Annotated in this window: 56 protein-coding genes (2 of these 56 cut by a window edge); 35 read left to right on the top strand and 21 right to left on the bottom strand. The window is 69.8% G+C overall.

What is annotated here, in order from left to right; all coding sequences use genetic code 11:
- The 3 genes in view from AC1RL8_RS26945 to AC1RL8_RS26955 are tightly spaced (at most 16 nt apart) and all read left to right on the top strand, a layout consistent with a single transcriptional unit that may run on beyond the window.
- On the top strand, positions 1-227 hold the final stretch of the coding sequence (locus AC1RL8_RS26945) for a hypothetical protein (RefSeq protein ID WP_492686611.1). Its footprint begins 1,138 nt before the window's first position; the window shows 227 of its 1,365 coding nt (coding positions 1,139-1,365); the start codon falls outside the window, past its left edge; it ends in the stop codon at positions 225-227.
- Positions 224-1,033 carry a DUF1266 domain-containing protein gene (locus AC1RL8_RS26950; protein WP_493196612.1) on the top strand — a complete coding sequence of 270 codons (810 nt, stop codon included), beginning with the start codon at positions 224-226 and terminating at the stop codon, positions 1,031-1,033. The genes AC1RL8_RS26945 and AC1RL8_RS26950 overlap by 4 nt, the downstream gene beginning before the upstream one ends.
- Positions 1,034-1,049: 16 nt before the next feature.
- Complete coding sequence (locus AC1RL8_RS26955; RefSeq protein WP_492686609.1) at positions 1,050-3,053, top strand: DUF4034 domain-containing protein; 2,004 nt, start codon at positions 1,050-1,052, stop codon at positions 3,051-3,053.
- A 3-nt stretch (positions 3,054-3,056) separates the two neighbouring features.
- On the opposite strand, the gene AC1RL8_RS26960 is transcribed toward AC1RL8_RS26955, so the two are convergent.
- A complete protein-coding gene (locus tag AC1RL8_RS26960; protein ID WP_492686608.1) occupies positions 3,057-3,956 on the bottom strand; it encodes a LysR family transcriptional regulator in 900 nt (299 codons plus the stop codon).
- Between the two features lie 72 nt (positions 3,957-4,028).
- On the opposite strand from AC1RL8_RS26960, the gene AC1RL8_RS26965 reads away from it, so the two are divergent.
- Together AC1RL8_RS26965 and AC1RL8_RS26970 are read left to right on the top strand one after the other, a co-directional pair.
- A complete protein-coding gene (locus AC1RL8_RS26965; protein WP_492686607.1) occupies positions 4,029-5,279 on the top strand; it encodes a flavin-dependent oxidoreductase in 1,251 nt (416 codons plus the stop codon).
- Positions 5,280-5,319: 40 nt separating this feature from the next.
- Complete coding sequence (locus tag AC1RL8_RS26970) at positions 5,320-6,282, top strand: tripartite tricarboxylate transporter substrate binding protein (RefSeq protein WP_492686606.1); 963 nt, start codon at positions 5,320-5,322, stop codon at positions 6,280-6,282.
- Positions 6,283-6,306: 24 nt separating this feature from the next.
- Here the strand turns inward: AC1RL8_RS26970 and AC1RL8_RS26975 are convergent, their stop codons facing one another.
- Entirely contained in the window at positions 6,307-7,161 is an 855-nt protein-coding gene (locus AC1RL8_RS26975) for a M48 family metallopeptidase (RefSeq protein WP_492686605.1), read from the bottom strand.
- Positions 7,162-7,222: 61 nt separating this feature from the next.
- On the opposite strand from AC1RL8_RS26975, the gene AC1RL8_RS26980 reads away from it, so the two are divergent.
- From AC1RL8_RS26980 to AC1RL8_RS27005, 6 genes are all read left to right on the top strand, one after another.
- Positions 7,223-8,617, top strand: a complete 1,395-nt coding sequence (locus AC1RL8_RS26980; RefSeq protein WP_492686604.1) for an AmpG family muropeptide MFS transporter — start codon at positions 7,223-7,225, stop codon at positions 8,615-8,617.
- Between the two features lie 155 nt (positions 8,618-8,772).
- Positions 8,773-9,975 carry a beta-ketoacyl-[acyl-carrier-protein] synthase family protein gene (locus AC1RL8_RS26985; RefSeq protein ID WP_492686603.1) on the top strand — a complete coding sequence of 401 codons (1,203 nt, stop codon included), beginning with the start codon at positions 8,773-8,775 and terminating at the stop codon, positions 9,973-9,975.
- Positions 9,972-10,787, top strand: a complete 816-nt coding sequence (locus AC1RL8_RS26990; protein ID WP_369645055.1) for a beta-ketoacyl synthase chain length factor — start codon at positions 9,972-9,974, stop codon at positions 10,785-10,787. The genes AC1RL8_RS26985 and AC1RL8_RS26990 overlap by 4 nt, the downstream gene beginning before the upstream one ends.
- 192 nt (positions 10,788-10,979) lie before the next feature.
- The gene (locus tag AC1RL8_RS26995) at positions 10,980-11,702 is read left to right on the top strand and encodes a response regulator (RefSeq protein WP_062476797.1); all 723 of its coding nucleotides are present in this window, start codon (positions 10,980-10,982) and stop codon (positions 11,700-11,702) included.
- 16 nt (positions 11,703-11,718) lie between these two features.
- Positions 11,719-12,927: an ATP-binding protein gene (locus tag AC1RL8_RS27000; protein ID WP_390347298.1), complete on the top strand. Its 1,209-nt coding sequence runs from the start codon at positions 11,719-11,721 to the stop codon at positions 12,925-12,927.
- Between the two features lie 65 nt (positions 12,928-12,992).
- Entirely contained in the window at positions 12,993-14,222 is a 1,230-nt protein-coding gene (locus tag AC1RL8_RS27005) for an O-antigen ligase family protein (RefSeq protein ID WP_492686602.1), read from the top strand.
- A gap of 49 nt (positions 14,223-14,271) precedes the next feature.
- Here AC1RL8_RS27005 and AC1RL8_RS27010 read toward each other — a convergent pair whose 3' ends face one another.
- Both AC1RL8_RS27010 and AC1RL8_RS27015 read right to left on the bottom strand, forming a co-directional pair.
- Positions 14,272-14,481, bottom strand: a complete 210-nt coding sequence (locus tag AC1RL8_RS27010; RefSeq protein WP_007836801.1) for a zinc-finger domain-containing protein — start codon at positions 14,479-14,481, stop codon at positions 14,272-14,274.
- Positions 14,482-14,489: 8 nt separating this feature from the next.
- Positions 14,490-15,443 (bottom strand): branched-chain amino acid transaminase, encoded by a 954-nt coding sequence (locus tag AC1RL8_RS27015; RefSeq protein ID WP_095949799.1) that lies wholly within the window; start codon positions 15,441-15,443, stop codon positions 14,490-14,492.
- Positions 15,444-15,577: 134 nt separating this feature from the next.
- Between AC1RL8_RS27015 and AC1RL8_RS27020 the strand changes: the two genes are divergently transcribed.
- Entirely contained in the window at positions 15,578-16,570 is a 993-nt protein-coding gene (locus tag AC1RL8_RS27020; RefSeq protein ID WP_492686601.1) for a recombination-associated protein RdgC, read from the top strand.
- Between the two features lie 31 nt (positions 16,571-16,601).
- On the opposite strand, the gene AC1RL8_RS27025 is transcribed toward AC1RL8_RS27020, so the two are convergent.
- Positions 16,602-17,030 (bottom strand): hypothetical protein, encoded by a 429-nt coding sequence (locus tag AC1RL8_RS27025; RefSeq protein WP_062476811.1) that lies wholly within the window; start codon positions 17,028-17,030, stop codon positions 16,602-16,604.
- Positions 17,018-17,407: a VOC family protein gene (locus AC1RL8_RS27030; protein ID WP_492686600.1), complete on the bottom strand. Its 390-nt coding sequence runs from the start codon at positions 17,405-17,407 to the stop codon at positions 17,018-17,020. Before AC1RL8_RS27030 ends, AC1RL8_RS27025 begins: the two co-directional genes overlap by 13 nt.
- A gap of 172 nt (positions 17,408-17,579) precedes the next feature.
- On the opposite strand from AC1RL8_RS27030, the gene AC1RL8_RS27035 reads away from it, so the two are divergent.
- Positions 17,580-18,035: a hypothetical protein gene (locus AC1RL8_RS27035; RefSeq protein WP_369630906.1), complete on the top strand. Its 456-nt coding sequence runs from the start codon at positions 17,580-17,582 to the stop codon at positions 18,033-18,035.
- A 92-nt stretch (positions 18,036-18,127) separates the two neighbouring features.
- Here AC1RL8_RS27035 and AC1RL8_RS27040 read toward each other — a convergent pair whose 3' ends face one another.
- The 3 genes from AC1RL8_RS27040 to AC1RL8_RS27050 are packed head-to-tail and all read right to left on the bottom strand — an operon-like array spanning position 18,128 to position 22,000.
- Positions 18,128-19,645 (bottom strand): BCCT family transporter, encoded by a 1,518-nt coding sequence (locus AC1RL8_RS27040; RefSeq protein WP_492686599.1) that lies wholly within the window; start codon positions 19,643-19,645, stop codon positions 18,128-18,130.
- A gap of 40 nt (positions 19,646-19,685) precedes the next feature.
- Positions 19,686-21,077, bottom strand: coding sequence for a DNA repair protein RadA (gene radA / locus AC1RL8_RS27045; RefSeq protein WP_307696501.1), 1,392 nt, complete (start codon positions 21,075-21,077; stop codon positions 19,686-19,688).
- Positions 21,078-21,100: 23 nt separating this feature from the next.
- On the bottom strand, positions 21,101-22,000 hold the full coding sequence (locus AC1RL8_RS27050; protein WP_492686730.1) for a LysR family transcriptional regulator: 900 nt from the start codon (positions 21,998-22,000) through the stop codon (positions 21,101-21,103).
- 101 nt (positions 22,001-22,101) lie between these two features.
- Between AC1RL8_RS27050 and AC1RL8_RS27055 the strand changes: the two genes are divergently transcribed.
- The 18 genes from AC1RL8_RS27055 to AC1RL8_RS27140 all read left to right on the top strand — a co-directional run bounded on the left by AC1RL8_RS27055 (position 22,102) and on the right by AC1RL8_RS27140 (position 38,572).
- Positions 22,102-23,802 carry an FAD-dependent oxidoreductase gene (locus tag AC1RL8_RS27055; protein ID WP_492686598.1) on the top strand — a complete coding sequence of 567 codons (1,701 nt, stop codon included), beginning with the start codon at positions 22,102-22,104 and terminating at the stop codon, positions 23,800-23,802.
- Positions 23,799-24,803, top strand: a complete 1,005-nt coding sequence (locus AC1RL8_RS27060; protein ID WP_492686597.1) for a tripartite tricarboxylate transporter substrate binding protein — start codon at positions 23,799-23,801, stop codon at positions 24,801-24,803. Before AC1RL8_RS27055 ends, AC1RL8_RS27060 begins: the two co-directional genes overlap by 4 nt.
- Before the next feature lie 87 nt (positions 24,804-24,890).
- Positions 24,891-25,328 carry a homoprotocatechuate degradation operon regulator HpaR gene (hpaR, locus tag AC1RL8_RS27065; protein ID WP_056583837.1) on the top strand — a complete coding sequence of 146 codons (438 nt, stop codon included), beginning with the start codon at positions 24,891-24,893 and terminating at the stop codon, positions 25,326-25,328.
- Positions 25,325-25,957 (top strand): fumarylacetoacetate hydrolase family protein, encoded by a 633-nt coding sequence (locus tag AC1RL8_RS27070; protein ID WP_492686596.1) that lies wholly within the window; start codon positions 25,325-25,327, stop codon positions 25,955-25,957. Before hpaR ends, AC1RL8_RS27070 begins: the two co-directional genes overlap by 4 nt.
- Positions 25,954-26,724, top strand: a complete 771-nt coding sequence (locus tag AC1RL8_RS27075; RefSeq protein WP_492686595.1) for a fumarylacetoacetate hydrolase family protein — start codon at positions 25,954-25,956, stop codon at positions 26,722-26,724. Before AC1RL8_RS27070 ends, AC1RL8_RS27075 begins: the two co-directional genes overlap by 4 nt.
- A 47-nt stretch (positions 26,725-26,771) precedes the next feature.
- On the top strand, positions 26,772-27,773 hold the full coding sequence (locus AC1RL8_RS27080; protein ID WP_070063509.1) for a Bug family tripartite tricarboxylate transporter substrate binding protein: 1,002 nt from the start codon (positions 26,772-26,774) through the stop codon (positions 27,771-27,773).
- Positions 27,774-27,810: 37 nt separating this feature from the next.
- Positions 27,811-29,277 carry a 5-carboxymethyl-2-hydroxymuconate semialdehyde dehydrogenase gene (gene hpaE, locus AC1RL8_RS27085; protein WP_307589512.1) on the top strand — a complete coding sequence of 489 codons (1,467 nt, stop codon included), beginning with the start codon at positions 27,811-27,813 and terminating at the stop codon, positions 29,275-29,277.
- Entirely contained in the window at positions 29,274-30,248 is a 975-nt protein-coding gene (locus AC1RL8_RS27090; RefSeq protein ID WP_492686594.1) for a Bug family tripartite tricarboxylate transporter substrate binding protein, read from the top strand. The genes hpaE and AC1RL8_RS27090 overlap by 4 nt, the downstream gene beginning before the upstream one ends.
- 2 nt (positions 30,249-30,250) lie before the next feature.
- Positions 30,251-30,586: an aromatic ring-opening dioxygenase subunit LigA gene (locus tag AC1RL8_RS27095; protein WP_070063511.1), complete on the top strand. Its 336-nt coding sequence runs from the start codon at positions 30,251-30,253 to the stop codon at positions 30,584-30,586.
- Positions 30,583-31,410: a DODA-type extradiol aromatic ring-opening family dioxygenase gene (locus tag AC1RL8_RS27100; protein ID WP_062476853.1), complete on the top strand. Its 828-nt coding sequence runs from the start codon at positions 30,583-30,585 to the stop codon at positions 31,408-31,410. Before AC1RL8_RS27095 ends, AC1RL8_RS27100 begins: the two co-directional genes overlap by 4 nt.
- 13 nt (positions 31,411-31,423) lie before the next feature.
- Positions 31,424-31,831 carry a 5-carboxymethyl-2-hydroxymuconate Delta-isomerase gene (locus AC1RL8_RS27105; RefSeq protein ID WP_492686593.1) on the top strand — a complete coding sequence of 136 codons (408 nt, stop codon included), beginning with the start codon at positions 31,424-31,426 and terminating at the stop codon, positions 31,829-31,831.
- Between the two features lie 17 nt (positions 31,832-31,848).
- A complete protein-coding gene (hpaH, locus tag AC1RL8_RS27110; protein ID WP_062476860.1) occupies positions 31,849-32,652 on the top strand; it encodes a 2-oxo-hept-4-ene-1,7-dioate hydratase in 804 nt (267 codons plus the stop codon).
- 10 nt (positions 32,653-32,662) lie between these two features.
- Positions 32,663-33,484, top strand: coding sequence for a 4-hydroxy-2-oxoheptanedioate aldolase (gene hpaI, locus AC1RL8_RS27115; protein WP_492686592.1), 822 nt, complete (start codon positions 32,663-32,665; stop codon positions 33,482-33,484).
- 21 nt (positions 33,485-33,505) lie between these two features.
- Positions 33,506-33,973, top strand: coding sequence for a nuclear transport factor 2 family protein (locus AC1RL8_RS27120; protein WP_492686591.1), 468 nt, complete (start codon positions 33,506-33,508; stop codon positions 33,971-33,973).
- A gap of 37 nt (positions 33,974-34,010) precedes the next feature.
- Positions 34,011-35,744 (top strand): dihydroxy-acid dehydratase, encoded by a 1,734-nt coding sequence (gene ilvD / locus AC1RL8_RS27125; protein ID WP_492686590.1) that lies wholly within the window; start codon positions 34,011-34,013, stop codon positions 35,742-35,744.
- 37 nt (positions 35,745-35,781) lie between these two features.
- Complete coding sequence (locus AC1RL8_RS27130) at positions 35,782-36,774, top strand: Bug family tripartite tricarboxylate transporter substrate binding protein (protein ID WP_095949816.1); 993 nt, start codon at positions 35,782-35,784, stop codon at positions 36,772-36,774.
- Between the two features lie 18 nt (positions 36,775-36,792).
- Positions 36,793-37,581, top strand: a complete 789-nt coding sequence (locus AC1RL8_RS27135; RefSeq protein ID WP_492686589.1) for a class II aldolase/adducin family protein — start codon at positions 36,793-36,795, stop codon at positions 37,579-37,581.
- Between the two features lie 13 nt (positions 37,582-37,594).
- Positions 37,595-38,572, top strand: coding sequence for a 2-dehydropantoate 2-reductase (locus AC1RL8_RS27140; protein ID WP_070063517.1), 978 nt, complete (start codon positions 37,595-37,597; stop codon positions 38,570-38,572).
- Positions 38,573-38,587: 15 nt separating this feature from the next.
- Here the strand turns inward: AC1RL8_RS27140 and AC1RL8_RS27145 are convergent, their stop codons facing one another.
- From AC1RL8_RS27145 to AC1RL8_RS27155, 3 genes are all read right to left on the bottom strand, one after another.
- On the bottom strand, positions 38,588-39,382 hold the full coding sequence (locus AC1RL8_RS27145) for a hypothetical protein (RefSeq protein ID WP_492686588.1): 795 nt from the start codon (positions 39,380-39,382) through the stop codon (positions 38,588-38,590).
- 336 nt (positions 39,383-39,718) lie between these two features.
- Positions 39,719-40,432 carry a YebC/PmpR family DNA-binding transcriptional regulator gene (locus AC1RL8_RS27150; RefSeq protein ID WP_492687233.1) on the bottom strand — a complete coding sequence of 238 codons (714 nt, stop codon included), beginning with the start codon at positions 40,430-40,432 and terminating at the stop codon, positions 39,719-39,721.
- Positions 40,433-40,528: 96 nt separating this feature from the next.
- The gene (locus AC1RL8_RS27155) at positions 40,529-41,485 is read right to left on the bottom strand and encodes a DMT family transporter (protein WP_492687232.1); all 957 of its coding nucleotides are present in this window, start codon (positions 41,483-41,485) and stop codon (positions 40,529-40,531) included.
- Between the two features lie 140 nt (positions 41,486-41,625).
- Here AC1RL8_RS27155 and AC1RL8_RS27160 point away from each other — a divergent pair, with 140 nt between their 5' ends.
- The gene (locus AC1RL8_RS27160; RefSeq protein ID WP_492687235.1) at positions 41,626-42,507 is read left to right on the top strand and encodes a LysR family transcriptional regulator; all 882 of its coding nucleotides are present in this window, start codon (positions 41,626-41,628) and stop codon (positions 42,505-42,507) included.
- Here the strand turns inward: AC1RL8_RS27160 and AC1RL8_RS27165 are convergent.
- Positions 42,485-43,216 carry a hypothetical protein gene (locus AC1RL8_RS27165; protein WP_492687231.1) on the bottom strand — a complete coding sequence of 244 codons (732 nt, stop codon included), beginning with the start codon at positions 43,214-43,216 and terminating at the stop codon, positions 42,485-42,487. The genes AC1RL8_RS27160 and AC1RL8_RS27165 overlap by 23 nt on opposite strands.
- Before the next feature lies 1 nt (position 43,217).
- Positions 43,218-44,315 (bottom strand): alanine racemase, encoded by a 1,098-nt coding sequence (alr, locus tag AC1RL8_RS27170; RefSeq protein ID WP_070063521.1) that lies wholly within the window; start codon positions 44,313-44,315, stop codon positions 43,218-43,220.
- Between the two features lie 171 nt (positions 44,316-44,486).
- Here alr and lplT point away from each other — a divergent pair, with 171 nt between their 5' ends.
- The 3 genes from lplT to AC1RL8_RS27185 all read left to right on the top strand — a co-directional run bounded on the left by lplT (position 44,487) and on the right by AC1RL8_RS27185 (position 47,244).
- The gene (gene lplT / locus AC1RL8_RS27175) at positions 44,487-45,791 is read left to right on the top strand and encodes a lysophospholipid transporter LplT (RefSeq protein WP_062476894.1); all 1,305 of its coding nucleotides are present in this window, start codon (positions 44,487-44,489) and stop codon (positions 45,789-45,791) included.
- Positions 45,792-45,852: 61 nt separating this feature from the next.
- Positions 45,853-46,743: a DMT family transporter gene (locus tag AC1RL8_RS27180; RefSeq protein ID WP_062476897.1), complete on the top strand. Its 891-nt coding sequence runs from the start codon at positions 45,853-45,855 to the stop codon at positions 46,741-46,743.
- A 12-nt stretch (positions 46,744-46,755) separates the two neighbouring features.
- A complete protein-coding gene (locus AC1RL8_RS27185; protein WP_139703432.1) occupies positions 46,756-47,244 on the top strand; it encodes a glutathione peroxidase in 489 nt (162 codons plus the stop codon).
- A gap of 2 nt (positions 47,245-47,246) precedes the next feature.
- Here AC1RL8_RS27185 and AC1RL8_RS27190 read toward each other — a convergent pair whose 3' ends face one another.
- The 7 genes from AC1RL8_RS27190 to AC1RL8_RS27220 all read right to left on the bottom strand — a co-directional run.
- The gene (locus AC1RL8_RS27190; RefSeq protein ID WP_159273478.1) at positions 47,247-47,681 is read right to left on the bottom strand and encodes a carboxypeptidase regulatory-like domain-containing protein; all 435 of its coding nucleotides are present in this window, start codon (positions 47,679-47,681) and stop codon (positions 47,247-47,249) included.
- A 97-nt stretch (positions 47,682-47,778) separates the two neighbouring features.
- The gene (gene glcF, locus AC1RL8_RS27195; protein WP_159273477.1) at positions 47,779-49,017 is read right to left on the bottom strand and encodes a glycolate oxidase subunit GlcF; all 1,239 of its coding nucleotides are present in this window, start codon (positions 49,015-49,017) and stop codon (positions 47,779-47,781) included.
- A 22-nt stretch (positions 49,018-49,039) separates the two neighbouring features.
- Positions 49,040-50,158 (bottom strand): glycolate oxidase subunit GlcE, encoded by a 1,119-nt coding sequence (gene glcE / locus AC1RL8_RS27200; RefSeq protein WP_492687234.1) that lies wholly within the window; start codon positions 50,156-50,158, stop codon positions 49,040-49,042.
- A 13-nt stretch (positions 50,159-50,171) separates the two neighbouring features.
- Positions 50,172-51,674 carry an FAD-linked oxidase C-terminal domain-containing protein gene (locus AC1RL8_RS27205; protein WP_492687230.1) on the bottom strand — a complete coding sequence of 501 codons (1,503 nt, stop codon included), beginning with the start codon at positions 51,672-51,674 and terminating at the stop codon, positions 50,172-50,174.
- Positions 51,675-51,688: 14 nt separating this feature from the next.
- Positions 51,689-53,350, bottom strand: a complete 1,662-nt coding sequence (locus AC1RL8_RS27210; RefSeq protein WP_492687229.1) for an L-lactate permease — start codon at positions 53,348-53,350, stop codon at positions 51,689-51,691.
- Positions 53,351-53,465: 115 nt separating this feature from the next.
- Positions 53,466-54,353: a LysR substrate-binding domain-containing protein gene (locus AC1RL8_RS27215; RefSeq protein WP_062482020.1), complete on the bottom strand. Its 888-nt coding sequence runs from the start codon at positions 54,351-54,353 to the stop codon at positions 53,466-53,468.
- Between the two features lie 182 nt (positions 54,354-54,535).
- Positions 54,536-54,774 carry the 3' portion of an SMP-30/gluconolactonase/LRE family protein gene (locus AC1RL8_RS27220; protein ID WP_159273473.1) on the bottom strand. It continues 691 nt past the right edge of the window, so the window shows 239 of its 930 coding nt (coding positions 692-930); its start codon lies beyond the right edge, outside the window; the stop codon is at positions 54,536-54,538.

Genomic DNA, 54,774 nt, shown 5'->3' on the forward strand with positions numbered 1-54,774 from the left:
CGGCGCTGCAATGGCTGCTGCTGCGCATCGCGCCGCACGAGCTGGCGCGGCTGCGGCAGATGGACGTGGCGGTGGCCGCCGCCGCCCGGCTGACCCTGCCCGCGAACCGGTTGCCGCCGTCGCTGCAGGCGGCCCCCACGCCGGCGCCCGCCACGATGCTGGAGATCGAAGGCATCTCGCTGAGCGCCGCCGTGTGCGCGCCGCCGCTGGGAGCGGCATTGCCATGACGCAGGCCATCGTCATCGTTGTGTTCCTGGGCCTGCTGTACCTCGGGGTGCGCATCGCGTGGTTCGTCGTGCGCACGGCATTCCGTATCGTCGTGCACGGCTCGGGCACGGCGATCGGCCACATGGAAAAGGCCAACGCCGACCTCGCGGTGCGCGCCGCGCAGGCCCGGGCCGACGCCGGCAAGGTGGTGCCCAACCGCCGCCGCTGGGCGCTGGCGCTCGGCGACATCCTGCTGCTGCGCAACGGCCTGCGCTGCGACAGCGACACGCTGGCGCTCGACGTGCCCGCCGAGCAGCGCCAGCGGCTGGCCAAGCAGGTGCTGCGCGAAATGAACATGGCCGCCGACCTGGCCGAGCGCGACATCGCCACGCAGATGCAGGCCGCGCTGGTCGGCTGGGTCGGCGGGCTCGGCCGCACCCACGCCAATTTCTACGAACAGCTCGCGGCCGAAGGCCAGGTGCGCGACGCGCTGGCCTTCGACTGCGCGCGCACCGCCTTCCTGGTGCGCTGCATCGCGCTGCTGGGCTGGGTGCCCGAGTCGCAGGCCTGGCTGGTGCTGTTCCTCAATGCGCAGCGCGCGCAGGACAGCTTCGAAAGCTGGGAAGACTTCGGCCACGCCTATGCGCGGGCGCGGCTGCACTGGCTGCGCATCAGCAGCCAGGACGGCCCCGCCTCGTCGCGCGCCACGCTGGAGGTGCAAGAGCACCTGCAGAACACCCAGGGCAACTGGCTCACGCTGCCCTGGAAGCGCTACCGCATCTTCGATCCCCAACCCGTCACCCTCGCCCCTGCCGCGTCGGCCTGACGCGCGAGCCCCGCCCATGACCACCCACACGCCCTCCGCCGCAGCGACCGTGATTCCCCCTGCGCCCGCGCGCTGGAAGCTCTGCGACATCGACACGCTGCTGCGCGCCGGCGATTACGCCGCACTCGACCAGCGGCTCGACGACGCGCTGGCCGCCAGCTTTCAAGACCGCGACGAGGAAGAGCGCTACTACGGCGCCTTGCCCGACGACCTGGCCGGCTGCACCGCCGACGGCGCCGAAGGGCTGGCCCGCCTGGCCGCATGGCAGGCCGCCCGCCCGCAATCGGCCCACGCCTGGCTCTGCGAAGCGCACTACTGGTACCACTGGGCCTACGAGTACCGCGGCTCGGGCTGGGCCAGCACGGTCACCGCGCTGGGCTGGGAATGCGCCCATGCCTGCGCCACGCGCTGCGCCGTGGCCGCCCTGCGCGCCCTCACGCTCGCGCCCACGATGTGGACCGCCTGCGCCCTGCTGCTGCAGAGCACCTCGGCCTTCAACGAGCCCGACTGGCTGACCGAGCTGGTCCGCAGCGGCCGCGGGCCCGACAAGCCGCTGCAGCACGACTTTTCGCTGGACGACGACGAGGCCACCCGCGACGAGTTGCTGGCGCAACTCGCGCGCTCCGGCCTGGCGCACGACGAGCGCATCGCCTGCCCCGAGGCCGTGCCCACCGCCCTGCCCTCGCCCGTGCAGGGCCGCAAGGTGATCAGCGGCACGTCCTACTGGATCCACGCCACGCTGCACGTGCACCCGCGGCTGTTCTTCTTCATGCGCCAGTGCGTCTGGTTCCAGCAGCCGCGCTGGGGCGGCAGCCACGAGCGCGTGCGCGCCTTCATCGCCTCGCCCGCCTGCGCCCACCTGAGCGAGGTCGAGAAAGACCGGCTGCGCCACGAGATCTGGCGCGACGACTACCAGGGCAACAGCGTCGACAAGGACGAAGACCCGGCCGAAGCGCAGCAGCGCATGGCCGCCACGCGCCAGCGCGCCCAGGAGGCCCTCTACCCCTACCACCGCTGGGAAACCCTGCGCTGGCTGGCCGTGAGCCACTACATGCTCGACCAGCACGCCGAGGCACTGGCCTGCCTGCGCGAGGCCGAGAGCCACCATCCCATCGACGACGACTACGCCATGAACATGGCGGTGCACGTCGCCCTGGAGCAGGACCCCGGCGGCCAGTGGCTGGGCCAGGCCATCTGCAACAGCGCCAACGCCTACGAATGCAACACCGCGCTGATCCTGCACGGCTACTGCAGCCTGAAGGGCGCCTTCGGCTTCGTGCCCAACGCGGCGACCGGCAACGCCTGGCTGGCGGCCGCGCGCGAACGCAACGCCGGCACCGAGAACTGGGACGACCTGGCCCGCGCGCTGTGGCGCGTGCCGCGCAACCAGGAAGCCTTCGAGATCCTGGAAATGGGGCTGGCCGCCGGCGACAAATCGTGCCTGCTCACGCTCGGCATCTTCCACGCGGGCGGCGAGCACGGCACCAAGGACCGGCAGCAGGCGATGCACTGCTACGGCCAGGCGGCACAGGCCGGCAACAGCGTCGCAGCCTACAAGCTGGGCTACCTCTGCCACGACATGGCCTGGGAAGACGCCACGCCCGCGGCGCAACGCCCCGCGCTGCAGGCGCAGGCGGTCGAGGCCATGCTGAAGGCCCGCGAGCTGGGCCACGACGACGCCACCGAAGGCGCGTTGATGTTCATCAGCGACCTGTCCGACATCCCCGTGCGCCACCGCCACCTGGACTTCGTGCGCGAGCACGCCACCAATGGCGACGCCATCGCCATGGCCACGCTGTCGACCCTGCTGGCCGACGCCAACGACAAGGTGCTCTACAACTACCGCGAGAGCGTGCGCTGGATCATGGGCGCGCAGGCCGTGGCGCCCGAGGACGAGTTCGTGGTGAACGTCACCAAGAACACCCACCAGGACGGCTTCCTGTCGTCCACGCTCTACAAGCTCACGCGCCGGCAGATCAAGGCGCACGAGATCCCGGGCGGCGACAACGCGATGGTGTAACGGCTAGCGGGACAACACCGGCAAGGCCTTGGCCAGCGTCTCGCTGAAGGCGCGCATCGCCTCGGTCTCGTGCGTGCCGCGCTTGGTCAGGCGAAAGAAGTCCATGCCCACGCGCGGCTTCAGCAGCACGTCGGTCTTCACGCGGTGACGGCGGCAGGCCGCCAGCGCGAAGGTGGGCATCACGGCGGTGCCGAAGCCGGCCTCGACCATCGAGATCAGCGTGCCGAAGAAGTTGAAGGCGGGCCGCTGCGCGTCGGCCAGCCCGATCTCGCCGAGCTGGCGTTCGATCACCTTCTGGATCGGGTTGCCGGGCGGCAGGCCGATCAGCGTGGCGCCGCGCAGCGCGGACCAGGGCGCGGTGCCGACCGGTTCGCCGTCGGCCACGGCCTGCGTGACGCGCATCAGCTCGAAGCGCCCCACGGGCGTGCGGTCGAGCCCCGCCGCGGCCTTGAAGAAGAAGCCCAGGCCGAGGTCGGCCTCGCCCGCGGCCACCATCGCTTCCACGTCGCGCAGGTCGGCGTCGAAGAGGCGCAGCGCGACCTGCGGATGCGCGGCGCGAAAACTCGCGAACACCCAGGGCAGCAGGTGCGAGGACACCAGCGGCGTGGCCGCGATGCGCAGCGTCTGGCGTGCCGCGTCGCCCTCGGCGCCGAGTTCGGCGGCCACGTCATCGAGGTCGGTGACGAGCCGCTCCACCACCGGCAGCAGCCGGCGCCCGGCCGGCGTGAGGCTCACCATGCGCGTGGTGCGGTCGAACAGGCGGCAGCCGAGCTGCTTCTCCATCTCGCGGATCAGGATGCTCAGGCCGGCCTGGGTGATGTGCGCCTGCTCCGCCGCGCGGGTGAAGTTGCCGATGCGCGCCACCTGCAGGAAGGCGCGCATCTGGCGCGTGGTCAGGTTCATAAGGATTCATGATAAATCCATATCACATCTAAATTTCCCATATGCCTCGTTTGCGGTCCCAATACGGACCCCATGAGCACCGCACCTAACGAAGTCATCATCCTCGGCGCCGGCATCGGCGGCCTGACCCTCGCCCTGAGCCTGCACCAGGCCGGCATCGCTTGCCGCGTGTACGAGGCCGTGCCCGAGCTGCGCCCGCTCGGCGTGGGCATCAACCTGCTGCCGCATGCGGTGCGCGAGCTGTCCGAGCTGGGCCTGCTCGACGCGCTCGACGCCGTGGGCGTGCGCACGCAGGAGGCGGTCTTCTTCACCGAGCACGGCCAGCTGGTGTTCCGCGAGCCCGCCGGGCAGCACGCGGGCTACGACTGGCCGCAGTACTCGATCCATCGCGGCGACCTGCAGACCGTGCTGCTGAACGAAACCTTGAAGCGCCTGGGCCCCGACAGCGTGCAGTGCGGCCACCGCTGCACCGGCGTCGAACAGGATGCCGACGGCGTGACGGTGCACTTTGCCGACGGCCGCGCGCCGGTGCGCGGCGCGGTCGCGGTGGGCTGCGACGGCATCCACTCGGCGCTGCGCAAGCAGCTGTATCCGAACGAGGGCGCGCCGCGCTATTCGGGCATCAACATGTGGCGCGGCACCGCGGCCTGGAAGCCCTTTCTCTCGGGCGGCAGCATGGTGCGCGCGGGCTGGCTCACCGTCGGCAAGATGGTGATCTACCCGATCCGCAACGACATCGACGACCAGGGCCGCCAGCTCGTGAACTGGGTCGCCGAGATCCACGCGCCCCAGCCCGCGATGCGCGACTGGAGCCGCGCCGGCCGCCTCGAGGACTTCCTGCCCGCCTTCGCCGACTGGCACTTCGACTGGCTCGACGTGCCCGCGCTGATCCTGGCCTCCGACACCATCCTGGAGTACCCGATGGTCGACCAGGACCCGCTGCCGCGCTGGAGCCACGGCCGCCTCACGCTGCTGGGCGACGCCGCGCACCCGATGGTGCCGCGCGGCTCCAACGGCGCGGGCCAGGCGATCATCGACGCGCGCTTTCTCGCGGGCGCGATGAAGCGCGAAGGCGTGGGCATCTCGGCGCTCGAGACCTACGACCGCGTGCGCGTGAAGGCCACCACCGACGTGGTGCTGACCAACCGCACCAACCCGCCCGACACCATCCTGCGCGAGGTGTTCGAGCGCTCGGGCGGCCAGCGCGTCCAGAACCTCGACGAGATCGTCACGCAGCAGGAACTGCAGGCGATCTCCGACCACTACAAGCGCGTGGCCGGCTACGACCCGGCGGCGCTGAAGGCGCGCGCGTCGTACCTCTGAGCGCCGGCACATTCACCGAACAAGACGGAGACAAGACCCCATGAGATTTCTGCGCAAGACCTTCGCCACCCTGCTGGTTGCAGCCAGCGCCGCTGCGGCCCACGCCTGGCCCGACCAGCCGGTGACGCTGGTGGTGCCCTACACACCCGGCACCGGCATCGACCTGATCGCGCGCCAGCTCTCGGCCCGCCTGCCCGCCGCGCTCGGCCAGCCGGTGATCGTGGAAAACATGGCCGGTGCCAGCGGCAACATCGGCAGCGAGAAGGTGGCGCGCGCCAAGCCCGACGGCTACACGCTGCTGGTGCAGGTCAACACGCTGGTGATGAACAAGGGCCTGTACAAGTCGCTCGCCTACGACCCGGTGGCCGACTTCACGCCGGTGTCGCAGACCTCGTGGGGCACGCTGCTGCTGGTGACCAACCCGGCCACCCAGAAGGCCGGCTCGCTCGCGCAGCTGGTGGCCACCGCCAAGGCCAACCCCGGCAAGCTGACCTACGCCACGCCCGGCGTCGGCACGCCGCACCACCTGTCGATGGCGCTCCTGATGCAGGGCACCGGCACCGACCTGCTGCACGTGCCTTACAAAGGCACGGCCGGCGCGGTGACTGACCTGCTCGGCGGGCGCATCGACGCGATGTTCCTGCCGGTGCACGTGGCGCTGCAGCACATCCAGGCCGGCAAGCTCAAGGCGCTCGCCACCGGCAGCGGCCACCGCCTGCCGCAGTTGCCCGACGTACCCACCCTGGCCGAGGCCGGCGTGACCGCCGACAACGTCGACATGTGGTACGGCGTGCTCGCGCCCAAGGGCACACCGGCCAGCGTGGTGGCGCGGCTGAACACGGAGATCGCCGCGGTGCTGAAGTCGCCCGAGGTGGCGAAGTCCTTCGAGTCGCAGGGCATGGTGCCCGCCAGCTCGACGCCGGCGGCGTTCGGCGCGCTGATCCAGAAGGACGCGCAGCGCTGGGCGACGGTGGTCAAGAAGGGGAACATCACCGCCGACTGAGCGGAGCCGGGGCGAGAAGCGCAGCTACTTGCGCGCAGCCGCCCGGTACAGGTTCTCGACCTTCGGCACGTTCGCCTCGAGCTTGGCGATGCGGTCCGGCCCGCTCGGGTGGGTCGACAAAAAGCTCAGGCCGCCCTGGTTCTTGGAGGCGGTGGCCATCTTCTTCCACAGCGTCACCGAGGCCTGCGGGTCGTAGCCCGCGCGCGCGGCGAGCTCCAGGCCCACGAGGTCGGCGTCGGTTTCGTCGCTGCGGCTGAACTTCAGGGTGATGAGCTGCGTGCCAGCGCGCGCCGCGAGGTCGCCCACCTGGCCGAGCCCCAGCAGCTGCGCACCGATGGACAGCGCCGCGCCGGTGCCAACGCTCTTGGCCATGCGGGCGCGGGCGTGTTCGCGCAGCGCGTGCGCCATTTCATGGCCCATGACCATCGCGACCTCGTCGTCGCTCAGCTTGAGCTGCTCGAGGATGCCGGTGAAGAAGGCGATCTTGCCGCCGGGCATGCAGAAGGCGTTGATCTGCTTGCTGCCGATCAGGTTGACCTCCCACTTCCATTCGCGGGCGCGGGTGTTCCACGGCAGGGCGAAGGGAATGAGCCGCTGCGCGATGGTGCGCAGGCGTTGCAGTTGCGCGTTGCCATCGCCGGCCAGCGCGCCCTTGGCGCGCGCCTGTTCGAGCAGTTGGCCGTACTGCTGCACGCCAGCCGCTTCGATCTGGTCGGCGGGCACGAGGTTGCGCGCCACCGAGGCGTTGCCGACATTGACCTGCGCCAGCGCCGGCGCGCTCAGCGCCGCGCTGGCGGCGGCCAGCAGGAAGGCCCGGCGCGGGTTCCAGGCCGAGGCTTCGGAGAGGGCGGAAAAGGGGCGTTCGCATCGTGTGCACATAGGTGCCCGGATGATAGGAACAAATGAAGACAAGTGGGCGCGTCGATGTCCCCGGTGGCTCATGGACAATCCCCCACTCATGTCCGCACCGCCCGCCGAACCCACCCAAGCCCCCGCGAGCACCGCGCTGCCCTGGCGCGACGCGCTCAAGGTCTACCTCGAACCCGCCACCCTGCGCATGCTCGCGCTGGGTTTCTCGGCCGGCCTGCCGCTGCTGCTGGTGCTGGGCACGCTGAGTTTCCGGCTGCGCGAGGCGGGCATCGACCGCACCACCATCGGCTACCTGAGCTGGGTCGGGCTGGCCTATGGCTTCAAGTGGGTCTGGGCGCCGCTGGTCGACCGGCTGCCGCTGCCGCCGCTGACCACGCTGCTCGGGCGCCGGCGCGGCTGGCTGCTGCTGGCGCAGGGCATGGTAATCGTCGGGCTGGTCGGCATGGCGATGAACGACCCGCGCCTGGGGCTGCAGCCGCTGATCTGGTGCGCGCTGCTGGTGGCCTTCGGCTCGGCCACGCAGGACATCGCGCTGGACGCCTTCCGCATCGAATCGGCAGAAACGCGCAAGCAGGCCGCGCTGGCCGCCGCTTATCAAACGGGCTACCGGCTCGCGATGATCTGGGCCGGCGCCGGCGTGCTGTGGGTCGCGGCCTGGGCCGAGGTGGCGCCCGCCGTGGCGGTCACCGGCGCGGCGGCCTACCAGAACGGCGCCTGGAAGACGGCCTACCTCGTCATGGCGGCCTCGATGGCGGTCGGCGTGCTCACGGTGCTGCTGTCGCCCGAACCGGTGCGGCGCGTGCTGCCGAAGGCGAAGAACGCCGCCGAATGGCTGCGAAGCGTACTGATCGAGCCTTTTGCCGACTTCATCCGCCGCTACAAGTGGCAGGCGGCGCTGATCCTGGCGCTGATCGCCATCTACCGCATCAGCGACGTGGTGATGGGCATCATGGCCAACCCCTTCTATGTGGACATGGGCTTCACCAAGGACCAGGTGGCCACGGTCAGCAAGATCTACGGCGTGATCATGACGCTGGTGGGCGCCTTCGTGGGCGGCGTGCTGTCGATGCGCCTGGGCGTGATGCGGGTGCTGATGCTGGGCGCGGTGCTGAGCGCCGCGAGCAACCTGCTGTTCGCCTGGCTGGCCACGCGCGGGCACGACCTGACGGCGCTGATCGCCGTGGTCTCGGCCGACAACCTGGCCGGCGGCATCGCCTCGGCGGCCTTCATCGCCTACCTGTCGAGCCTGACCAACATCAGCTACTCGGCCACGCAGTACGCGCTGTTCAGCTCGCTGATGCTGCTGCTGCCGAAGTTCATCGCCGGCTATTCGGGCGCCTTTGTCGACGCCTACGGCTACAGCACCTTCTTCACCGCCACCGCGCTGCTGGGCGTGCCGGTGCTGCTGTTGGTGGCGCTGGCCTCGCGCATGGCGGCCCGCACAGGCGACGGCGAGCGTCAATAGGGCCTGCGCCGGAGCTGTCATCTATAGGAAACAGCCGACGCAACCTGATACGCAACGCTGGTAGGCTGCGACATTCATTGCGTGAAAATTGCGCTTTCCCGCTTTTTCTTCTGTCGCCGACGCCCTTTCGCCTGTCGCCTGCTCCCACACCCATCGTGCCGTCCCGAATTTCTCCCCTTCAAATCAGTGCCTACACGGCCACCTCGGCCGTCGGCGTCGGCAAGGAAGCGCACGCCGACGCACTCGCGCACTCGCGCAGCGGCCTGCGCGCCAACGACTTCAGCGAAGCACCGCTGCCGACCTGGATCGGCCGCGTCGACGGCCTGGAAGACGTCCGTCTGCCCGAATCGGCCGCGTTCTGGGACTGCCGCAACAACCGGCTGGCCTGGCTGGGCCTGCAGGCCGACGGCTTCCTCGAGGCGGTCGCGGCCGCGCGCCAGAAGTACGGTGCCACGCGCATCGCGCTGGTGCTCGGCACCTCCACGGCCAGCATCGGCGAGACCGAGCTGGCCTACACGCAGCTCGACGCCGACGGCAACTTTCCGCCGGACCAGCGCCGCGCGGCCGTCCACACGCCGCATTCGCTGGCCATGTTCGTGCAGCAGGTGCTGGGCATCGATGGGCCGAGCGAGACGATTTCGACCGCCTGCTCGTCCAGCGCCAAGGTGTTCGCCTCGGCCGAGCGCCTGATCCGCCTGGGCCTGGCCGACGCGGCCGTGGTCGGCGGCGCCGACACGCTGTGCGGCAGCGTGCTGTTCGGTTTCAACTCGCTGGAGCTGGTCTCCACCGAGCCCTGCCGCCCCTTCGACGCCGACCGCAAGGGCATCAGCCTCGGTGAGGCAGCCGGCTTCGCGCTGGTCGAGCGCGTGCAGGCGGGCGAGAGCGCCACGCAGCTGCTGGGCTACGGCGAAGCCAGCGACGCACACCACATGTCGACGCCGCACCCCGAGGGCCTGGGCGCCGAGCGCGCACTCGACGACGCGCTGGCGCGCGCCGGCCTGGCCGCCGACGCCATCGACTACATCAACATGCACGGCACGGCGAGCCAGAAGAACGACGAGGTCGAGGGCGCGCTGGTGGCGCGCCGCTTCCCGGCGCGCACGCACGCCAGCTCGACCAAGGGCTTCATGGGCCACACGCTGGGCGCCGCGGGCATCGTCGAGGCCGTGGTCTGCCTGCTGGCGATCGAGCGCGGCCTGATGCCGGGCACGGTCAACACGCGCACGCTGGACGAAGGCTTCGGCCCCCAGATCAAGCTCGAACCCGCGACGGGCGAGGTGCGCTACGCGCTCTCCAATTCCTTCGGCTTCGGCGGCAACAACTGCGCGCTGGTCTTCGGCAAGGCGGTGAACGCATGAACACGCCTCCGACGCTCTACATCGAAGGCCCCGCCTTCTGGACCCCCACGCTGCCCGGTTGGGAGGCCGCGCGCGCGGCCTTCCGCGGCGAAGGCGCGCTGGCCGATCCGCCCGCCAAGCGGCCCTCGCCGCAGGTGCTGGCCCCGGCCGAGCGCCGCCGCGCGCCCGACACCGTGGCGCTGGCGCTCGAAGTGGCCGCCGCGGCCATCGCGGGCGCCGACCGGCCCGCGGCCGACGTGCCCTGCGTGTTCACCTCGGCGCACGGCGACCTGTCGATCAACGACTACATGTGCAGCACGCTCGCGGGCGACCCGAAGATGCTGTCGCCCACCAAGTTCCACAACTCGGTGCACAACGCGGCCGTGGGCTACTGGACCATCGGCACCGGCTGCATGGCGGCCAGCAACGCCGTCTCGGCCTACGGCCACAGCTTTGCCGCCGGCCTGCTCGAAGCGGCCGTGCAGTGCGCGGCCGACCAGACGCCGGTGCTGCTGGTGGGCTACGACGCCCCCACGGTCGGCGCACTGGCCTCGGTGACCGACAGCCGCGGCCTGCTGGCCGTGGCGCTGGTGATCGCGCCCGAGCGCACGGCCCGCACGGTGGCCAGCCTCGACTGGTCGCTGGTCGGCGACGGTGCGGCGACCGCGCCGCGCTCGGCCGCCGCCGCCACGCTGAAGGACATCAACCCGATGGCCGACGCCCTGCCCCTGTTCGAGGCGCTGGCCCAGGCCCCGGGCAGCGCCGACGCGCCCATCGACCTGCCGCTGTCGGCCGCGCTGGCCCTGCGGCTGCGCCTGCAGGCCGCGGGCTGACCGGCCCCCGCCGGGGGCGGCGGTGCGTGTTGACACACGCAACCGCGCCCCGGTACGTCATCATTGCCGCATGGCGCCCACGCAACCTGGGCGAGGCGCTATGTTTTTCGCAGCGATCCAGGTTGACAGGGCGATGCTGCGTTTACCCAACTTTACGGAGCGTTCAAGCCCGCTTGCTCCCGGTGAACGACCATGAAGCGCATGAGCACCCCCCAACTCCTGATGATCGAAGACGACGCCCGCCTGGCGCAGATGGTGGGCGAGTACCTGACGCAGTCGGGTTTCGCCTTCAACCACGCCGGCGACGGCGCCACCGGCCTGGAGCAGCTGCAGCAGCACGCGCCCGACCTGGTGATCCTCGACCTGATGCTGCCCGACACCGACGGTCTCGAGGTCTGCCGCCGCATCCGCGCCCTGCCCGGCCCGCTGGCCAAGGTGTCGGTGCTGATGCTCACGGCCAAGGGCGACCCCATGGACCGCATCATCGGCCTGGAGATCGGCGCCGACGACTACCTGCCCAAGCCCTTCGAGCCGCGCGAGCTGCTGGCGCGCATCCGCGCCGTGCTGCGCCGGCGAAGCGAGAACGCCACCGAGGCCGAAGCCTCCACGGTGATGCGCTTCGGCACGCTCGAGATCGACCGCAACGCGCGCACCGTGTCGGTGGCCGGCGCGCTGGCCGACCTCACCTCCTACCAGTTCGACCTGCTGGTGGCGATGGCCGAGCGCGCGGGCCGCGTGCTCACGCGCGACCAGATCATGGAAGCCGTGCGCGGCCGCGAGCTCGAAGCCTTCGACCGCTCGATCGACGTGCACATGGGCCGCATCCGCGCGGCCATCGAGGTCGACGCGAAGAACCCCAAGCGCATCCTGACGGTGCGCGGCGTGGGCTACGTCTTCGCCAAGCAACAGGACTGACTAGGACCGCCCCGCGATGCTGCGCAGCCTCTACCGCCGCCACCTCTACGTCCGCATCTGGCTCGCGGTGGTCGGCGGCGTGGTCATCCTCACGCTGATGGCCAACTGGATCGTGCGCGTGGCCGCCGAGGCCGAGCGCGAACGCCTGGCGCCGGTGCCGCGCGAGGTGGTCGTGCTCGACAGCCAGGACCGCACCATCGGCACCGGCAAGGCCATGCGCGTGCCCGGCCAGGGCCTGGAGTTCGACGTGCAGCTGAGCGACGGCCGCGACATGACGCTGCGCGTGGCGCCGCGCGAACGCCCCACCGGCACCGGCGGCTTCGCGCCCTGGCGCACCCCGTTCGGGCTGGGCTGGATGATTGCGCTGGTGGGCGTGGCGGTGGCGCTGGGCGTCTACCCGATCGTGCGGCGCATCACCCAGCGGCTCGAGACCCTGCAGCGCGGCGTGCAGCGCTGGGGTGAGGGCGACCTCTCGGCGCGCGTGATCGAGGAAGGACAAGACGAAGTGGCCGATCTCTCCAAGCGATTCAATGCCTCCGCCGAACGCATCGAGCAGCTCGTGCGCTCCCACAAGTCGCTGCTGGCGAACGCCTCGCACGAGCTGCGCTCGCCGCTCACCCGCATCCGCATGGGCCTGGAGCTGATGGGCGACCAGCCCAGCCCGGCGGCGCGCGAAGAGATTTCGCGCAACATCGGCGAACTCGACCAGCTCATCGACGAGATCCTGCTGGCCAGCCGGCTCGACGCCAGCGAGGCTGACATGGGCACCATCGAAGCCGTCGACCTGACCGGCCTGGCGGCCGAAGAATGCGCGCAGGTGAACGCCGAACTCGACCTGGCCGAAGGCACCGACAACGCCACGCTCACCGTGCCGGGCGTGTCGCGCCTGCTGCGCCGCGCGATCCGCAACCTGCTCGAGAACGCCCGCCGCTACGGCGCGGGCGAGATCAGCGTCGAACTCGGCAGCGCCGGCGGCTACGCCACGGTGCGCGTCAACGACCGCGGGCCGGGCGTGCCGGCGGCCTTGCGCGAACGCATCTTCGAACCCTTCTACCGCCTGCCGGGCGCCAGCGAGCGCAACGGCGGCGTCGGCCTGGGGCTGGCGCTGGTGAAGTCGATCGCCGAGCGCCACGGCGGCTCGGTGCAGTGCGAAGACCGGCCGGGCGGGGGCGCCAGCTTCGTGATCCGCCTGCCGGCCAAGGGCCCTGCCGCCGCAGCGCACTGAGCGCCTTCGGGTGCGCAGGGGCAAGTCAGGTTCGGCCGAGGGGCCGCACCTAAAATCCCGGCCCTATGCAGAGATCGCACATCGTTCGGCCCGCGGCCATGTTCTGGGGGCTGGTGGTGTTCATGCCGGTCGGCGTCACCTACCTGTCGGCCATCGTGCTGCTGCTTGCCCTGCTGGTGGGCGGCGGCTTGCGCGAACGCTATGCGCGGCTGCGCGCCAACCCGCTGTGGTGGCCGGTGGTCGCCTACGTGGCGTGGACCTTCATCGTGCTGGCCGTGCGGCCGCACTACCCCGAGACCCCCTCCAACCTGTTCCACGGGCTGCGCATCGCCTTCACCTTCCTGATGGCGATGGCGCTCACGCGCGAGGAGGCGCTGTGGGCGCTGCGCGGCTTCCTCCTGATCGCGGCGCTCAACATCGCGCTCATCGTGCTGCACTACACGCTGGGCTTTCCGGTGCCGGGCGCGCTGCGCGGCGTGGTGATGGAAGTGGGCAACAAGTCGATCAGCAACGCGCTGCTGTTCAGCATCGTCGCGGCCAGCGCCGCGGTCTACGGGCTGTCGCAGATCACGGGGCACCGGCCCCTGCGCGCACTGGCAGCCTTCGCGCTCGTGCTCGGGCTGGGCGCCGTCGTCGCGCTGCCGCTCACGTCGCGCACCTCGGTGCTCGCGCTGCTGCTGGTGATTCCGGTGGTCTGCCTGCACCAGTGGAAGAACCACCTGAAGGCGCTGTCGGCGGCGCTGATCCTGGGCGCGGTGGTGATCGGCGCGGGCCTGTACCAGCTGCCGCAGCTGCAGCAGAAGGTCGAGACCGGCATCGAGGAACTCGAGAAGGCGCAGACCGGCGCCGTGTTCCACGGCAGCTGGATCATCCGCTACTACATGTACCGCGACACCGGCGCCATGATCGCCGACCAGCCCGTCGCGGGCTGGGGCATCGGCGGCTGGACCGACCAGTGGCACAAGCGCGGCCCGGCGCTGTTCGCCGACTCCAACATGCCGCACAACGACTTCCTCTGGGTGGGCGCGCAGAGCGGCATCCCCGGCATCCTGAGCCTGCTGGCGATCATGCTCGTCGCCGTCTGGCAGGCCTGGCGCCGGCCCGACATCGCCGGCCGCTACGCGCTGGCCGCCACGCTCATCGCGCTCATCGCGTCGAGCGTGAATTCGGCGATGCGCGACGCGCAGATCGGGCTGGCCGTGCTGTGGATCGCGATGGTCTACCTGCGGCTGGCGCAGGAATCGCAGGACCCCGATCCGTGGCGCGGCCTGTGGCCGAGGGCCCGGCCAGGCTGAAACGAAAAAACCGGCCGCGAGGGCCGGTTTCTTTTTTCCGCCTGGCCGCTCAGTGGCGGCTGGACACGGTCTCGCCCGCCTTCAGGCGGTACACCGTGCCGCAGTACGGGCACTTGGCTTCGCCGGTGCGCGCCACGTCGAGGTAGACCTTCGGGTGGCTGTTCCAGAGCTTCATGTCGGCCTTGGGGCTGGGGCAGAACACGCCGCCCTGGTGGTTGAGCTCCTTCGCGAGGAGTTCGACGACTGCATTGGTGGACATGTTGTTCCTCAGACCTTCGTGAGCCAGTGGGCGTACTTGGGATTCTTGCCGTTCACGATGTCGAAGAAGGCCGACTGGATCTTCTCGGTGACCGGGCCGCGCGCGCCGCCGTCGCCACGGTTGCCGATCTCGATGCGGTCGAGTTCGCGGATGGGCGTCACTTCAGCGGCCGTGCCGGTGAAGAAGGCCTCGTCGGCCACGTACACCTCGTCGCGCGTGATGCGCTTTTGCACGAGTTCGATCCCCAGGTCCTTGCAGATGTGCAGGATGGTGTTGCGCGTGATGCCGTTCAGGGCGCCAGCCGACAGGTCGGGCGTGTAGACCACGCCGCCCTTGACCACGAACACGTTCTCGCCCGCGCCTTCGGACACGAAGCCGCTCGCGTCGAGCAGCAGTGCTTCGTCGTAGCCGTCGTCCAGCGCTTCCATGTTGGCGAGGATCGAGTTGGTGTAGTTGCTCACCGTCTTGGCCTGCGTCATCGTGATGTTGACGTGGTGGCGGGTGTAGCTGGAGGTCTTCACGCGAATGCCGCGGCGCATGCCTTCTTCACCGAGGTAGGCGCCCCACGACCAGGCCGCGACCATGGCGTGGATCTTGTTGCCCTTGGGGCTCACGCCCAGCTTCTCGGAGCCGATCCAGATCAGGGGGCGCAGGTAGCAGCTTTCGAGCTTGTTCTCGCGCACGACCTGCTTCTGGGCTTCGTTCAGCTGTTCCTGCGAGAACGGGATCTTCATGCGCAGGATCTTGGCGCTGTTGAACAGGCGCTCGGTGTGCTCGGCCAGGCGGAAGATGGCGGTGGCGCCGTCGGCCGTCTTGTAGGCGCGCACGCCCTCGAAGGCGCCGCAGCCGTAGTGCAGCGTGTGGCTCAGCACGTGGATCTTGGCGTCGCGCCAGTCCACGAGTTCGCCGTCCATCCAGATCTTGCCGTCACGGTCGTCCAGCGAGGGGGGGATCGAGCTCATTTCCTGATTCCTTTGGGAGCGGTGTGGGGGTGCGACCCACTGGGAAGTCGCAAAAGCTTTCGATTTTACGGCCGAGCCCGGAACCGGGTGCCCGACAATGGCCGGTTGTGCCAACCAGTGGAAAAAGGGTTCCCGTGTCCGTATTCAAGAACGTCATCGTCTATCGCATCGAACCTGCCTGGTCCCAATCACTGACCGAGGCAGAAGAAGGGCTCGGCAAGCAACGCTTCGTGCCTTGCGGCCCCTCGCAGGAAAAGTCCGCCGGCTGGGTCGAGCCGCGCGGCGAGGCCAACGGCCCGCTGGTGGAGTCCATCGACGGCCAGTGGCTGGTCGAGTACATGATCGAGAGCAAGCAGGTCCCCGGCTCCGTGGTGCGCCGCAAGCTCGACGAGCGCTGCGCCCAGATCGAGACCACCACCGGCCGCAAGCCCGGCAAGAAGGAAAAGAAGGAGCTCAAGGAAGACATCACCCTGGAGCTGCTGCCCATGGCCTTCACGCGCAGCGCGCGCGTCACGGTGTGGATCGACAAGGCGGAGAACCGCCTCGTGATCAACTGCGGCAATGCCGCCCGCGCCGACGAAGTGGTCACCAGCCTCGTGAAGTCGCTCGACGGCTTTGCCGTGGCACTGATCAACACGCAGATCGAGCCGGCCGCCGCCATGGCCAACTGGCTGCTGACGCAGGAGCCGCCGGCCGGCTTCAGCATCGACCGCGAGTGCGAGCTCAAGGCCTCGGACGACTCCAAGGCCGTGGTGCGCTACGCCAAGCACGCGCTGGACATCGACGAGGTCAAGCAGCACATCACCGACGGCAAGCGCCCGACGCGCCTGGCGCTCACCTGGGACGACCGCGTGTCCTTCGAGCTCACGCACGGCCTGCTGATCCGCAAGATCACCTTCCTCGAAGGCACGGGCGACGGCGCGGCGGGTGGCAAGAAGGAAGACAACTTCGACGCCGACGTGGCCATTGCCACCGGCGAACTCGGCCAGCTGGTGCCGGCGCTGCTCGACGCGCTGGGCGGCGAGGCGGCGTTCTCGGCGGCACCGCCGGATGAAGCGCCGAAGGCTGCGGCCACCGCACCTGCGGCTCAGGCCGACACGCCCGAAGAAGAAGACGCGCCGTTCTAAGTAAGGCTAAGGCGAAGCGCCCGCGCCGCCTTCAGGCCGCGGGCGTTTCTTCGTCGGCCGGCGTCTCGGGCCGCGTGAGCGTCCAGCTCTGCAGCTTGCCGCCGTTGAACACGGCATCGACGTAGGAGCCGCCGGCATCGGTCCAGCGGTACAGCTCGGGCTGCTCGTTCTCGGGCGAGCGCTGCTCGCCGAGCGCGCGCGTCATCGCGATGACGTGCATCAGCGTCACGCCGGGCTTGAGCTTGGCATTCAGCATCACCGAGCTCGCCACCGTGCCGATGGGCCGGTCGGCGGCCCGCTTGAGCACCTGCATCGTGCGGTTGAAGTGCATCAGCAGGAACATCACGATCGCACCGCCGGCGAACGCCACGCCGCCCCATCCGTATTGGTGCCAGGACAGGCCGAGGAGAACGACGGCCCCCACGGGCACCAGCAATTTCTGGAAATTCATGGGGCGCATTGTCGCCGCCCGGTGGAAGGCCCTCGCAGGCCGATGCAGTTGCCCCAGGGGTCGCGTACCTGGGCCATGTGTTCGTCGCCCTCGAGCCGCAAGGGGCCGCGGTACAGCGGCGCGCCGCACGATTGAAGGTGAGCCAGCGCCGCATCGAAGTCGGTCACATTCCAGTACACGACCGAGCCGAAGGCACCGGCGCCGACCTTCGCGTCGGCCGGCACGAGTTCCAGCAGCACACCGTGGACCGACAGGCACTCGAAGGCCGGCGAGCCGATGGACATCGACACCGCATCGGGGAAGGCGTCGGCGTACCAGCGCAGTGCGGCGTTCACATCGGTGACGTGGACCATGACGGCGGCAATGGGCGGTGCGGTGGATTTCATTCGGCGACAGCGGGAAACGGCCCGCGATTGTGCGGCCCCGACCCCGTCGCAGTAGCCGCCGTGGCTACCGCCGGGCGCAGAAAGCGGTACTCCCGGCGAAAGGCACGCGGTGCCGGGGCGGGTGCGGGCACATTTCGCCGCACGGGCATCTGCCCGGGCCACCGAGAAACGCATGAACATCCCGCGTTCCGTCACCATCGTTCGACTCACCCTTGCCGCCGCACTCGCGGGCACCGTCCTCAGCGGTTGCTACGTGGTGCCGCTCGGACAACCCGCTCCCGTCGCGCCGTCGCAGCAAAGCTACGCCGTGGCACCGGGGCCGGTGTCGCAGACCTTCAGCGCGCGGCTGTATCCGTCGAACGCCGAAGCCGCGCGCTACGGCGCAGTCGGGGGCACGGTGACCAACGACATGAACGGCCGCGGCCACTTCAGTGCACAGATCGGTGCCGAACAGTTTCAGGGAGAGGCGACCCGCGTGGCCGGCTCGCGCACCACCGGCGTGGCGAACGCCACCGGCAGTCGCGGCGGCAACCTGAGTTGCCAGTACACGATGAACTCCGCCACCTTGGGCAGCGGCCAGTGCGTGCTCAACAACGGGCCGGCGTTCACGATGCACATCGGAAGCTAAGCAAAGAACACAGAAGGCCAGGGAGGCCAGGGAAGGTAGGGAGGGTAGGCCCGGCGCGTGTCCACCGCGCGCCGGGCGTTTTTTTGTCCGCCCTACCAGTTCACGAGCTGCCGCATCTTGCGTCGCAGCTCGCGTTCGCGTTTCTGCTCGGCGTTCCAGTCGTCGCGGATGGCCAGCGTGACCGACAGCGCCATCAGCAGGATCACGAACGCAAAGGGCAGCGCGAACACGATGGTCGCCGTCTGGATGGCCTTGATGCCGCCCGCGAACAGCAGGCTCAGCGCAATCGCCGCCACCAGCACGCCCCAGGTGATCTTCACGCGGGCCGGCGGATTCGGGTTGCCCTTCGTGCTCATGATGCCCAGCACCAGCGTCGCGGAATCGCCCGAGGTCACGAAGAACACGAACACCAGCAGCGTGGCCACGATCGACAGCAGCCCGCCCATGGGCATGGCCTTGAACATCACGAACATGGTGGTCGACACGTCGGCCTTCACCGACTCGACCAGCGGCACGCCCTGGAAGATCTCGAAATTGAGCGCCGCGCCGCCGAACACCGAGAACCACGCGAAGCCCACCAGCGTGGGCGCGATCACCGTGCCCAGGATGAACTGGCGGATCGTGCGGCCGCGCGACACGCGCGCAATGAACAGGCCCACGAACGGCGACCACGCGAGCCACCAGGCCCAATAGAAGAGCGTCCAGTCGGCCACCCACGAGCTGTTGCGGAACGGGTTCATGCGCAGGCTCATGCGCACGAGCTCGGCAAGGTACGAACCGAGCGTGTTGGTGAAGGTCTCGACGATGGCGATGGTCGGCCCCACGACCAGCACCGTGAGCGCCAGCAGCGCCGCCAGCACCAGGTTGCCCATCGACAGCCACTTCACGCCGCGCTCGACGCCCGTGACCGCCGAGGTGATGAACAGCACCGTCGTCACCACGATGATCACCGCCTGCGTCCAGCGGCCGATGTCCGTGCCGAAGGCCGCGTGCAGCCCGCTGTTGATCTGCGTGGCGCCCATGCCCAGCGAGGCCGCCACGCCGAAGGCGGTGGCCACCACGGCCAGCACGTTGAAGGCCGGCGACAGCCGCTGCACGAAGCGCCACGGCAGCGCCTCGGTGGCCGAGCTGACCAGCGGCAGCGCCTTGCGGCGGAAGCTGAAGAAGGCAATCGACAGGCCGACGATGCCGTAGATCGCCCAGGGGTGCAGCCCCCAGTGGAAGAAGGCGTAGCGCATGGCCACGCCGGCCGCATCGGGCGTGCCGGGGATCACGCCCGGCGGCGGGTTCGCGTAGTGCGAGATCGGCTCGGCCACGCCCCAGAACACCAGGCCGATGCCCATGCCGGCCGCGAACAGCATCGCGAACCAGGCGCCGATGGAGAACTCGGGCTCGTCGTCCTCGTCGCCCAGCTTCAGGTCGCCGAAGCGGCTGAACGCCAGGAAGAAGGCCAGCACCACCAGCCCGAGCACCACCCACAGGTAGAACCAGCCGAAGTTGCGCGTGATGTCGGCGAGCGCGGTGCTGAACACGCGATCGAGCGACGCGGGAGACACCAGCCCCCACAGCACGACCACGGCGATCAGCCCGGCGGAGACGATGAGTTGCATGGGGGGTCTCCTGGTGGGGGTGTTGTCGTGCGGGTGCGCGTCAGTCGAGCCGTCGCACCACGTCCATCGCTTCCTCGATGCGGTCGACCGGGTGGATGGTCAGGCCCTCGATCTCCTTCGTGCCCTTGCGCGGCGCGTTGGCCTTCGGCACCACGGCCACGCTGAAGCCCAGCTTGGCCGCTTCGCGCAGGCGCTCCTGGCCGCGCGGCGCGGGCCGCACCTCGCCGGCCAGGCCCACTTCGCCGAAGGCGATGAAGCCCTTGGGCAGCGGCTTGCCGCGCAGGCTCGAGGTGATGGCCAGCATCACGGCCAGGTCGGCCGCGGGCTCGCTGATGCGCACGCCGCCTACTGCGTTGACGAACACGTCCTGGTCCATGCAGGCCACGCCCGCGTGGCGGTGCAGCACGGCCAGCAGCATCGCGAGGCGGTCGCGGTCCAGGCCCACCGACAGCCGGCGCGGGCTCGGCCCGCCGTTGTCGACCAGCGCCTGGATTTCCACCAGCATCGGTCGCGTGCCTTCGAGCGTGACCAGCACCACGCTGCCGGGCACGGGCTCGGCGTGCTGGCTCAGGAAGATCGCGCTCGGGTTGGTCACGCCCTTCAGGCCGCGTTCGGTCATGGCGAACACGCCGATCTCGTTCACCGCGCCGAAGCGGTTCTTGATGGCGCGCACGAGGCGAAAGCTCGAGTGCGTGTCGCCTTCGAAATACAGCACCGTGTCGACCATGTGCTCGAGCACGCGCGGACCCGCGAGCGCGCCCTCCTTCGTGACGTGCCCCACCAGCACCACGGCCGTGCCGCTGGTCTTGGCAAAGCGCGTGAGGTGCGCCGCGCATTCGCGCACCTGCGCCACCGAACCGGGCGCGGAGGTGAGCTGGTCGGAGTACACCGTCTGGATGGAGTCGATCACCGCGATGGCCGGGCGCGTGGCGTCGAGCGTGGCGATGATTTTTTCGAGCTGGATCTCGGCCAGCACCTGCACCTGCGAGTGGTCGAGCCCGAGGCGGCGCGAGCGCAGCGCGACCTGCGAGCCGCTTTCTTCACCCGTGACGTACAGCGCGTTCTGCCCCGCGCGCTGCAGCGCATCGACCGCCTGCAGCAGCAGCGTCGACTTGCCGATGCCCGGGTCGCCGCCGATCAGCGTGACGCCGCCCGACACGATGCCGCCGCCGAGCACGCGGTCGAGTTCGTCGATGCCGGTGGGCGTGCGCGCGATATCGGTCGCTTCAATTTCCGAGAGCGTGGCGAGTTCGGACGCGCCCGCGAGCGACGCGAACTGCGTGCCGAAGCGGTTGTTGGCCGGTCCGTTGGCCGCGCCGGCGACCTGTTCGATGAGTGTGTTCCATGCACCGCAGCTGGGGCATTTTCCGAGCCACTTGGGGCTGGTACCGCCGCATTCGCTGCAGACGAAAGTTGTTTTGTCCTTGGCCATGCAGCGAGTTTAGGGGGCGCGGTTCAGGCGATGGCGAATTCGCGCACCAGCAGGTCCGCGAACGCCGCCGCGGCCGGCGACAGCGACCGGCCCTGCCGCGTCACGACCGCGATGTTGCGCGCCACCGTCGGGCGCATGAGCCGCCGCGCGACCAGCCGCGTGTGGTCGGCGTGCGCGAGGATCGACGCCGGCAGCAGCGCCGGGCCGAGCCCGCTGGCCGCCATCGCGAGCGCCGTGGTCAGCAGCGTCACCTCGTAGGCGATGTCCAGCCGCACGCCGGCGGTTGCGGCGGCGATGTCGATGCTGCTGCGCACGCCGTACCCGGGCTTGACCGTGATCAGCGGATGGCCCGCGAGCTGCCGCCAGGTGATGCGGTCGGTGCCGGGCAGGCGCAGGTCGCGGTCGGCGATCACCGCGAGGTGGTCGTGCACGAACACGCGCTGGTCCAGCCCCGGCGTGCGCGCCTGCAACGTGCCCACGCCGAAGTCGACCTGCTCGCCGAGCACCTTCTCCACGAACTGCCCGGGCGCGCAGTCTTCGATGGCCACCTTCACCTCGGGATGCAGGTCGAGGTAGCGGCGCAGGGCCTTGGGCATCAGCGTCTGCGCGATGGTGGACGTGGCCGCGATGCGCACGCGCCCGCGCCGGCCCGCCGCCAGCTCGGCCATGCCGGTGCCCAGCGCATCGAGTTCGGCCAGCACGCGCTCGGCATAGGCGATGGCCTCGTTCGCCGCCTCGGTGCGTTGCAGCGAACGCGTGGTGCGGTCGAACAGGCGCACGCCGAGCCGCGCTTCGAGTTCGCGCAACAGCACGCTGACGGCCGGCTGGGTCAGCGACAACGCAGCCGCCGCGCTCGACAGCTGGCCGCTGTGGTACACGGCCGCGAACGCACGCAGTTGCCTCACAGAGGGCACGCCGCGCATTGATAGTGGTTTTTTATGAATGGCCATGAAAGTTTCACTTTTTCCGCGAGCCGGTTCGGCACTGTAATGGCGCCTCACAAGAATCAGGAGACAAGCGACCCATGACCGAGCAACTGCAAGCCCAGGTGCTGATCGTCGGCGCCGGCCCCGTGGGGCTGACGCTGGCCATCGACCTGGCGCAACGCGGCATCGACGTGCTGATGACCGAGATCCGCCATCGCGGCGAACCACCCAACGTGAAGTGCAACCACGTGGCGGCGCGTTCGATGGAGGTGTTCCGCCGCCTGGGCGTGGCGCAGGCACTGCGCGACGCGGGTCTGCCGGCCGACTACCCGAACGACGTGGCCTACCGCACGGCCGTGACGGGCATGGAGCTGTCGCGCATTCCGATCCCCGCGCGCCGCGAGCGCTACACCGCCACCGGCGGCCCCGACACCTGGTGGCCCACGGCGGAGCCGCCGCACCGCATCAACCAGATCTTTCTCGAGCCGGTGCTGTTCGCACATGCCGAGGCCACGCCCGGCCTGCGCATCCGCAACCGCACGCGCATCGACGACTTCGAGCAGGACGACGAGGGCGTGTGGGCCACGGGCGTGGACCTGGACGACGGCCGCGCGGTGCGCATCCGCTGCCAGTACCTCGTCGGTTGCGACGGCAGCCGCTCGACGGTGCGCAAGAAGATCGGCGCCAGCCTGCACGGCACCGACGTGGTGGGCCGCGTGCAGTCGACCTACTTCCGCGCGCCCGCGCTGCTGGGCCTGCTGAAGCACCCGCCGGCCTGGGCCACCTTCGCGCTGAACCCGCGGCGCTGCGGCAACGTGTACGCCATCGACGGGCGCGAGACCTGGCTGCTGCACAACTACCTGCTGCCCGAGGAGACCGACTTCGATTCGATCGACCGCGACTGGGCGATCCGCCAGATCCTGGGCGTGGGCGAGGACTTCGAGTACGAGGTGATCTCCAACGAAGACTGGGTCGGGCGCCGGCTCGTGGCCGACCGCTTCCGCGACCGCCGCGTGTTCATCTGCGGCGACGCCGCGCACCTGTGGATTCCGATGGCGGGCTACGGCATGAACGCCGGCATCGCCGATGCGATGAACCTCTCGTGGCTGCTCGCGGGCCGGCTGCACGGCTGGCTGGCCGAGGGCGCGCTCGCGGCGCACGAGGCCGAGCGCCAGCCGATCACCGAGCAGGTGTCGCGGTTCGCGATGAACCACGCGCTGGCGCTGCAGCGCCAGCGCGAAGGCGTGCCCGAGAACATCGAGGCGCCCGGGCCCGAGGGCGACGCGCTGCGCGCCGCACGCGGCCAGGCGCTGTACGACCTGAACGTGCAGCAGTACTGCTGCGGCGGCCTCAACTTCGGTTACTTCTACGACGGCTCGCCGCTCATCGCCTACGACGGCGAGGCCGCGCCCGCCTACACGATGTACGAGTTCACGCCCTCGACGGTGCCGGGCTGCCGCACGCCGCACCTGTGGCTGGAGGACGGCCGCTCGCTGTACGACACGATGGCTGTGCCCGGCGAGGGCTACACGCTGCTGCGCTTGGACCCCGCGATCGATGTCGCGCCGCTCGAAGCCGCCGCCGCGGCGCGCGGCCTGCCGCTGCGCACGCTGGACATCCGCGCCTCGGCCGCCACCGCCGTGTACGACCGGCCACTCGTCATCTCGCGCCCCGACCAGCACGTGGCCTGGCGCGGGCATGCCGTGCCGGCCGACGCGCTCGCGCTGGTCGACCTGCTGCGCGGCGCCGCCGTGGTGGCCGCACCGACATCCGAACAAGAAAGAGAGACAAGCCAATGAACCGTCGCCATGCCTTGCGCCATCTGGGCGCGCTGTCCGCCGCTGCCTGCGCCGCAGGTCCCGCCCTCGTGCGCGCACAAGGCGAGAAACCCATCACCATCGTCGTGCCCTACGCGCCCGGCGGCACGACCGACATGCTCGGGCGGCTCATCGCGCAGCAGCTGGGCTCCGCGCTGGGCCGCACCGTGATCGTCGACAACCGGCCGGGCGCCGGCACCGCCATCGGCGCCTCGCAGGTGGCACGCGCCGCGCCCGACGGCTCGACGCTGCTGGTCGCGACCAGCACCACGCTCGCCATCAACCCGTGGCTCTACAAGAAGCTCTCGTACGACCCCGCGAAAGACTTCGCGCCGGTCGGCCTCATCGGCGCCGTGCCGCTGATGGTGGTGGTGCACCCGTCGGTGCCGGCGACCACGCTGGCCGAGCTGGTGGCGCTCGCCAAGTCGCGGCCCGATGCGCTGAGCTACGGCTCCGCCGGCAACGGCAGCCCGCAGCACCTGGGCGCGGAGATGTTCAAGGTCGCGACCGCGGCGAACATGGTGCACGTGCCCTACAAGGGCAGCGCGCTCGCGCTGACCGACCTGCTCGGCGGCCAGCTGCAGCTCATGTTCACCGACATCGCGCCGGCCCTGCAGCACGTGCGCAGCGGCAAGCTGCGCGCGCTGGCCGTGACCTCGCGCAAGCGCCAGCCGACCTTCCCCGCGGTGCCGACGGTGGCCGAGTCGGGCGTGGCGGGCACCGCCGATTTCGAGGCGGTGGCGTGGCAGAGCGTGGTCGCGCCCGCGGGCACGCCCAAGGCCTTCATCGACCGCTGCAGCCAGGAGATCGCCCGCCTCGTCGCGCAGCCCGCGCTGCGCCAGAAGCTCGAGAACGAGGGCTTCGAGCCGGCCGCGCCCGGGGCGCACGGCGCGGGCGCGGCGGAGCAATTGGCCGCCTACATCCGCAGCGAAACCGAACGCTGGGGCCGGGTGATCCGCGCCTCGGGCACGACGATCGACTGAGCGCCAACAAGCCCGCAAGGGTTATCCCGCAGGCGTGTTTTCTCAGCATTCATTTAACATGTTAAATAATTCTGAGAGGCACAGCTTTTGAGCACCACCTTCACGCACCGCAATTTGCCGCGCCTGCTGCTGCAGGCCCGCGAAGCCGTGATGGCCCACACGCGGCCCAGCCTGCGCGAGCACGCGCTGTCCGACCAGCAATGGCGCGTGCTGCGCGTGCTCGGCGAGCACGGTGCGGTCGACACCGGCCGCGTCGCGCGCGAGGCCTTCATCCTCGGCCCCAGCCTCACGGGCGTGCTGGCACGCATGGAGCGCGACAACCTCATCACCCGCGCCCGCGACCCGGCCGACCAGCGCCGCACCGTGGTCGAGGCCACGCCGCACGGCATGAAGCTCGTGAAGCGCCTGGGCACCAGCATCGAGGCGCACTACGACTGGATGGAGCAGTCGCTGGGCAAGGCCAAGCTGACGCAGCTCTACGGCCTGCTGGACGAACTGATCGCGCTGGAGCAACCCGAACCATGACCACTTCCTTTCTCCCCAACGGCACCGTGTACGGCACGCTGCTGAACTTCCGCGCCGAGGCCGCGGCGCTCGCGCCGCAGATGACCGAGGCGCCCTACAAGGCACCGCCGAAGGCGCCCGTGCTCTACGTGAAGACGGCCAACACCTGGAGCCCGCACGGCAGCGCAATCGGCGTGCCCGCCGCGGTGTCCGACGTGGAAGTCGGCGCCAGCATCGGCATGGTGATCGGCGCCGAGGGCGACATCGAAGGCTTCGTGCTGCTGAACGACCTGTCGATCCCGCATGCGAGCTTTTTCCGCCCGCCGGTGAAGTTCAAGTGCGTGGACGGCTTCCTGGGCATCGGCCCGGCGCTGCGCGACGCGCAGGAGGTGGCCGACCCGGCGCAGTTCCGCGTCGAGGTGCGCATCAACGGCGAACTGAAGCAGTCGATCGACTTCTCGCAGCTCGTGCGCTCCGCGCCGCAGCTGCTGGCCGACGTGGGCGAGTTCATGACGCTGGCGCACGGCGACGTGCTGATGCTCGGCTGCGACCTGGGCCGTCCGCTGGCCCGCGCGGGCGACCGCATCGACATTTCCGCGCCGGGGTTCGAGACTCTGAGCAACACGCTGGTGAAGGAAGCAACGGCATGAAGCACGCACGCGTCATCTTCGAAGGCCGCGAGCACACCGGCACCGCGCACGAATTCAACGGCCAGGCCGACGCCGCCGTGCGGCTCCAAGATGGCCGCGTCGTGCCGCAGGAGCAGCTCGTGTGGCTGCCGCCGCTCGCGCCCACGGCGCGCCCGCGCACCATCCTCGCGCTCGGCCTCAACTACGCCGACCACGCGAAAGAGCTGGAGTTCAAGGCGCCCGAGGAACCGCTGGTGTTCGTCAAGGGCCAGAGCACGCTCATCGGCCACCGCCAGCTCACGCACCGCCCGGCCGACGTGAAGTTCATGCACTACGAATGCGAGCTCGCCATCGTGGTCGGCAAGACCGCGAAGCACGTGAAGCGCGACGACGCGTACGACTTCATCGGCGGCTACACGGTGGCCAACGACTACGCGATTCGCGACTACCTCGAGAACTGGTACCGCCCCAACCTGCGCGTGAAGAACCGCGACACCTGCACGCCGCTGGGCCCGTGGTTCGTCGATGCGGCCGACGTGGCCGACCCGATGACGCTCGCGCTGCGCACCACGGTGAACGGCACCGTCACGCAGCAGGGCAACACGCGCGACATGATCTTCGACGCGCCCTTCCTCATCGAGTACTTCAGCCGCTTCATGACGCTGTCGCCGGGCGACCTGATCCTCACCGGCACGCCCGACGGCGTGGTCGATTGCCAGCCGGGCGATGTGGTCGTGACCGAGATCGACGGCATCGGCGCGCTGGTCAACACCATCGCCGCGCGCTGATCGGCCGACCACGCCACCCCCTTTCAAAAAAACGGAGACACACCGCCATGACGACCGCCAGAACCCGGACCTTCCGCCTTGCTGCCGCCTTCGTGGCGGCCAGCGCCGCCACGCTGCTGCTCGCACCCGCGGCAACGGCACAGACCGCCTCGGCCTATCCGACCAAGCCCGTGCGCTGGGTCGTGGGCTACCCGGCCGGCGGCGGCACCGACTACCTCGCGCGCACGGCCGGCGCGCAGCTCTCGCAGCAGCTCGCACAGCCCGTCACGGTGGACAACCGCCCCGGCGCGGGCGCGATCATCGCGTCGGAAAACGTGGCGCGTTCGCCGGGCGACGGCTACACCGTGTTCTCGGCCGACAACGGCGTGCTGGTCTACAACCCCGCGCTCTACAAGAAGCTGCCCTACGACGCCGAAAAAGACTTCGCACTGCTCGGCATGATGGGCCGCTCGCCGCTGATCATCACGGCCGCGCCGGGCGCGGGCTTCAGCGACGCCAAGGCGCTCATCGCGGCGCTCAAGGCCTCGCCGGGCAAGTACAGCATCGCCACGCCGGGCACCGGCAGCCCGCACCACCTGGCCTACGAACTGTTCCAGCGCGAGGCCGGCGTGTCGCTGCTGCACATTCCCTACAAGGGCGGCGCACCTGCGCTGCAGGACCTCATGGGCAACCAGGTGCCGCTGATGATGCTCGACCTGCCCAGCGGCATCAGCGCCGTGAAGGCCGGCAAGGTGATCCCGCTGCTGGCCATGTCGTCCGAGCGCGTACCGCAACTGCCCCAGCTGCCGACGGCCAAGGAGCTCGGCTACGCCGTCGAGGCCTACACCTGGCAGGGGCTGGTGGCACCGGCCGCCACGCCCAAGGACATCCAGGCGCGCCTGGGCGCCGACCTGCTGAAAAGCATGAACGACACCGGCGTGAAGCAGAAGCTCTACGACGCCGGCTGGGAAGCCCGCCCCACGGACGCCGCCGAGATGGCCCGCTTCGTGGACACCGAACGCAAGAAGTGGCACGCGCTCATCAAGGCGCGCGACATCAAGCTCGACTGACGACACACCGCCGCAAGGCCGCAACACCCTCACGCCCATGCAACAGATCCATCACCTCATCGACGGCAAGCCAGTCCAAGGCACCGACTACTTCGAAACCGTCAACCCCGCCACGCAGGAAGTGCTGGCCGAAGTCGCCTCGGGCGGCGAGGCCGAAGTGAACGCCGCCGTGGCCGCCGCCAAGGCCGCCTTCCCCAAGTGGGCCGGCCTGCCCGCGCCCGAGCGCGCCAAGCTCATCCGCAAGCTCGGCGACCTGATCGCCAAGCACGTGCCCGAGATCGCGCAGACCGAGACCAACGACTGCGGCCAGGTGATCGCGCAGACCGGCAAGCAGCTCATCCCGCGCGCGGCCGACAACTTCTACTACTTCGCCGAGATGTGCACGCGGGTGGACGGCCACACCTACCCCACGCCCACGCACCTGAACTACACGCTGTTCCATCCGGTGGGCGTGTGTGCGCTCATCAGCCCGTGGAACGTGCCCTTCATGACCGCCACCTGGAAGGTCGCGCCCTGCCTGGCCTTCGGCAACACGGCCGTGCTGAAGATGAGCGAGCTGTCGCCGCTCACGGCCGCGCGCCTGGGCGAGCTGGCGCTCGAAGCGGGCATTCCGGCCGGCGTGCTGAACCTCGTGCACGGCTACGGCAAGGAAGCCGGCGAGCCGCTGGTGGCGCACCCCGACGTGCGCGCGATTTCGTTCACCGGCTCCACCGCCACGGGCAACCGCATCGTGAAGAGCGCGGGCCTGAAGAAGTTCAGCATGGAGCTGGGCGGCAAGAGCCCCTTCGTGATCTTCGAAGACGCCGACCTCGACCGCGCACTCGACGCGGCCGTGTTCATGATCTTCAGCAACAACGGCGAGCGCTGCACGGCCGGCTCGCGCATCCTGGTGCAGCAGTCGATCTACGCCGACTTCGCCGCCAAGTTCGCCGAGCGTGCGAAGCGCATCACCGTGGGCGACCCGCTCGACGAGAAGACCATCGTCGGCCCGATGATTTCCCAGGCCCACCTGGCCAAGGTGCGCAGCTACATCGAGCTGGGCCCGAAGGAAGGCGCGACGCTGCTGTGCGGCGGCCTCGAGGCGCCGTCGAACCTGCCCGACCGCGTGAAGAAGGGCAACTACGTGATGCCCACCGTGTTCGCCGACGTCGACAACCGCATGAAGATCGCACAGGACGAGATCTTCGGCCCGGTCGCCTGCCTGATCCCGTTCAAGGACGAGGCGCACGCCATCGAGCTGGCCAACGACATCGCCTACGGCCTGAGCAGCTACGTGTGGACCGAGAACATCGGCAAGGCCCACCGCGTGGCCGCCGCCGTGGAAGCCGGCATGTGCTTCGTCAACAGCCAGAACGTGCGTGACCTGCGCCAGCCCTTCGGCGGCACCAAGGCCTCGGGCACGGGCCGCGAAGGCGGCACCTGGAGCTACGAAGTGTTCTGCGAACCGAAGAACATCGCGGTGTCGATGGGCTCGCACCACATTCCGCACTGGGGCGTGGCGTGAACACGCAACGCCGCACGCTGCTGCAGGGCGCCGCCGCATTCGCGGCCCTGCCCTCGCTGGCGCGCGCGCAAGCAGCATGGCCGAACAAACCCGTGCGCATCGTCGTGCCCTTCACGCCCGGCGGCACCACCGACTTCGTCGCGCGCCTCGTCGGCCTCGAACTCGGCAAGGCGCTGGGCCAGCCGGTGATCGTCGAGAACAAGCCCGGCGCCGGCACGGTGATCGGCGTCGACGCGGTCGCCAAGTCGGCGCCCGACGGCCACAGCTTCGTGTGCGTGGCCAACAGCTTCACGGCCAACCAGACGCTGGTGCGCAAGCTGCCCTACGACACGCTGAAAGACCTGCGCCCGGTCGCGCTCATGGGCATGTCGGAGCACGTGCTCGCCACGCACCCGGGCAGCGGCCTGAAGACACTGGCCGACCTGCGCAACCAGGCCAAGGCCAAGCCCGGCACGCTGAGCTTCGCCTCCTTCGGCAACGGCACCTCGGCCCACCTGTCGGGCGAAATGCTCAAGCTGCAGATGGGCCTGGACATCGTGCACGTGCCCTACAAGGGCCAGGGCCCGGCGCTGGCCGACCTGCTCGGCGGCCAGGTGACCGTCATGTTCGGCAACTGGCCCGAGTTCCGCGGCCACGTGCAGGCCGGCAAGCTGGTGGCGCTGGGCATGGCGACCGCGCAGCGCTCGCAGTACGCGCCCGCGATACCCACACTGGCCGAACAGGGCGTGGCCATCGAGTCCAATTCGTGGAACGGCCTGCTGGCCCCGGCCGGCACGCCCGACGCCATCGTGCAACGCATGAACGCCGAGGTGAACCGCGCCCTGGCATCGCCGGCCGTGACCGAGGCGTTCCACAAGGGCGGCATCGCGTCGCTGTCGGGCACGCCCGAGCGCTTTGCCGAGTTCATCCGCAGCGAGATCGCGAAGTACGGCGACGTGATCCGCAAGGCCAACATCCAGATCGAGGGCTGACCATGAGCCTCTATGCGATGCAGAAATTCCTGTTCGCGCTGAACCGCGACGCCGACGTGCAGCGCCGCTTCGGCGAAGGCGGCGACACGCGCGCCACGCTGCTGGCCGGCTACGACCTGAACGACGAAGAGCGCGAAGCCATCGGCACCGGCGACATCGGCAAGCTCTACGTGCTCGGGTGCAACGGCCAGCTGCTGATGCACTTCGCGCCCCTGCTCGGCGTCGCGTGGGCGGACTACTTGGAAGCCATGCGCGAAGGCGTGCGCAAGTACGGGCCCGTGCGCGCCGGCATCTACGCAATGACAACAGGCACTGACGAGAAAGTGGCAGGCGTATGAGTCTCGTATTCGCAGGCGTGTGCAGCCACGCCCCCGGCATCACCGGCCGCGCGCACCTCGCCGACCCGGCGGTGAAGGACGAGTTCCACGCGCAGTTCCATCGCTTCGGCGAGGCGATGCGCGCCACGAAGCCCGACGCGGTGATCGTCATCGCGGCCGAGCACTTCGCGAACTTCTTCATGAACAACATGCCGGCCTATGCGATCGGCATGGCCGACAGCTACGAGGGCCCGATCGAAGACCCGAAATGGCTGGGCATCGAGAAGCACACCATCCCCGGCGACGCCGCGCTGTCGCAGCGCCTGATCCGCGAAGTGATGCAGACGGTGGACGTGGCCTACGCGGAAGAATGGAAGTTCGACCACGGCATCATGGTGCCGCTGAACTTCCTCACGCCGAACTTCGACACCAAGGTCATTCCCGTGAACATCAACTGCCAGGGCCCGCCGCTCACGCCGCTGCACCGCGCGTGGGCCTTCGGCGAAGCCTTGCGCCGCGCCTGCGACAAGGTGCCCGAGCGCATCGCGCTGGTGGGCACGGGCGGCATCTCGCACTGGCCGGCCACGCCCGACTCGGGCAAGGTCAATGCCGAGTGGGACGCCGAGTTCATGCGCCGCTGGTGCGCCAACGACCGCGAGGCGCTGCTGTCGCAGGCCGACTACGGCGACGAGGCCACCTACCGCGAAGCCGGCCAGGGCGGCTTCGAGATCCGCACCTTCCTGAGCGTGGCCGCGGCCGCGCGCGGCAAGGGCGAGATCTTCCACATGAAAGCCATTCCGATCTTCGCGGTGACCTGCACGGCCGCGACGATGTCGGTGGTTTGAACGAAGCACGACCATGCCGCACCTGGTGATCCTGTACACGCCCAACATCGAGGCCGAGACCGACGTGTCGGCGCTGTGCCGCACGCTGGCCGACACCATGCTCGAACAGCGCGACGAGGCCGGCAAGCCGGTGTTCCCCACGGGCGGCACGCGCGTGCTGGCCTACCCCGCCGCGCACTACGCGGTGGCCGACGGCCAGGCCGACTACGCCTTCGTGTACCTCAACCTGCGCATGGCCTCGGGCCGTTCCGAGGCGGTGAAGAAGAAAGCCGGGGACGACCTGCTGGCCGCCGTGCGCACGCATTTCGAGCCCGTCTTCACGCAGCGCCACATCGGTATCACGCTACAGATCGACGAAGCGCCGGGGCAGGTGTACGACGGCAAGCACAGCAACCTGCATCCCCTGTTCAACAAGCCATAAAGAAGAAGCGAGCCCCCATGCTCTCCACCGCCACCATCGCCCAACTGGCCGCCGAACTGCACGAGAGCGAGAAGTCGCGCGTGCAGGTCGAGCATTTTTCCAAGCGCTTCCCCGAGATGACCATCGAGGACGGCTACGCCATCTCGCGCGAATGGGTGAAGCACAAGATCGCCGAAGGCCGCATCGTGAAGGGCCACAAGATCGGCCTCACGTCGCGCGCCATGCAGCAGGCCAGCCAGATCACCGAGCCCGACTACGGCACGCTGCTGGACGACATGTTCTTCGAGCAGGGCGGCGACATCCCGTTCACGCGCTTCATCGCGCCGCGCATCGAGGTCGAGCTGGCCTTCGTGCTCGGCAAGAAGCTGCAGGGGCCGAACGTGACCATCTTCGACGTGCTGGCCGCCACCGACTACGTGGTGCCCGCCATCGAGATCATCGACGCACGCATCGAGCAGTTCGACCGCCACACCAAGGCCATGCGCAAGGTGTTCGACACCATCGCCGACAACGCCGCCAATGCCGGCATCGTGCTCGGCGGCCGGCCGGTGAAGCCCGATGCGGTCGACCTGCGCTGGGTGAGCGCGCTGCTCTACAAGAACGGCGTGATCGAGGAGTCGGGCGTGGCCGCGGCCGTGCTCAACCACCCGGCCACCGGCGTGGCCTGGCTCGCGAACAAGCTCGCGCCGTGGGACGAATGCCTCGAAGCCGGCGAGATCGTGCTGGGCGGCTCGTTCACGCGCCCGACCAACGCCGTGCCGGGCGACACCTTCCACGCCGACTACGGCCCCCTGGGCTCCATCGCCTTCCGTTTTGTCTGACGAGTTTTTCATGCACACCCCACTCAACACCTTCAAGCAGGCCCTGCAGGCCGGCCAACCCCAGATCGGCCTGTGGGTCGGCCTGGGCGACGGCTACGTGGCCGAGCTGCTGGCCGGCACCGGCTACGACTGGCTGCTGGTCGACGGCGAGCACGCGCCCAACGACGTGCGCTCGGTGCTCGCGCAGCTGCAGGGCATCTCCAGCGCGTGGTCGGCGCAGCCCGACGCGCAGCGCTCGCACCCCGTCGTGCGCATTCCGGTCGGTGACACCACGCTGATCAAGCAGTACCTGGACATCGGCGCGCAGACGCTGCTGGTGCCGATGGTCGACACCGCCGAGCAGGCCGCCCAGCTCGTGCAGGGCATGCGCTACCCGCCCGAAGGCATCCGCGGCATGGGCAGTGCGCTGGCGCGCGCCTCGCGCTGGCAGGCGTACCCCAACTACCTGCACGAAGCCAACGCGCAGACCTGCCTGCTGGTGCAGGCCGAGACGGTCGAGGCGATGAAGAACCTCGACGCCATCGCGGCCACGCCGGGCGTGGACGGCGTGTTCATCGGCCCGGCCGACCTGTCGGCCTCGATGGGCTTCGTGGGCCAGCCCAACCACCCCGAGGTGCAGGCCACGATCGCCGACGCCATCGCGCGCATCCGCAAGGCCGGCAAGGCGGCCGGCATCCTGTCGACCACCGAGGAGCAGGCGCGCAAGTGGCTCGCGGCCGGCGCGCTGTTCGTGGCCGTGGGTGTCGACACCATCCTGCTCGCGGCCGCCGCCAAGCAACTGCTCGCGAAGTACAAGGCCGCGCCGGGCGCCACCGCGCCCAACGGCTACTGATCCACCGTCAAGGAAATTTCGATGCGACGCACCACCCTCGCGGCTTTCGCCGCTGCTGCCGCCCTGTTCCTGGGCGCCTGCGCCCAGACGGGCCCGGCCTCGACCGCGCAGGCCCGGCAGGAAGCCAACCGCCAGACCGTGCTCGCCTTCTACGAGAAGGGCCTGAACCAGAAGGACGCCGACGCGGCGCTGCAGTACGTGGGCAACCGCTACGTGCAGCACAACCCGACGGCGGCCGACGGGCCCGAGGGCTTTCGCAAGTTCATCGCCTTCCTGCGCGAGAAGTTTCCGAAGTCGCACAGCGAGATCAAGCGCAGCTTCGTCGACGGCGACTACGTGATCCTGCACGTGAACGCGGTGCGCGAGCCGGGCACGCGCGGCAGCGCCATCGTCGACATCTTCAAGCTCGAGAACGGCAAGATCGTCGAGCACTGGGACGTGGTGCAGCCCGTGCCCGAGACCGCCGCGAACAAGAACGGCATGTTCTGACGCCCCGCCCTTTCACGAGCCAGCCTTCGCCAGCCGCATGACCACGCCCACCGACCCCACGAAACGCTTCCGCTCCGCGACCATCCGCGAGGGCACGATCCGCGCAACCACGCGCAGCTTCCTGCACGCGCTGGGCCAGGACGACGAGGACATCGCGCGCCCGCACGTCGGCGTGTTCCACACGGGCGGCGAGATGAGCCCGTGCAACCTCAACCTGCGCGAGCAGGCGCAGCACGCCAAGACCGGCATCTACGCCGGCGGCGGCACGCCGCACGAATGCCCGGTGGTGTCGGTGAGCGACGGCCTGACGATGGCGCACTCGGGCATGCGCTTCTCGCTGATCTCGCGCGAGCTCATCGCCGACAGCGTGGAAGCGTCCACGCGCGGCCACCAGTGGGACGGCATCTTCGCCATCGGCGCCTGCGACAAGAACCTGCCGGGCCTGATGATGGGCATGGTCCGCTGCAACGTGCCCAGCGTGTTCGTGCACGGCGGCTCTGCCCTGCCGGGCCAGATGCCCGGGCCCGACGGCCGCGACCTGAACGTGGTCGACACCTACGAGACCATCGGCAAGGTGCTGGCCGGCACCGCCACGCACGACGAACTCGACGCCATGAGCCGCGCCTGCCTGCCCACGGCCGGCGCCTGCGCGGGGCAGTTCACGGCCAACACCATGGGCATGGTGTCGGAGGCGCTGGGCCTGGCGCCCATCGGCTCGAGCATGGTGCCCGCGGTGTTCAGCGAACGCGCGCCGCTGATGCGTCGCGCCGCCAAACAGCTCATGAAGGCGGTGATGGGCGACGGCCCGCTGCCGCGCGACATCGTGACGCGCAAGGCACTCGAAAACGCCTGCGCCGTGGTCTCGGCCACGGGCGGCTCCACCAACGCCGCGCTGCACCTGCCGGCGATCGCGCACGAGGCCGGCATCAAGTTCCACCTGGACGACGTGGCCGAGATCTTCGCGCGCACGCCGCTCATTGCCGACCTGCGCCCCGGCGGCCAGTACCTGGCACGCGACGTGTACTACATCGGCGGCGCGGGCGTCATCCTGCGCACGCTGCTGGAGCAGGGCTTCCTGCACGGCGACGCCCTCACCTTCACCGGCTGCACGCTGGCCGAGGAAGTGGCCGACGCCGCCGCGCCCGACGGCCGCGTGGTGCGCGAAGCGGGCAACCCGATCACGCGCGACGGCGGGCTGGCCGTGCTCAAGGGCAACCTCTGCCCCGACGGCGCGCTGCTCAAGACGGCGGGCCTGAAGACGCTGGTGCACCGCGGCCCGGCGCGCGTCTTCAATTCGGAAGAAGAAGCGCAGGCCGCCGTGCAGAACCGTCGCTACGAGGCGGGCGACGTGATCGTCATCCGCAACGAAGGCCCCAAGGGCAGCCCCGGCATGCGCGAGATGCTGGGCATCACCGCGCTGCTGTACGGCCAGGGCATGGGCGACAAGGTGGCCCTGCTCACCGATGGGCGTTTTTCGGGCGCCACGCGCGGCCTGTGCATCGGCTACGCGGGGCCCGAGGCGGCCGACGGCGGGCCGATCGCGGTGCTGCGCGACGGCGACATGGTGGCCATCGATGCACGCGCCGCGGCGCGCAGCATTTCGGTCGAACTGAGCGCCGAAGAAATCGCGTCGCGGCTGGCCGGACGTGAGGTAAACGCGGGGGTGGCGCACGGTGGTTTGTTGGAAAAATACGCGCTCACCGTGCGCCCTGCCCACCAGGGCGCCGTGACCCACTCGGGCGCGGTCACCTGGCTGCGCGACGAGTCGTGATCCTGTTCCCTCCTCACCATCCCGAAAAGAGACAGACATGACCTTCACCCGCCGCCACATGCTGCAGTCCACCGGCGCTTCGGCGCTGCTCGCCAGCCTCGGCCAGCAGGCCTTTGCGCAGGCTGCCGCGCTCGAGAACGCCACCATCGTCACCGGCTTCGCGGCCGGCGGCACCTCGGACACCACCTGCCGGCGCATCGCGCTGAAGCTGAGCCCCGATTACGCCAAGACCGCCGTGGTCGAGAACCGCACCGGCGCGGGCGGCCAGATCGCCGTGAGCTACGTGAAGGGCCGCCCGGCCGACGGCACCACCATCCTGCAGACGCCCACGTCGATCCTCACGATCTACCCGCACATCTACAAGAAGCTGCCCTACGACCCGATGGTCGACCTCACGCCCGTGAGCCTGGCCTGCATCTTCGACTTCGGCTTCGCGGTCGGCCCGGCCGTGCCCGCCACGATCAAGACGGTGCCCGAGTTCCTCACCTGGGCCAAGGCCAACCCGGCCGGCGCCAACTACGGCTCACCGGCCGCGGGCTCCACGCCGCACTTCATCGGCGCGCTGCTGGGCAAGCAGGCCGGCGTCGAGCTCAAGCACGCGGCCTACCGCGGCACGCAGCCGGCCATGCTCGACCTGCTGGGCGGCAACATCTCGGCGGTGTCGGGCCCCATCGGCGACATCACGCAGCACCTGCAGTCGGGCAAGGTGCGCATCCTGGGCGTGTCGGGTGCCAAGCGCAGCCGCTTCGCGCCCGATGTGCCGACCTTCGGCGAGCAGGGCATCAAGAACATGGCGCACAGCGAATGGTTCGCCTTCTTCCTGCCGGCCAAGGCCTCGCCCGAGCTGGTGACGAAGCTCAACACGGCGATGAAGAACGCGCTCGCACAGAAGGACGTGATCGACGGCCTCGGCACCTTCGGCCTGGAAGCCATGTCTTCCACGCCGGCCGAGCTGGCCGATCTGCTGAAGAAGGACACCGCCAAGTGGGCGCCGATCGTGAAAGAGGTCGGCTTCACGGCTGAAGGTTGATCACATGAAGGAACTGCCATGAACACACTCGCCACCGCGCCGTCGGCGCTGGTCCATCCCTCGATCCATCCCGACGAGCGCGCCGCGCGCGAGGAGCTCGCGGCCTGCTACCGCGTGTTCGCGATGCTGGGCTGGACCGAGATGATCTACAACCACATCACGGTGCGGCTGCCCGACAGCGTGACCGGTGGCGAGAAGCAGTTCCTCATCAACCCCTTCGGCCTGCACTACAGCGAGGTGACGGCCAGCAACCTGGTGAAGATCGACCTGCAGGGCAAGGTGCTCGACGGCTCGACCTACCCGGTGAACCCGGCCGGCTTCGTGGTGCATGCGGCCATCCACGACGGCCTGCACGGCGCGCACTGCGTGATGCACACGCACACCACGGCCGGCGTGGCCGTGGCCTGCCTGCAGGGCGGCCTGCAGCAGACCAATTTCTATACCGCCCAGCTGCACGGCATGGTGGCGTACCACGACTTCGAGGGCATCACGATCCATGCCGACGAAGGCCCGCGCCTGCTGAAAAGCATCGGCGATCGCAACGCGGTGATCCTGCGCAACCACGGCCTGCTGGCCTGGGGACAGACGCTGTCGCAGACCTTCGCGATCCTGTGGACGCTGCAGCGCGCCTGCGAGATCCAGATGGCAACCTTCTCGATGGGCGCCGCCATTCCGGTGAGCGAAGAGATCGCGCAGCGCTGCACGCGCGACGCGCTGCAGTTCAGCCCCGCGCACGGCGCCGGGCAGGACGTGTTCAATGCATTGGTGCGGCAAGTGGACCGCATCGACCCGAGCTACCGCAACTGAGGCGCCTGTTCCCATGAAGATTTGCATCTACGGCGCCGGCGCGATCGGCGGATGGATCGGCGTCGGCCTCGCACAGGCAGGCCAGCGCCTCAACGTGGTGGCGCGCGGCGCCACGCTCGACGCGCTGCAGAAGGACGGCCTCTCGCTGATGCGGGGTGACGTGCGCACGCGCGTGCCGGTGAACGCGGTGGCCGACCCCGAGGCACTGGGTGTTCAAGACCTGGTGGTGATCGCCGTGAAGGCACCCGCGCTGGCCGGCGTGGCCGAGCGCATCGGGCCGCTGATCGGACCCGACACGATCGTGCTGGTGGCGATGAACGGCGTGCCGTGGTGGTTCCTCGAAGGCGGCTTCGGCGGCGAGATCACGGGGCACCGCCTCGCGGCCGTCGACCCCGAAGGCGCCATTGCCAAGGCCATTCCGTCGCGCAACGTGATCGGCTGCGTGGTGCACGCCAGCTGCTCGCTCGACGGGCCGGGCGTGGTGCGGCACCACTTCGGCAACGGGCTGATCGTGGGTGAGCCTTCGGGCGAGGCCACGCCGCGCGTGCAGAAGCTGGTCGAGCTGCTCAAAAGCACGGGCATCGACACCACGCTGTCGCCGCAGATCCAGAAGGACGTGTGGTTCAAGCTGTGGGGCAACATGACGGTGAACCCGATCAGCGCGCTCACCGGAGCCACCACCGACCTGATCATGGGCGACGACTACGTGCGCGGCTTCATCTCGGCCGTGATGCTCGAGGCCAAGGAGATCGGCCGGCGCATCGGCATCGAGATCACGCAAAGCCCCGAAGACCGGCACGCGGTGACGATGAAGCTCGGCGCGTTCAAGACCTCGATGCTGCAGGACGTGGAGGCGGGCCGCTCGGTCGAGCTCGATGCGCTCGTCACGGTGGTGCGCGAGCTGGGCGAGCTGACGGGCGTGGCCACGCCGTTCACCGACGCGCTGCTGGGGTTGGCGCGGCTGCGCACGCGGCAGCTCGGGTTGTACTGAGCGGCCTGCCGCTGATTACCAGCGGTTTTCGGGCGCGGCGCCGATGGCTTCGACGCAACGGGCCACGATCTTCACGCGCTCCTCGCGCAGCCGCTGCCAGCCGTCGGCCTGCCACTGGGTCCAGGCCAGCGGCTCCGATTCGTAGCTGCAGCCGATCGGCGGGCGCATGAAGCCCGCGCGCCCCAGCGAGGCGCCGTACTTGAGCCGGAACAGTTCGTCCGAGCCCATCAGGTTTTCGTAGACGAGGTGCCACGACCCCGGGACCAGCGGCGAGTCGGCCTCCTTCTGCGTCTGGCGCGCGGCTTCGATCTCTTCGGGCGTCGAGCCGTCGGTCAGCGCGGTGGCGAGCGCGGTCTCGGTGCGGCGGCGGTAGATGTCGGTGGCGATCTTGCTCAGGGCCTCCTGCAGGTCGCTCATGGCCGGGTTGACGCTCACCGGGTCGTCGCGCAGCGCTTCGAGCGTGGTGCCGCCAAGGCCGTCCTTCGAGAAGCCCTGCACGGCCGCGCCGGTGCCGAGCACGGCGAACGCGACGTTCAACGCGACCTGGCCGGCCACGCGGCCCACCGTGTCTTCGCGCCGCACCACGCGCAGGTGATCGGCGCCGCTCTGCTGGGGCATGCGCAGGTAGCGGACGCGGGTTTGGGATGGGGGTGCGGCGGGGGTGGCTTCGGCGGGTGCCGAGGCTGCGGCCATGGGCGGTGCGGCGGCTTCGGTCTGGGCCTGCGCCGAGAAGCCGGCGATGGCCAGTGCCAGGCCGAGGGCATGCCGTGCGGTACGCGACGGCGTTCGTTTCTTCGTCGAATGGGTCATTGAACTGTTTTCCTCCGGCGCGGATTGTCTCCGGCGGGCGGCTCGGTTCTATCGACGATGTTCAGGGCGTGTGCACAGGCCACCGGGTACTTCCCTCCGCGAATGTCCTCCGGCCTGCGGCCTCCCCCTTGATTTCGCTGCGGGAAGCACCCAGTGTCCTGCGCACGGGACGCGGCGGTGGTGTGCGGCCGATCAACGACCGCTCCTCGCAACGCTCACGCCGATGCGGTGCCTTGCGCAGCGAAATTAAGGAGGAGGGGCGAAGCCCCGGGGGACATTCGCGGAGCAAGGTACCGCGTCGGCGGGAGCGTCGCCCCCGAACGTCAGGCGCTCAGTTCAACCCGCCAACCCGACGTACACGTTCTGCACGTCGTCGTTCGCGTCGATGGCCGCAAGAAACGCCTCGACCTCTTCGAGGTCGGCAGCGCTCAGGCTCACAGGATCAACGGGGTTCTTGGGCCGATAGCCCAGCTTGGCCGACAGCACGGTGAAGCCCTGGGCCGGCAGTGCGCGGCTCACCAGGTCGAGGTCGGCGGGCTCGGTCAGGAACAGGGTGGTGCCGTCTTCGGCGCCCGGCTCGAAGTCTTGCGCGCCGGCTTCGATGGCGGCCACTTCGGCGTCGGCGTCCTTGCTGGCGGGCTCGGCTTCGATCATGCCGAGGTGGTCGAAGTCCCACGAGACCGAGCCGGAGGTGCCGAGCTGGCCCTTGCGGAACAGCACGCGCATTTCAGGCGCGGTGCGGTTCACGTTGTCGGTCAGACACTCGACCATCACGGCCACGCGGTGCGGGGCGAAGCCCTCGTACATGACGTGGTCGAAGTGCACCGCCTCGCCCGTGAGGCCGGCGCCCTTCTTGATGGCGCGGTCGAGCGTGTCCTTCGGCATCGAGACCTTGCGGGCCTGCTCGACGACCAGCCGCAGCCGCGCGTTCGAGGCCGGATCGGCGCCGTTGCGCGCGGCGATCATGATTTCCTTGGCCAGCTTGCCGAACAGCCGGCCCTTGGCATTCGCGGCCACGTCCTTGTGCTTGGCTTTCCATTGCGCGCCCATGTCTGCATTCCTTGGTGTTGTGGGGGGCGGCGAAACGCCGCAGCCCCCGAGGATGCCACGAGCCGGGGGCCGCGCCCAGCCGGCCCCCTTCCGCCGTCAGGGGCGCCCCGTCTGCCCGCCTTCCTCCGGCGCCAGGCTCACCCACAGGGCGGCGCCCACGATCAGCAGGCCGCCGGCCCAACCCCAGGCGCCGATGCGCTCACCCAGCCCGAGCGCCGCGATGGCCGCACCGAACACCGGCTCGCTGCCCATGAGCAGCGACACCCGGCTCGGGCTGCTGCGCGAGGCCGCGTGGTTCTGCGCGAAAAAGGCGAACACGGTGCACAGCAGCACGAGATACGCCATGCCCCACCAGAAGCCGGCCGTGGCGGGCGGCAGGTGCCAAGTGCCGCCGCCGGACACGGCCAACAGCGACAGCGCCGCCGCGCCCAGCGCCATCACGCCCGACTGCACGGCCGTCAGCGTGAGCGCCGGCAGGGTGTGGCGGCCGGCCAGGCGGCGCGTGAGGCACACCATGACGGCGCGCAGGAAGGCGGCGGCGAGCATGAGGGCGTCGCCCCACCCCATCGACAGGTCGGCGAGCGAGGGCGCCGACAGCAGGGCCGCGCCCACGGCCGAGAGCCCGGCCGCCCAGAACACGCGCCGCGCGGGCCGCCGGCCCAGCAGCCACCATTCGACGAAGGGCGTGATCGCCACGCACAGGCTGATGAGGAAGGCGGCGTTGCTCGCCAGGGTCAGCGAGACGCCGAAGGTCTCGCACAGGAAGATGGCGAGCAGGTTGGCGCCCAGCAGGCCGCCCACGGCGAGCCCCTGGCGCCACTGCGGGTCACGCCACAGCGGCCGCAGCGCGGGCAGCAGCACGAGAAAGGTGAGGCCGAAGCGCAGCGCGACGAACTCGAGCACGGGCAGCTGCTGCGTCGCCTGCTTGGCCACCGCGTAGCTGCCGCCCCAGACCGCTGCCACGAGCAGCAGCATGAGCTCGGCCGGGCCGAAGCCGGCCGTCCACGACCCGCGCCCCGTCGGGACCGCACCTTGCAACGCCTTTGAATCCATACTGTCTGCCCGCGGCCCGGGGCGCTTGAAAGAAAAGAGAAGGCGCATTGTTCCGGGCGGCACCAGGGCCGCACAGCCGTCGGCCGGAACAGGACTCTTGCGTGGTCGGAACGAATTCATTTCTCAAGGTGCTGCCCGAGATGGTCACCTTCGTGCGGGTCGCCGAACTGGGCAGCTTCTCGGCCGCGGCCGACCTGCTGGGCATCACGCCCTCGGCCGCGAGCCGGCAGGTGAAGCGGCTCGAACAGGAGATCGGCGTGCAGCTGCTGCAGCGCACCACGCGCCAGCTGCGGCTCACGGAGCCAGGCGCCGAAGCCTTTGCGCGCTGCAGCGAACTGGTGGCGGCGGCGCAGGGCGCGATGGACATCGGCGCGCAGTTCGCGCGCACGCCCACCGGCCGGGTGCGCCTGAGCGCGCCGAAGGCCTTTGCGCGGCGCGTGCTGCACCCGCACCTGCTCGACTTCCTGCGCGCCTATCCGGAAGTGGACGTGCAGCTGGTCGTGGCCGACCGCGACATCGACCCGATCCGCGAAGGCGTCGACCTCGTGGTGCGGCTGACCACGACGCCGCCCGAGGGGCTGGTGGCGCGGCGGCTGATGGCGGTCGAGCACATCCTGTGCGCCACGCCGGCCTACCTGGCACGCCACGGCGCCATCGCGCACCCGCACGACCTGCGCGCGCACAGCTGCCTGTCGCTGGGCGAGCACGAGCGCGACAACCACTGGCGCTTTCGAAAAGACGGTGAAGACGAGGTCGAGGTGGTGGTGGACGGCCGCTATGTCTGCAACCACAGCGAGATGCGGCTCGACGGCGCGCTCGCGGACCTGGGCGTGGCCTGCGTGCCGGCCTTCACGGCGCGCGAGGCGCTGGACGACGCCCGCGTGGTGCGCGTGCTGCCCGACTGGGCGCTGCAGGGCAGCTACCAGGGGCACGCGTGGCTGATGTACCCGCCCAGCCGCTACCTTCCGCCCAAGTGCCGGGTGCTGGTCGAGCACCTGCTCAGCGCGGTGCCTTCCCCGTGAGCACGCGCACGGCTTCGGGCAGCGAGTGGACCTGCGGCATGAAGTGATCGATGAGCGCCCCCAACGCCACCGCGCAGATCACCGCGCCCAGCAGCGGCCTCCAGGTGAGCCGCACCGCCGCCATGAGCCAGCCTTCGCGCGCCACGCGCACAGCGGCGCGGGCCGACACGTAGGAGAAGGCGACCTCGATCGCCACGGCCAGCAGCGCGTCCCAGCTGAAGTACAGCAGCACCAGCGAGCCCGCGCCGAGCACGACGGCCACGCACAGCAGAAAGATGGCGAGCACCGGCACGACGATGATCGCGCCTTCGTCGGCGCCGCCCGCGGCGTCGAGCGCGCCGCTGGCCACGTCGGAAAGCGCGCTGCCACCGTCGGCGGCGTCGGGCGCGCACCCCGGATCGCCTTCCGTGGTGCCGCCCAGGTCTTCGGGCGGCTCGATCTCGGTGCGCCGCTCCACCAGCCGCTGCGCCCACCAGCGCAGCACGCACAGGTACCCGACGTAGCCCACGCCGAGCGTGACGAGGTAGCGCACGGCCAGCGACTCGACGTGCAGCAGGTGCATCTGCAGCGCCGAGACGCCCCACATCACTAGCAAGGTGAAGGTGCCGATCAGCAGACCATGCGTGCGCAGGCTGTGGTCGCGGTGCAGGTCGCGTTCGACCTGGGTTTCCCACAGGCGCACGGAGCGCCAGTTGGAAAGAACCTTCACGTCATTCGTCGGCGGGTGCGAAAGGCACCCGCGGCGCGACCGCGCACATGAGTTCGTAGCCGACGGTGCCGGCGGCCTGGGCCACCTCGTCGATCGGCAGCACCGCGCCGGTCAGGGCCGAACGGCCCCACAGCGTGACCTCGGCGCCGAAGGCGGCATCGGGCACGGGCGTGAGGTCGACGGTGATCATGTCCATGCTCACGCGGCCCACCATGCGGGTGCGCACGCCGTTCACCAGCACCGGGGTGCCGGTGTCGCAGTGGCGCGGGTAGCCGTCGGCATAGCCGACCGCCGCGATGCCGATGGTGAGCGGGCCCTCGGCCGCGAAGCGCGAGCCGTAGCCGATGGTGTCGCCGGCCTTCAGCGTCTGCACCGAGATGAGCCGGGTCGACAGCGTCATGGTCGGCTGCAGCTGCCAGTGCGCCGCGTCGTGTTCGGGGAAGTCGGGGGCGCTGCCGTACAGCACGATGCCGGGGCGCACCCAGTCGCCGCGCGTGCGCGGCGCGTGGCGCAGCGTGGCGGCGCTGTTGGCGATGGAGCGCTCGCCCGGCAGGTCGCGCGTGGCGCGCTCGAACACCTCCAGCTGGTGCTCGATGCCGCGCGGGCCGTCGGCGTCGCTGAAGTGCGTCATGAGCGAGATCTCGTCGACCTGCGGGAGCGCGTTCAGGCGCGTCCAGGCCGAGCCGAAGCGCTCGGGCGAGAAGCCCAGGCGGTTCATGCCGGAGTTCATCTTCAGGAACACGCGCTGCGGCTTCAGGGTCTTGTGGGCCGCGAGCATGTCGATCTGCTCGTCGCAGTGCACCGAATGCCACAGGTCCAGCCGCGAGCACAGCTCCAGGTCGCGCGCGTCGAACACGCCTTCGAGCAGCAGCACCGGGCCGCGCCAGCCGAGCGCGCGCACGCGCTCGGCCTCGGCCAGGTCGAGCAGCGCAAAGCCGTCGGCGCCGCGCAGGCCTTCGAAGACACGCTCGATGCCGTGCCCGTAGGCGTTGGCCTTGACCACGGCCCAGACACGGGCGTCGACGGCCGAGCGGCGGGCGCGGTCGAGGTTGTGGCGCAGGGCGGCGGTGTGGACGGTGGCGAGAATGGGGCGCGGCATGGCGGGTGTTGGGGTGGTTTCAGACCACGTTTTAGCATCTTCGGGAATGGGGTCGAATCCCGTGGGGATGCCTGAATTCGCGTCGTACCCCCATGCTATAACCGCCCATTCGCGCCTGACGCGACACTTTTTCACTACCGCCAGCAGACCCTCTGGCCAGCCAGCCCATCGATGAAGCGCGGTTTTTACACGATCATGTCGGCCCAGTTCTTTTCGTCGCTGGCCGACCAAGCGCTTTTCGTCGTTGCCGTCGATCTCATGCGAAGTTCGGGCGCCCCCGAATGGCAGCGGGCCGCCCTGGTGCCGATCTTCGCGGTCTTCTATGTGGTGCTGGCCCCGCTGGTGGGCGCCTTTGCCGACGCCTTGCCCAAGGGCAAGGTGATGTTCATCAGCAACGCGATCAAGGTCGTGGGCTGCCTGATGATGCTGTTCGGCTCGCACCCGCTGCTGTCGTATTCCATCGTGGGCCTGGGCGCGGCGGCCTACTCGCCGGCCAAGTACGGCATCCTCACCGAGCTGCTGCCGTCGTCGCAGCTGGTCAAGGCCAACGGCTGGATCGAAGGGCTGACCATCGCCTCGATCCTGCTGGGCATCGTGCTCGGCGGCATGCTGGTGGGCCATGCGGTGTCCAGCCAGCTGCTGCTGATCGACCTGCCGTTCATCGACACCGGCATCGACTCGCCGGCCGAAGCCGCCATTGCGGTGCTGATCTTCGTCTACGTGCTCGCGGCCTGGTTCAACACCCGCATCCCGCACACCGGCGTCGAGATGCGCCCGCTGCGCTCCAACCCCGAGCAGAGCATGGTGCGCAACCTGGCCGGCCTGCTGCCCGACTTCTGGCATTGCAACGCCCGCCTGTGGCGCGACCGGCTGGGCCAGATCTCGCTGGCGACCACCACGCTGTTCTGGGGCGCGGGCGGCAACCTCAAGTACATCGTGCTGGCCTGGGCCGCCGTGGCGCTCGAATACAACACCACCCAGGCCTCGGCGCTGACCGGCGTGGTCACCATCGGCACCGCGGTGGGCGCCATCGTGGCCTCGATGTACATGCGGCTGGACATGGCCACGCGCGTGATCCCCATGGGCATCGCGATGGGCCTGATGGTGATCTGCATGAACTTCATCGGCAACGTCTGGCTGGCGGTGCCGTTCCTGATCATCCTGGGCGGCCTGGGCGGCTTCCTGGTGGTGCCGATGAACGCCCTGCTGCAGCACCGCGGCCACAACCTGATGGGCGCGGGCCGCTCCATCGCCGTGCAGAACTTCAACGAGCAGGCCTGCATCCTTCTGCTGGGCGGCTTCTACAGCGTGTGCACGGGCCTGGGCCTGTCGGCCTACGGTGCCATCAGCGCCTTCGGCCTCGTGGTGGCCGGCTGCATGTGGATCATCAAGCGCTGGCACGAGAACAACCTCAAGAAGTATCCTGAGGAAGTCGAGCACCTGCTTGCCATCGCCCGCAGCGACAAGCACCACTGATTTCGCGCGACCGCGTTGGTGCAATGGCCGGCGCGCCGAGCGCCCCCACTCCAACGCCCCCATGCCCGCCCTCGCCCTGATGTTCAACGCCTTCGTGTGGGGCGTGTCCTGGATTCCCTTCCGCCAGATCGCCAGCCACGGCCTGCATCCGCTGTGGACCACCTGCCTGATCTACCTCGTCATCGCCACGGCGATGGGCCTGGTGCGCCGGCACGCCTGGAAGGCCTTCGCCGCGTTTCCGATGCTGGTGGCACTGGGCCTGGCCGCGGGCTTCACCAACGTGGGTTTCAACTGGGCCGTCACGCAGGGCGACGTGGTGCGCGTGGTGCTGCTGTTCTACCTGATGCCGCTGTGGAGCGTGCTGCTGGCCTGGCTGCTGCTGGGCGAGCGGCCCACGGGCGGCGCGCTGATGCGCGTGGCGCTGGCGCTCACCGGCGTGGTGGTGGTGCTGAAGGCGCCGGGCACCGACTGGCCGGTGCCCTCGAGCCTGCCCGACTGGCTGGGCGTGGCGGCGGGCTTCGGCTTTGCCGTGACCAACATCGTGCTGCGCCACCTGCGCCATGCGCCGGGCGAGTCGCGCGCGCTGGCCATGTTCTGGGGCTGCACCGTGGTGGCGGGCGTCGGCGCGGTGAGCGGCACCGCGTTCGGCGGCATCGATTCGCCGCTGCTCGCCTCGCCCGGCTGGCTGGGCTGGGCCGCGCTGCTGGGCACGGGCTTCATCGTCGCCAACGTGTGCCTGCAGTACGGCGCCCCGAAGCTCGCGGCCAGCGCGACCTCGGTGATCATGCTGTCGGAGGTGCTGTTCGCCAGCGTCTCGTCGGTGGCGCTGGGCGCGTCCACCATGAACTCGCGCATCCTCGTCGGCGGCGCGCTGATCGTGCTGGGTGCGGTGTGGTCGGCGTTTGCGCGAACCCCGCCCGCGCGCGATGATGGCGTTTCCGCGTCCACCTGAGGAGCTCTCTCCATGACCAGCGTCTACGACTTCCAGGCCACCCGCATCGACGGCAAGCCGGTGAAGCTCTCGACCTTCCGCGGCAAGGTGCTGCTGATCGTCAACACGGCGAGCAATTGCGGCTTCACGCCGCAGTTCGAAGGCCTGGAAGCGCTGCACGAAAAGTACGCCGACCAGGGCCTCGCGGTGCTGGGCTTTCCCTCCAACCAGTTCGGCGGGCAGGACCCGGGCACCAACGAGGAAATCGGCGCCTTCTGCATGACCAACTACGGCGTGAGCTTCCCGATGATGGAGAAGATCGACGTCAACGGCAGCAACGCACTGCCGCTGTACCAGTGGCTCACCAAGGAAAAGCCCGGCCTGCTGGGCAGCACGGCCATCAAGTGGAACTTCACCAAGTTCCTGGTCGGGCGCGACGGCGCGGTGCTCAAGCGCTATGCGCCGCTGGACACGCCGGCCTCGCTCACGCGCGACATCGAGGCGGCGCTGGCCGCCGGCTGAATTCAGAAGCGGAAATCGGCGCTCTTCGGCGCGCCGCCGACCGTCACGGTCTGGCTCTTGGTTTCACCTGTCGAGGTGCTCACGTCGATCACGTAGCGCCCCGCCGGCAGGTCGATGAGGCACACCGGGCCGGTGGCGGTGAAGGCCATGGCAGCGGACGAGTTCGCGTCGCCGCCCTTGATCGCGACGTTCAGGTTGGCCAGGTAGGCGCCGTCGGCGCGCGCGAACAGCAGCGACAGCGGGTGGTTCTTCATGGCGGCGCGCATGGCGTTCGACTCGTCGGAGCCGATGCCCCCGCACACATAGCGCGTGGTGCCGATGCCCTGCCAGGGCGGCAGGGCCGAGGGCGGCTGCTGCGCCTGCGCGGCGACGGTGCCTGCGATGCAGGCGGCAGCGAGCAACGCACGGCGCAGCGGAAAAGCAGAAGCGAAAGACATGGCACGAACTCCTTGCAGCGTCTTCGGTCCGCCATGATGCGCCCCGACGCGCGGTGCGCACGTCGGACGGCAACGTACCCTGCCGTGCGCGCGCGCCCTACCCTGCCGGCGGCTGCAGCGCCGCGTCGAGCAGCTCGACCCAGTGGCGCACGGGCGTGTCGCCGCTGCCGCTTTGCAGGTGCGTGATGCAGCCGATGTTGGCCGAGGCGATGGTCGTGGGCTGCAGCTGCTTCAGGTGGCCGAGCTTGCGGTCGCGCAGCGGGTAGGCCAGCTCGGGCTGCAGCACCGAATACGTGCCGGCCGAGCCGCAGCACAGGTGCGATTCGTTCATGGCCACGCGCACGTCGAAGCCGAGCGCGCGCAGGTGCGTCTCGACACCGCCGCGCAGCTTCTGGCCGTGCTGCAGCGTGCAGGGCGGGTGGTAGGCGACCACGCCCTCGGGCGCGCGCACGCGGCCCTGCAGCGCGGGCACGAGCTCGGGCAGCAGCTCGCTCAGGTCGCGCGTGAGGGCGCTGATGCGCGCGGCCTTGGCGGCATAGGCCGCGTCGTGCTGCAGCAGGTGGCCGTACTCGCGCACGGTGACACCGCAGCCCGAGGCGTTCATCACGATCGCTTCGACCTCGTTGCCTTCGACGAAGGGCCACCACGCATCGATGTTGGCGCGCATCTGCGCCTTGCCGCCGTCCTGGTCGTTGAGGTGGAACTTCACGGCGCCGCAGCAGCCCGCCTTGGGCGCCATCACGGCCTGGATGCCGGCCGCGTCGAGCACGCGCGCGGTGGCGCTGTTGATGTTGGGCGCCATCGACGGCTGCACGCAGCCCGCGAGCATCAGCACCTTGCGCGCATGCGTGGCGGTGGGCCAGCGGCCGGCGTCCTGCTTCGCGGGCACCTTGGCCTTCAGCCCTTCGGGCAGCAGGCCGCGCACCGACTGGCCCAGCGCCATCGCGGGGCCGAACAGCGGCGACGGCAGCGCTTCCTTGAGCAACCAGCGCGTGGCCGACTCCATGGCGGGGCGCGGCACTTTCTCGTCGACGATCTTGCGGCCGATGTCGACCAGGTTCCCGTACTGCACGCCGCTCGGGCAGGTGCTCTCGCAGTTGCGGCAGGTGAGGCAGCGGTCGAGGTGCAGCTGCGTGCTGCGCGTGGGCGCGTGGCCTTCGAGCACCTGCTTGATGAGGTAGATGCGCCCGCGCGGCCCGTCGAGCTCGTCGCCGAGCAACTGGTAGGTCGGGCAGGTGGCGGTGCAGAAGCCGCAGTGCACGCACTTGCGCAGGATGGCTTCGGCTTCGCGGCCCGCGTCGGTGTCGCGGAATTCGGGGGCTAGTTCGGTTTGCATCGCGGGGTGGGTGTTTCTTTTTTTATTGATCGCCTGCGAAGAGCCGGCCGCGGTCGAAGACCCCGTTCGGATCGAACTCCTGCATCAGCGCGCGATGGATGCGCGCCACCGGCGCACTCAGCGCGTCGAAGCGCCGCACGTCGCAGTCGGCCGCTTGCGCCGCGGGTACACGGAACAGCGTGGCATGGCCACCCGCTGCGTGCGCGGCCTCGCGCAGGCGTGCGGCCTGCGCGGGCGGCGCGAGGTACCAGCGCTGCCCGCCGTGCCATTCGACCAGCGGCGCGGCGCAGCCCTCAATGGCGATCACCGGCGCGGTCTGCGGCACCGACAGGCGCCACAGCGCCAGCGACCCGGCTTCGTCGAGTGCGAACCACGGCATGCGCTGGTCGCGCAGCGCGGCCCAGCCGGCGGCCGCGCGCACCGGGTCCTGGCGTTCGCCGCCGAGCTGCGCGCAGGCGGCTTCGACGGCCGCCACGGCGCCGCGCAGCCGCAGGCGCAGCACGCCCGCGCCGGGCGCGTGTTCGAACCAGCTGCTCGCGTTCAGCGGCAGCGGGCGCCCGCCCCACTCGTTGAGCAGGCGCAGTGCATCGGCCTGGCTGCAGGCGAAGGCGAGCGTGGCCTCGGCGGGCGCCACGGGCAGCACCTTGAGGCTCACTTCGGCGATCACGCCCAGCGTGCCGAGCGAACCCGCCAGCACGCGCGAGACGTCGTAGCCGGCGACGTTCTTCATCACCTGGCCGCCGAAGCTCAGCACCTCGGCGCGGCCATTGATGAGCGTGGCGCCGAGCACGTAGTCGCGCACCGCACCCACGCTGGCGCGCGACGGTCCGCTGAGGCCGGCAGCGACCATGCCGCCGACGGTTCCGCCGGCATCGAAGCACGGCGGCTCGAACGGCAGGCACTGGCCTTGTTCAGCGAGCGCGGCTTCGAGTTCGGCCAGCGGCGTGCCGGCGCGCACGGTGACGACCAGCTCACTCGGCTCGTAGCTCGTGATGCCGCTGAGCGCGCGCAGGTCGAGCAGCTCGCCACGCGGCGGCTGGCCGTAGAAATCCTTCGTGCCGCCGCCGCGCAGGCGCAGCGGTGTGGCATCGGCCGCGGCGGCGCGCACGCGCTCGACGACCTGCTGGAGGGCGGTGTCCATGTTCATGAAGCTCTCAGAATCTCGGCAGGTCGGGATGCGCCAGCCGGCCGCCGCGCACCACTTCCTTGCCGTACTCGGCGCAGCGCTGCAGCGTGGGAATCACCTTGCCGGGGTTGAGCAGCCCGGCGGGGTCGAAGGCGCGCTTGATGCCGAACATCTGCTCGTTCTCGGCCGCGGTGAACTGCACGCACATGCTGTTGAGTTTTTCCACGCCCACGCCGTGCTCGCCCGAGACGGTGCCGCCCATGGCGACGCTGGTCTCGAGGATGTCGGCGCCGAACAGCTCGCAGCGGTGCAGCTCGTCGGGGTCGTTGGCGTCGAACAGCACCAGCGGATGCAGGTTGCCGTCGCCCGCGTGGAACACGTTGCAGCAGCGCAGGTTGTATTTCTTCTCCATCTCCTGGATCGCCAGCAGGATGTCGGCGAGCCGCTTGCGCGGGATGGTGGAGTCGAGGCACATGTAGTCGGGGCTGATGCGGCCCGACGCCGGGAAGGCGTTCTTGCGGCCGCTCCAGAACTTCATGCGCTCGTCTTCGCTGGTGCTCACGGCGATGGCGGTGGCGCCGCAGCCACGCAGCACCTCGGTCATGCGGCCGATTTCTTCCTCGACCTCTTCGGGCGTGCCGTCCGACTCGCACAGCAGGATGGCGGCGGCGTCGAGGTCGTAGCCCGCGTGCACGAAGTCTTCGACGGCGGCGGTCATGGGCTTGTCCATCATCTCCAGGCCGGCCGGAATGATGCCCGCGGCAATCACCGCCGCGACCGCGTCGCCGGCTTTGCGCACGTCGTCGAAGCTGGCCATGATGCAGCGCGCCAGCTGCGGCTTGGGCACCAGCTTCACCGTGACCTCGGTGGTCACGGCCAGCATGCCTTCGCTGCCGATGGCCAGCGCGAGCAGGTCGAGCCCCGGCGCGTCGAGCGCCTCGCCGCCGAACACGATGGGTTCGCCCTCGGCCGTGAAGCCGCGCACGCGCAGCACGTTGTGCAGCGTGAGGCCGTACTTCAGGCAGTGCACGCCGCCCGAGTTCTCGGCCACGTTGCCGCCGATGGTGCAGGCGATCTGGCTCGACGGGTCGGGCGCGTAGTAGAGGTTGAAGGGCGCGGCGGCCTCGCTGATGGCGAGGTTGCGCACGCCGCACTGCACGACGGCCGTGCGGCTCACGGGGTCGACCTTCAGGATGCGGTTGAACTTGGCGAGCGACAGCGTCACGCCCAGCGCGTGCGGCATGGCGCCGCCCGAGAGCCCCGTGCCGGCGCCGCGCGCCACCACGGGCACGGCCAGCGCATGGCAGGCGCGCAGCACGGCGGCCACCTGCGCCTCGGTCTCGGGCAGGGCCACCACCAGCGGGCGCTGGCGGTAGGCCGTGAGGCCGTCGCACTCGTAGGGCGTGGTGTCTTCGGCGTGCCAGATGAGCGCATGCGCGGGCAGGTGCGCCTGCAGCGCCCGCACCACCTGCGCCTGGCGCTCCGCCTTCGACAGCTGCGTGTGCTGATCGGGTGTGACGGGAGCATTCATGGCGGGAACAACTTTCAGCGGACGACCATCAGGGTGAATGGCCACACATAGGCCTGCAGCGTCACGTACAGGCCGACCAGCGAGGCCAGCGCGATCGAGTGGAAGAACACGTAGCGCAGGATGTCGCCTTCGTGATTGAACCACCGCGTGGCGGTGGAGGCCACCACGATCGACTGGGCGTCGATCATCTTACCCATCACGCCGCCCGAGCTGTTGGCCGCGCCCATGAGGTTGGGCGCCAGGCCGAGCTGCTCGGCCGCGACCTTCTGCATGCCACCGAAGAGCACGTTCGAGGCCGTGTCGGAGCCGGTCATGGCCACGCCGATCCAGCCCATGAGCGTGCCGAAGAAGGGATAGAACACGCCGGTGTTGGCGAAGGCCAGGCCCAGCGTGGTGTCGGTGCCCGAATAGCGCGTGAGCGTGCCCAGCGCGAGCATCAGCACGATGGTCATGAGCGAGTAGCGCACCATCCAGAGCGTGCGGACAAAGGTGCGCACGATCTCGATCGGGTTGTACTTCATGAACAGCGCGCTCACGATCGCCGACAGCAGGATGCCGGTGCCCGTGGCCGACAGCAGGTTCAGCACGTACACCGCGCCTTCCTTGGTGGGCGCCGTCACCACCGGCGGCATCTTCTCGATCAGGTTGTGCAGCCCGCCCATCGGGAACGAGGGCGCGAAGACGCCGTTGAGCGCGGTCTTCACCGAGGGCAGGCCCCAGATGAAGACAAACACCGAGAGGATCACCCAGGGCATCCACGCGCGCACCAGCGCTTCGCGGCTGTGCACGACGATGGCAGCCGGCGACTTGGCCTCGTGCGCGCTCACGTCCTTGCCGCGCAGCGAGGGCGAGCGCCACACGTTCTTCGGCTGCCACACGCGCAGGAACAGCACCAGGCTGGCCATCGACACGATGGCCGCGATGATGTCGACCAGCTCGGGGCCGATGAAGTTCGACACCAGGTACTGCGGCACCGCGAACGACACGCCCGTGACCAGGATGGCGGGCCACACTTCCATCATCGCCTTGCGTCCGGCGAAGGCCCACACCAGCCAGAACGGCACCAGCAGCGAGAAGAACGGCAGCTGCCGCCCGATCATCGCGGTGACTTCCATCAGGTCGTAGCCGTGCACCTTGGCCAGCGTGATCACCGGCGTGCCGAGCGCGCCGAAGGCCACCGGCGCCGTGTTGGCGATCAGCGAGAGGCCGGAGGCGGCCAGCGGCGAGAAGCCCAGGCCGATCAGGATGCCGGCCGTGACCGCCACCGGCGTGCCGAAGCCCGCCGCGCCCTCGAAGAACGCGCCGAAGCAGAAGGCGATCAGCAGCAGCTGGATGCGGCGGTCTTCGGTGATGCCCGAGAGCGAGTCCTGCAGCACCTTGAAGCTGCCGTTCTGTTCGGCCAGCTGCTGCAGGAAGATGATGTTCAGCACGATCCAGCCGATCGGCAGCAGGCCCGTGAAGCCGCCGAAGAGCGCGGCGCGCCCGGCCATCTCGGCCGGCATGCCGTAGGCGAACACGGCGACGGCCAGCGCCGCCAGCAGGCCGAGGCCGGCGGCGATGTGGGCCTTGATGTGGAAAAAGCCGAGGCACGCAAGCATCACCACCACCGGGATCGCGGCGAGCGCGGTGGAAATGATCATGTTGCCGAACGGGTCGTAGATCTGCTGCCAGGTCATGCGTTGTCTCCGGGGAGGCTGTTGTTGTGCCCCGCACTCTAGGGAGAAGCGCGCCGTCCGGATTGAAGGTTTTTTGCCCGGACCTTGATAAAAATTTGTCGGGCCGGCGTGTCGGTCAGTGCAGCGTCTGAACGATCCAGTCGACGAAGGCCGCGCACTCCCAGCGCTCCAGCGTGCCCGGCTGCCAGCAGATGTAGTGGCGGTGCGGCGAGGGCACGGGCCGTTCCGACAGCGCCACCAGCCGGCCCGATTCGAACCAGGCGGCGCCCAGCTTCTGTCGCACCAGCGCCACGCCGAAGCCGCTGGCGGCCGCGTCGTAGACCAGGCCCAGGTCGTTGAACTGCGCGCCCAGGTGCGGCTCGGGCTGGTCGATGCCGCAGCTCGCGAACCAGGTGCCCCAGGGCTCGAGCGGGCTGCGGATCAGCCGCGCGCTGGCGATCTCGGCCGCGGTGCGAAAGCCGTCGAAGGGCCCGAACTCGTTCAGGTAGCTCGGGCTGCAGGCGGGCACCACGTCCTCGGCGATGAGCAGGCGGTGCTCGCAGTCGGCGTACGCGCCGATGCCGTAGCGCACCTGCAGGTCGGTCTGCTCGGCCGTGACGTCGAGCAGCGGGATCGACACGTGCAGCGCCAGCTCGATGTCGGGGTAGATGTTGCGAAAGAGCTCCAGCCGCGGCATCAGGAACTGGCGGCTGAAGGTGGGCGTGACCGCCACGCTCAGGCGCGGTGCGCGCAGCGCCGCGTCACGGCTGCCGGGCGTGGCCTGCTGCAGCGCGGCCAGGCCGACGCGCACGTTCGCCAGGTAGGCCGCGCCGTCGGCCGTGAGGCTGAAGTCGCTGCGCCCGAAGAGCTTGAAGCCCACGTGCGCCTCGAGCTGGCGGATGCGGTGGCTCACGGCGCTGGCCGTCACGCACAGCTCGTCGGCCGCGCGGCCCGCATGCCGCAGGCGCGCGACGGCCTCGAAGGTCAGCAGGCATTGGATCGGGGGGATGTGGTGCAGGGCCATCCGCGGGGCAGCCGGAGAGCTCAGAAGGCGTGAATGAATCCGGCGTGGCCGAGCAGCCCGCCCAGGCGCGCCCCATCAAGGCGCAAAGCGCAGCCATAGCTCGGGCTATGGCGAGCATTTGCAACGCCGAGGGGGCGTGTCTGGGCGGGATGAGCGGACATGGCGGGTTCGTTCACGCCTTCTTAGTCTTCGAAGAAGCTGACCGGCAGGCCCGGCGTGTCGACGCGCATCGAGAGCACGGTGCCCGAGGCCGGGCGCTGCACCAGCTCGTCGGCCGGGCGGCCCTTGCGCCCGCTGGTCACGAACAGGGTGCGCAAGTCGTCGCCACCGAAGCAGGGCATGGTCGGGCACTGCACGGGCACCGCGATGGCGGCCACGCGCTCGCCCGTGGGCGCAAAGCGCAGCAGCTGCGCGCCTTCGA

Source organism: Variovorax sp. GW822-FHT04E09, assembly GCF_058800845.1.

What these genes read in the sequence shown, in the direction of transcription:
- AC1RL8_RS27075 (WP_492686595.1), top strand. Translation starts at nt 25,954, where the DNA reads ATGAAGCACGCACGCGTCATCTTCGAAGGCCGCGAGCACACCGGCACC.
- hpaI (WP_492686592.1), top strand. Translation starts at nt 32,663, where the DNA reads ATGCACACCCCACTCAACACCTTCAAGCAGGCCCTGCAGGCCGGCCAA.
- AC1RL8_RS26995 (WP_062476797.1), top strand. Translation starts at nt 10,980, where the DNA reads ATGAAGCGCATGAGCACCCCCCAACTCCTGATGATCGAAGACGACGCC.
- AC1RL8_RS27190 (WP_159273478.1), bottom strand. Translation starts at nt 47,681, where the DNA reads ATGTCTTTCGCTTCTGCTTTTCCGCTGCGCCGTGCGTTGCTCGCTGCC.
- AC1RL8_RS26965 (WP_492686607.1), top strand. Translation starts at nt 4,029, where the DNA reads ATGAGCACCGCACCTAACGAAGTCATCATCCTCGGCGCCGGCATCGGC.
- AC1RL8_RS27160 (WP_492687235.1), top strand. Translation starts at nt 41,626, where the DNA reads ATGGTCACCTTCGTGCGGGTCGCCGAACTGGGCAGCTTCTCGGCCGCG.
- AC1RL8_RS26975 (WP_492686605.1), bottom strand. Translation starts at nt 7,161, where the DNA reads ATGTGCACACGATGCGAACGCCCCTTTTCCGCCCTCTCCGAAGCCTCG.
- ilvD (WP_492686590.1), top strand. Translation starts at nt 34,011, where the DNA reads ATGACCACGCCCACCGACCCCACGAAACGCTTCCGCTCCGCGACCATC.
- AC1RL8_RS27095 (WP_070063511.1), top strand. Translation starts at nt 30,251, where the DNA reads ATGAGCCTCTATGCGATGCAGAAATTCCTGTTCGCGCTGAACCGCGAC.
- AC1RL8_RS26955 (WP_492686609.1), top strand. Translation starts at nt 1,050, where the DNA reads ATGACCACCCACACGCCCTCCGCCGCAGCGACCGTGATTCCCCCTGCG.
- AC1RL8_RS27155 (WP_492687232.1), bottom strand. Translation starts at nt 41,485, where the DNA reads ATGGATTCAAAGGCGTTGCAAGGTGCGGTCCCGACGGGGCGCGGGTCG.
- AC1RL8_RS27000 (WP_390347298.1), top strand. Translation starts at nt 11,719, where the DNA reads ATGCTGCGCAGCCTCTACCGCCGCCACCTCTACGTCCGCATCTGGCTC.
- AC1RL8_RS26990 (WP_369645055.1), top strand. Translation starts at nt 9,972, where the DNA reads ATGAACACGCCTCCGACGCTCTACATCGAAGGCCCCGCCTTCTGGACC.
- AC1RL8_RS27205 (WP_492687230.1), bottom strand. Translation starts at nt 51,674, where the DNA reads ATGAATGCTCCCGTCACACCCGATCAGCACACGCAGCTGTCGAAGGCG.
- AC1RL8_RS27005 (WP_492686602.1), top strand. Translation starts at nt 12,993, where the DNA reads ATGCAGAGATCGCACATCGTTCGGCCCGCGGCCATGTTCTGGGGGCTG.
- glcE (WP_492687234.1), bottom strand. Translation starts at nt 50,158, where the DNA reads ATGGACACCGCCCTCCAGCAGGTCGTCGAGCGCGTGCGCGCCGCCGCG.
- AC1RL8_RS26970 (WP_492686606.1), top strand. Translation starts at nt 5,320, where the DNA reads ATGAGATTTCTGCGCAAGACCTTCGCCACCCTGCTGGTTGCAGCCAGC.
- AC1RL8_RS27070 (WP_492686596.1), top strand. Translation starts at nt 25,325, where the DNA reads ATGACCACTTCCTTTCTCCCCAACGGCACCGTGTACGGCACGCTGCTG.
- AC1RL8_RS27040 (WP_492686599.1), bottom strand. Translation starts at nt 19,645, where the DNA reads ATGCAACTCATCGTCTCCGCCGGGCTGATCGCCGTGGTCGTGCTGTGG.
- alr (WP_070063521.1), bottom strand. Translation starts at nt 44,315, where the DNA reads ATGCCGCGCCCCATTCTCGCCACCGTCCACACCGCCGCCCTGCGCCAC.
- hpaE (WP_307589512.1), top strand. Translation starts at nt 27,811, where the DNA reads ATGCAACAGATCCATCACCTCATCGACGGCAAGCCAGTCCAAGGCACC.
- AC1RL8_RS27130 (WP_095949816.1), top strand. Translation starts at nt 35,782, where the DNA reads ATGACCTTCACCCGCCGCCACATGCTGCAGTCCACCGGCGCTTCGGCG.
- AC1RL8_RS27025 (WP_062476811.1), bottom strand. Translation starts at nt 17,030, where the DNA reads ATGCGCCCCATGAATTTCCAGAAATTGCTGGTGCCCGTGGGGGCCGTC.
- AC1RL8_RS27145 (WP_492686588.1), bottom strand. Translation starts at nt 39,382, where the DNA reads ATGACCCATTCGACGAAGAAACGAACGCCGTCGCGTACCGCACGGCAT.
- glcF (WP_159273477.1), bottom strand. Translation starts at nt 49,017, where the DNA reads ATGCAAACCGAACTAGCCCCCGAATTCCGCGACACCGACGCGGGCCGC.
- AC1RL8_RS26980 (WP_492686604.1), top strand. Translation starts at nt 7,223, where the DNA reads ATGGACAATCCCCCACTCATGTCCGCACCGCCCGCCGAACCCACCCAA.
- lplT (WP_062476894.1), top strand. Translation starts at nt 44,487, where the DNA reads ATGAAGCGCGGTTTTTACACGATCATGTCGGCCCAGTTCTTTTCGTCG.
- AC1RL8_RS27060 (WP_492686597.1), top strand. Translation starts at nt 23,799, where the DNA reads ATGAACCGTCGCCATGCCTTGCGCCATCTGGGCGCGCTGTCCGCCGCT.
- AC1RL8_RS27105 (WP_492686593.1), top strand. Translation starts at nt 31,424, where the DNA reads ATGCCGCACCTGGTGATCCTGTACACGCCCAACATCGAGGCCGAGACC.
- radA (WP_307696501.1), bottom strand. Translation starts at nt 21,077, where the DNA reads ATGGCCAAGGACAAAACAACTTTCGTCTGCAGCGAATGCGGCGGTACC.
- AC1RL8_RS27215 (WP_062482020.1), bottom strand. Translation starts at nt 54,353, where the DNA reads ATGGCCCTGCACCACATCCCCCCGATCCAATGCCTGCTGACCTTCGAG.
- AC1RL8_RS27100 (WP_062476853.1), top strand. Translation starts at nt 30,583, where the DNA reads ATGAGTCTCGTATTCGCAGGCGTGTGCAGCCACGCCCCCGGCATCACC.
- AC1RL8_RS27140 (WP_070063517.1), top strand. Translation starts at nt 37,595, where the DNA reads ATGAAGATTTGCATCTACGGCGCCGGCGCGATCGGCGGATGGATCGGC.
- AC1RL8_RS27030 (WP_492686600.1), bottom strand. Translation starts at nt 17,407, where the DNA reads ATGAAATCCACCGCACCGCCCATTGCCGCCGTCATGGTCCACGTCACC.
- AC1RL8_RS27120 (WP_492686591.1), top strand. Translation starts at nt 33,506, where the DNA reads ATGCGACGCACCACCCTCGCGGCTTTCGCCGCTGCTGCCGCCCTGTTC.
- AC1RL8_RS27135 (WP_492686589.1), top strand. Translation starts at nt 36,793, where the DNA reads ATGAACACACTCGCCACCGCGCCGTCGGCGCTGGTCCATCCCTCGATC.
- AC1RL8_RS27210 (WP_492687229.1), bottom strand. Translation starts at nt 53,350, where the DNA reads ATGACCTGGCAGCAGATCTACGACCCGTTCGGCAACATGATCATTTCC.
- AC1RL8_RS26960 (WP_492686608.1), bottom strand. Translation starts at nt 3,956, where the DNA reads ATGAACCTGACCACGCGCCAGATGCGCGCCTTCCTGCAGGTGGCGCGC.
- AC1RL8_RS27035 (WP_369630906.1), top strand. Translation starts at nt 17,580, where the DNA reads ATGAACATCCCGCGTTCCGTCACCATCGTTCGACTCACCCTTGCCGCC.
- AC1RL8_RS27185 (WP_139703432.1), top strand. Translation starts at nt 46,756, where the DNA reads ATGACCAGCGTCTACGACTTCCAGGCCACCCGCATCGACGGCAAGCCG.
- AC1RL8_RS26950 (WP_493196612.1), top strand. Translation starts at nt 224, where the DNA reads ATGACGCAGGCCATCGTCATCGTTGTGTTCCTGGGCCTGCTGTACCTC.
- AC1RL8_RS27150 (WP_492687233.1), bottom strand. Translation starts at nt 40,432, where the DNA reads ATGGGCGCGCAATGGAAAGCCAAGCACAAGGACGTGGCCGCGAATGCC.
- AC1RL8_RS27080 (WP_070063509.1), top strand. Translation starts at nt 26,772, where the DNA reads ATGACGACCGCCAGAACCCGGACCTTCCGCCTTGCTGCCGCCTTCGTG.
- AC1RL8_RS27015 (WP_095949799.1), bottom strand. Translation starts at nt 15,443, where the DNA reads ATGAGCTCGATCCCCCCCTCGCTGGACGACCGTGACGGCAAGATCTGG.
- hpaH (WP_062476860.1), top strand. Translation starts at nt 31,849, where the DNA reads ATGCTCTCCACCGCCACCATCGCCCAACTGGCCGCCGAACTGCACGAG.
- AC1RL8_RS27055 (WP_492686598.1), top strand. Translation starts at nt 22,102, where the DNA reads ATGACCGAGCAACTGCAAGCCCAGGTGCTGATCGTCGGCGCCGGCCCC.
- AC1RL8_RS27050 (WP_492686730.1), bottom strand. Translation starts at nt 22,000, where the DNA reads ATGCGCGGCGTGCCCTCTGTGAGGCAACTGCGTGCGTTCGCGGCCGTG.
- AC1RL8_RS27180 (WP_062476897.1), top strand. Translation starts at nt 45,853, where the DNA reads ATGCCCGCCCTCGCCCTGATGTTCAACGCCTTCGTGTGGGGCGTGTCC.
- AC1RL8_RS27010 (WP_007836801.1), bottom strand. Translation starts at nt 14,481, where the DNA reads ATGTCCACCAATGCAGTCGTCGAACTCCTCGCGAAGGAGCTCAACCAC.